Origin of the sequence: Streptococcus sp. 27098_8_113, from assembly GCF_041432545.1 — a bacterium.
Taxonomy (GTDB): domain Bacteria; phylum Bacillota; class Bacilli; order Lactobacillales; family Streptococcaceae; genus Streptococcus.
The window spans coordinates 1-57,671 of sequence record NZ_JAPVZU010000005.1 but is presented as its reverse complement, the minus strand read 5'-3'; the positions used below and the strand labels follow the sequence as shown (position 1 = coordinate 57,671).

The following is a 57,671-nucleotide window of genomic DNA, read 5'->3' as shown; positions in this document are numbered from 1 at the left end:
GCTGCGCTTTGGTCGTAGTCAAGGTTATTATATGGGGATGGGGCGTGGTTCTGCAGTTGGCAGTTTGGTGGCCTATGCTTTGGAAATTACAGGCATTGATCCCGTAGAAAAGAATCTGCTGTTTGAACGTTTCCTAAATCTAGAGCGCTATACTATGCCCGATATTGATATTGATATTCCCGATGTGTATCGACCGGAGTTTATCCGCTATGTCCGAGATCGTTATGGTAGCATGCATGCAGCCCAGATTGTGACCTACTCAACCTTTGGGGCTAAGCAGGCCATCCGAGATGTCTTTAAGCGCTTTGGTTTGCCAGAGTACGAGCTGACCAATATGACCAAAAAAATTGGCTTTCGAGACAACTTAACCACTGCTTATGAGCGAAATATAGCCTTTCGTCAGATTATCAATAGCAAACTAGAATACCAGAAGGCCTTTGAAATTGCCAAAAAAATCGAAGGAAATCCACGCCAGACCTCAATCCATGCGGCAGGTGTCGTCATGAGTGACGATGATTTGACTAATCAGATTCCCTTAAAATACGGGGAGGATATGTATCTCACCCAGTACGATGCCCACGGTGTGGAAAGTAATGGACTGCTTAAGATGGACTTTCTGGGCCTGCGCAATTTGACCTTTGTCCAGCGGATGAAAGAAGCGACTCTAGACAAATACGGAGTTGATATTGATATTGCTGGTATTGACCTGGAAGATGAGGAAACTCTACGCCTCTTTGCAGCGGGTAACACCAAGGGTATTTTCCAGTTTGAACAAGCGGGTGCCATCAGTCTTTTGAAAAGAGTCCAACCCGTCCAGTTTGAAGAAGTAGTGGCTACCACCTCTCTCAATCGTCCCGGAGCTAGTGACTATATTGATAACTTTGTCAAGCGCAAGCATGGTCGCGAGCGCGTGGAGATGATTGATCCGAGCTTGGAGGATATCTTGGCTCCAACCTATGGCATCATGCTTTACCAAGAGCAGGTCATGCAGGTCGCCCAGCGTTTTGGTGGTTTTAGTCTGGGAAAGGCCGATATTTTACGGCGGGCAATGGGCAAGAAAAATGCTGCTGAAATGCATAAAATGGAGGAAGAATTTGTCAGGGGAGCTGTAAAACTGGGACACTCGGAGACTAAGGCCAAGGAAGTCTTTGCGGTCATGGAGAAATTTGCCGGTTATGGCTTCAACCGCAGTCATGCCTATGCTTACTCGGCTCTAGCTTTTCAGTTGGCATATTTCAAGGCCCATTATCCAGACATCTTCTTTGATGTTATGCTCAATTACTCGAGCTCGGACTATATCACGGATGCACTTGGATTTGGCTTCGAACTGGCTCCATTGACCATCCATAACATTCCCTATAAAGATAAGTTTCAGGAGCGAAAAATCTATCTTGGTCTGAAAAATATCAAGGGTTTGCCAAGAGATTTTGCTTTCTGGATTATAGAAGAGCGTCAAAAAAATCCCTTTAGCAGTGTGGAAGATTTCATTTTACGCCTGCCTCAGAGTTATCATAAGTTGCCACTTTTAAGTCCTTTGGTGCAGATAGGACTCTTTGATGTTTTTGAGCCCAATCGCCAGAAGATTTTGCACAATCTACCGAATCTTTTTGTCTTTGCAGATGAGTTGGGGAGTTTATTTGCCGATACTAGCTATTCATGGACGGATGCTGAGGATTTTACTGCTACTGAAAAATTTGAGCAGGAGCAAGCCCTGATTGGAATTGGCCTTAGTGACCATCCACTCATTAGCCTAGCCAAGAAAGCCAATCGTTCTTTTGTCTGGATTGAAGAGTTGGCGGAAAATAGCAAGGCGACCATTCTAGTAGAAGTCCAGTCTATCAAAGTTATTCGCACAAAAAATGGTGAAAACATGGCCTTTATGCAAGTGACAGATACAAAGAAAAAGTTGGATGTCACTCTATTTCCAGAGGTTTACCGCCGCTTTGCTCAACTAATCCAAGAAAAAGGCTATTACTATCTGACTGGAAAAATTCAGGAGAGGGATGGCCGACTACAGATGGTTCTAGCAGAGGTGGAGAAAGCAAGCTCAGAACGCTTTTGGATCCAATTAGCTGATACTAGTCACGACAGGCAGATTGCGGAGATCCTGCAGCGATACCCTGGGGATATTCCCGTGGTGCTACGCTATGAGAATGAGAAGACAACGGTTCCTGCATCAGGCTTTCAGGTTCAAAAATCAGACCAACTTCAAGCTGAACTAGAAAATTACAGCATGAAAACGGTTTTTCGGTAAAAAATCAGGAAAATAAGAGAATTTTTATTCTGATTGTGGTATAATCTATAAGAATGTTAAAAAGATAAAGGAGCACATTACGAAATGAAACGTATTGCTGTTTTGACCAGTGGTGGAGATGCCCCTGGTATGAATGCTGCTATTCGTGCAGTCGTTCGTAAAGCAATTTCCGAAGGAATGGAAGTTTATGGAATTTATGGCGGCTACGCTGGAATGGTTGCTGGTGATATTTATCCACTTGATGCGACTTCAGTTGGAGACATTATTTCTCGTGGAGGAACTTTCCTTCATTCAGCACGCTACCCTGAGTTTGCAAAACTTGAAGGGCAATTAAAGGGAATCGAACAACTGAAGAAACACGGCATTGAAGGTGTAGTTGTTATTGGTGGAGACGGTTCTTACCATGGTGCGATGCGCTTAACAGAGCATGGCTTCCCAGCTGTTGGTGTACCTGGAACTATTGACAATGACATTGTCGGAACAGATTTCACTATCGGTTTTGATACTGCTGTTACAACTGCAATGGATGCGATCGACAAGATCCGTGATACATCATCCAGTCACCGTCGTACTTTCGTTGTTGAAGTAATGGGACGTAACGCTGGTGATATCGCACTTTGGGCAGGTATTGCTACAGGTGCAGATGAAATTATCATTCCTGAAGAAGGCTTCAAGATTGAAGATATCGTTGCCAGCATCAAACGTGGCTATGAAAAAGGTAAGAAGCATAATATCATTGTTCTTGCTGAAGGTGTTATGTCAGCAGATGAGTTTGGTAAAAAGCTGAAAGAAGCTGGTGATACTAGCGACCTCCGCGTGACTGAACTTGGTCACATCCAACGTGGTGGTTCACCAACTGCTCGCGACCGTGTATTGGCTTCTCGTATGGGAGCGCATGCCGTTAAACTACTTAAAGAAGGTATCGGTGGTGTTGCCGTAGGTATCCGTAATGAAAAAATGGTGGAAAGCCCAATCTTGGGAACTGCTGAAGAAGGCGCACTCTTTAGCCTGACTGCAGACGGCAAAATCGTTGTCAACAATCCACACAAAGCTGATATCGGCTTAGCAGAGCTCAATCGCAGCATTAATATTTAATTGGTCAATCAGGGGCGAAATCCCCAAATAGTAGAAGGAGTTTCTTAATATCATGAACAAACGCGTAAAAATCGTTGCAACTTTAGGTCCTGCGGTAGAAATCCGTGGCGGTAAAAAATTCGGTGAAGACGGATACTGGGGTGAAAAACTGGACGTTGAAGCTTCAGCTCAAAATATTGCAAAATTGATTGAAGCAGGAGCAAACACTTTCCGTTTCAACTTCTCACATGGTGACCACCAAGAACAAGGTGAGCGTATGGCAACTGTTAAACGTGCGGAAGAAATCGCTGGTAAAAAAGTTGGTTTCCTTCTTGACACTAAAGGTCCAGAAATCCGTACAGAATTGTTCGAAGGTGACGCAAAAGAGTATTCATACAAAACTGGTGAAAAGATCCGCGTTGCAACTAAACAAGGAATCAAATCAACTCGTGAAGTGATTGCTTTGAACGTTGCTGGTGCCCTTGATATCTACGATGATGTGGAAGTTGGTCACCAAGTATTGGTTGACGATGGTAAACTTGGTCTTCGTGTTTTCGCAAAAGACGATGCAACTCGTGAATTTGAAGTAGTCGTTGAAAATGACGGTATCATTGCTAAGCAGAAAGGTGTAAACATCCCAAACACTAAAATTCCTTTTCCAGCACTTGCTGAGCGCGATAACGATGATATCCGTTTCGGTCTTGAACAAGGTATCAACTTTATTGCGATTTCATTCGTACGTACTGCAAAAGACGTCGACGAAGTTCGTGCAATCTGTGAAGAAACTGGTAACGGTCACGTTCAATTGTTTGCAAAAATCGAAAACCAACAAGGTATCGACAACTTGGATGAAATCATTGAAGCTGCTGATGGTATCATGATCGCTCGTGGTGACATGGGTATCGAAGTACCATTCGAAATGGTTCCAGTTTACCAAAAAATGATCATTACTAAAGTCAATGCAGCTGGTAAAGTTGTTATCACAGCAACAAACATGCTTGAAACAATGACTGAAAAACCACGTGCAACTCGTTCAGAAGTATCAGACGTATTTAACGCTGTTATCGATGGAACTGACGCTACAATGCTTTCAGGTGAGTCTGCAAACGGTAAATACCCACTTGAGTCAGTAACTACAATGGCTACAATCGATAAGAACGCTCAAACTCTTCTTAACGAATACGGACGTTTGAACTCAGATACTTTCGAACGTAACTCTAAGACAGAAGTTATGGCTTCAGCTGTTAAAGATGCTACAAACTCAATGAATATCAAATTGATTGTTACTTTGACTAAGACTGGTCACACTGCTCGTTTAATCTCTAAATACCGTCCAAATGCTGATATCTTGGCATTGACATTCGATGAATTGACAGAACGTGGCTTGATGTTGAACTGGGGTGTTATCCCAATGTTGACAGAAGCACCTTCATCAACTGATGATATGTTCGAAATTGCTGAACGTAAAGCAGTTGAAGCAGGTCTTGTTGAGTCTGGTGACGATATCGTTATCGTTGCAGGTGTACCACTTGGCGAAGCGGTTCGTACAAACACAATGCGTATCCGTACAGTACGTTAATTTATTTCATAGTATTCAAAAACCGATAGATCCATTCTATCGGTTTGTTTTTTGTTCTAGAGTTTTTTTTATTTTGTAATTATAAAAACTTCAAAATAAGAATATTATCATTTTGCATATCAAAAAAGAGAAGATCCTTATTATCCTCTCCAGATTTTTGACTTTTCAATCGACCACAGTTAATAAGGAGTCAAAGAACCAATAGTGTAAAGATGATAATTATGGATTATCGTTATATTATTGGTTAATAATGGATACTCTCTATATCACTTTTTCTCTTTTCTAGATTCTAATACCCAACCGATGATCCAGCAGCAGACGAGTAGGTAATTTTCAATCCAGCCCAGTAGGTTGGCTTGATTCGCCTTTTCCAGATAGCCTAGCAGATGGTTGGTGCCAAAGCCCAGCCCGCCCAGAATCAGTGCTAGCAAGGTCATACGCAGATAAAACCAATCATACTTCATGTTGGTGGCAATGACTAAAGGCAGAATAGCCAGATTCCAGAAACCTATTTCCCGCTGCCAGTAGGGAGCTAGGCCGTAGATGGACTCATTTCCCAATAGCTGGGGCTGGAAAATCTGGATCATAGCTGCGCCCAGCATAGCTAAGATCAGTAAAATGAAAGTCACTCGTAAAAATTTATTCATACCTGTCTCCTTTCTTCTTTATAGATTATATTATTTTTGAAAATGATTTTCAAGTTTTCATTTTTTACAAAAGAAATCTCTAATAAAATATTTTACAAGCAAGTCCTATCTTTTTAGGTGCTTTTGTGGTATACTGGATTAGTTGCAGAAATACAGTTTTTCTATTCAGTGGGAACTAGCGACCGAGTCGGCGCTTTTTTAGTGCCTAGACTTGAGAGACCATATTTATGAAGAGAAGAGCGAATACTCTCAGAAAATCGAGATTTAGCAAGAGAAAAGCACTTGCTATGTTTCGATAATTGAGTATCAAAAGCCTTATAAGGTGGCTTCGCACTGCCTTTAGAAAGAAGAAGAACATTGAAATTTAATGAATTACATTTATCTGCTGAATTGCTAGCAGAGATTGAAAAAGCTGGTTTTGTAGAAGCAAGCCCTATTCAAGAGCAGACCATTCCGCTTGCTATGGCAGGTAAGGATGTCATTGGTCAGGCCCAGACTGGGACAGGAAAGACAGCAGCCTTTGGCTTCCCAACTCTGGAGAAAATTGATACAGATAATCCTGCTGTGCAGGCTTTGGTTATCGCTCCAACCCGTGAATTGGCTGTGCAGAGTCAGGAAGAGCTTTTCCGTTTTGGCCGCAGCAAGGGTGTCAAGGTGCGTTCTGTCTACGGTGGCTCCAGCATTGAAAAGCAAATCAAGGCCCTCAAATCTGGTGCTCATATTGTCGTAGGAACACCTGGTCGTCTCTTGGATTTGATCAAACGCAAGGCGCTTAAGCTGAATCAGATTGAAACTTTGATCTTGGACGAAGCGGATGAAATGCTTAACATGGGCTTTTTGGAAGATATCGAGTCTATCATTTCCCGTGTGCCAGAAGAGCGTCAGACCTTGCTCTTTTCAGCGACCATGCCGGATGCCATTAAGCGCATCGGTGTCAAGTTTATGAAGGAGCCTGAGCATGTCAAGATTGCTGCTAAAGAGCTGACGACGGAGCTGGTAGACCAGTATTATATCCGTGTAAAAGAAAATGAAAAATTTGATACCATGACTCGCCTGATGGACGTGGAGCAGCCTGAGCTGTCAATCGTCTTTGGTCGGACCAAGCGCCGGGTGGATGAGCTGACTCGTGGTCTGAAAATCCGTGGCTTCCGCGCAGAGGGGATCCATGGAGATTTGGACCAAGGCAAGCGTCTACGTGTCCTCCGTGACTTTAAAAATGGCAATCTGGATGTCTTGGTTGCGACAGATGTAGCCGCACGTGGATTGGATATTTCTGGTGTGACCCACGTCTACAACTATGATATTCCGCAGGATCCGGAAAGCTATGTTCACCGGATTGGTCGGACTGGTCGTGCTGGTAAGTCAGGTCAATCGATCACTTTCGTATCACCAAATGAAATGGGCTATCTGCAGATTATCGAAAATCTGACCAAGAAGCGTATGAAAGGCCTTAAACCTGCGACTGCAGAGGAAGCTTTCCAAGCTAAGAAAAAAGTTGCTCTTAAGAAGATTGAACGCGATTTTGCTGATGAAAGCATCCGTTCTAACTTTGAGAAATTTGGCAAGGATGCTCGCAAGCTGGCAGCAGAATTCAGCCCAGAAGAGCTGGCTATGTATATCCTCAGCTTGACGGTACAGGATCCAGATACCCTTCCTGAAGTAGAAATTGCCCGTGAAAAACCATTGCCATTTAAACCGTCTGGCGGAGGCCTTGGCGGAAAAGGGAAGAGTGGCCGTGGCAATGGTCGTCGAGGTGACCAAGGTCGTGATCGTCGTGGTGGACGCGAAGACCGAGATGGAGGTCGTCGTGACTTTAAACGCAAGTCAAACAAGAATAGTCGTGATTTCGAAAGCAGAGGGAACAAGCATCCGCACCGTACTTCTAGTGAAAAGAAAACCGGCTTTGTTATCCGCAATAAAGGCGATAAATAAACAGAAAGAGAGTGGGACAGAAATCGATAATTCGTTAGAATTCTATTTCGTCGTCCCACCTCCGCACAGTTGAGTAGGGCAGTAAAAGCTGATGAAATCAGCGTAGTAGAGCCCACACAACCACTGCGTCTTGCTCGACAAACCAAAGACAATTGAGAGGCTAGGACTTTTGTCCCAGCCTCTTTTTTATTGAGGAGAATCTCGATATCTTCCATGATTTGTTTGAAAAAGGCACAATGAAAACGCATAATCAAACAATATTCTATTTTTTTGAAAAAAAGTATACATTTTTTTGTTTATATGAGAAAATTGTAGTATAATGAAGTAAGAAAGGGTACATGGACATTAAGGTGATTTGAAGTGTCTAAGGAACCTGACAAGAAAAATAGACTTTGTGAGAAGTCTCTAGACATCAACCACAAGGAGGATTGTACATGAAGGAAAGTCGTCATAAGGTGATTTTACAAGAGCTGGACCAGACGGGAGTTGTGTCCGTTAAAAATCTGAAAGAGTTGCTGAATGTAACAGATATGACCATTCGGCGAGATTTAATTGATCTTGAGAAGCAAGGACTTTTGATTCGGGTGCATGGTGGAGCTCATAAAAAAGTGAAAGATAGCTTGAATGAAGCTTCGCATTCTGAAAAAACGATGTTAAATATCGAGGAAAAGAAGTTGATTGCTAAAAAATGTGCGGATCTGATTGCTGAAGGGGATACTGTTTTTATCGGATCAGGTACCACAACAGATTTTATAGGAGATTATTTAGAAGGGAAAAATATTAGCATTGTAACCAATTCTCTCCCTATTTTCGAAAAGTTGAAGGATTATCCTAATTTTGATTTGATATTGATTGGAGGGCGCTATCGGGTCAAGACTCAGACTTTTGTGGGGCAGTTTGCTAATAAACTTCTACGAGAAATCAAGGTGTCTAAGGCCTTTATTGGAGTGAACGGAATTGATGGTCACAATGTGACGACTGCCAATGAAGAAGAGGGGAATGGAAACGCCATTATTCTCAACAATGCAATTGAAAAATACATTGTTGCAGATAATAGCAAATTTGATAGCTATTCTTTCTATAGTTTTTACCGTTTGGACAATATTGACGCGATTGTAACGGATGACCATATCTCTCCGAAAGTTAGAGCAAAATATAGTTCTTACACCAAGGTTCTCTGATTTGATCGCGTTGTCATGAATGTTAATTTGAGATTCTGAAAGCTGCGAATTTCGTAGCTTTTATTTCTTGTTTCAAATGAATTGCATTTAATAGTGGGCGAAAAGTTCTTGTATATCAACTTAGACTTGCTAAGGATATTTTTATGACTCGTGTTGTTCTTCAGCCATGCAGAATGACAAAATGTTCTATCTTCATATGAACATTAAAATTTTAAGTCATTAGACAAATAAACAAAAAATAACAAAACAAACTATTGACAGCGCTATCACATAATGATATAATTAATTAAACGAACAAAAAGAAACAAAAGGAGAGATGATAAAATGGCGCTTGCCCAATTATTTGATGAAAATCTAGTGTTTTGTTTACATGCAGAAAATCAAGAAGATCTTTTTCATCAAGTAGCTGATTTGTTAGAAGAAAGAGAAGTTGTAACTTCTTCTTATCGAAACGCTTTACTTGAAAGAGAAAAGGCGTTTCCAACTGGATTGGATATGGAATTTTTAGGCAAGGACTTGCCGAATGTTGCCATACCTCATACGGATATTGCGCATAATTTGACTGAAAATGTGGTAGTTGTTAAGCTAGATCAGCCTGTAACCTTCCACAATATGATTTCTCCTACGCAAACCGTTGAAGTGTCTCTCTTGTTCTTTATTATCAACAACTCTAGCTCAAGCCAGACCAATATCTTAGCGCAGTTAATGGATTTCTTCACTAGCGAAGGAAATCTAGCTGGTTTAGCCTCTTTGAACTCAAAAGAAGAGTTGTTCCAATATATTTCAAAAGTTATTAAATAAATAAATCGGAGGATTTTATTATGATTAAAATTTTAGCAGCCTGCGGAGCAGGGGTAAACTCAAGTCACCAAATCAAGAGTGCTCTTGAGGAAGAGTTGTCAAACCGCGGTTATGATGTACATTGTGATGCCGTGATGGTTAAGGATGTCAATGAAGACCTTATGAAAGGCTATGATATCTTCACGCCAATCGCTGCAACAGATCTTGGTTTTGAACCAGGAATCCCAGTTATCGAAGCTGGGCCAATCTTGTTCCGTATTCCTGCAATGAGCGCTCCAGTATTTGACAATATTGAAGCAGCTATTAAAGAACACGGACTAAGTTAATCTATTCTTTATCTTGTTAACATTCATATAACAAAAAAGGGAGGAATTATTATGGATGTCATTATTGACCTAGCCAATAAGATTTTCAAGCCGATCTTGGAAATGGGTGGTCCTATCATCATGCTGATCATCTTGACAGTATTGGCCTTACTATTTGGAGTGAAATTCTCCAAAGCGCTTGAAGGTGGTATCAAACTTGCCATCGCTCTTACTGGTATCGGTGCCATCATCGGTATGCTCAACGGAGCTTTCTCAGCATCACTTGCTAAATTCGTTGAAAACACTGGTATCCAGTTGAATATCACAGACGTTGGTTGGGCGCCACTTGCAACCATCACTTGGGGTTCTCCATGGACCTTGTATTTCTTGCTCATCATGCTCATTGTCAATGTGGCAATGTTAGCTATGAAAAAAACAGATACATTGGATGTGGATATCTTTGATATCTGGCACTTGTCAATTACTGGCTTGCTCATCAAATGGTATGCAGATAAGAGCCATGTAAGTCCTGCTGTGTCACTCTTGATTGCAACTTTAGCAGTTGTCTTGGTTGGTGTCTTAAAGATTATCAACTCTGACTTGATGAAACCAACTTTTGATGATTTGTTGAATGCGCCAAGTTCATCACCAATGACTTCAACTCACATGAACTACATGATGAACCCTGTTATCATGGTTTTGGATAAGATTTTTGACAAATTCTTCCCTGGGTTGGACAAATATGACTTTGATGCTGCCGCTTTGAATAAGAAAATCGGTTTCTGGGGATCTAAATTCTTCATCGGTTTCCTTCTTGGTATAGTTATCGGTATCATGGGAACTCCGCACCCAGTGTCTGACGTTGCCGAAGCAGCAAAATGGTCACTTGTTATCAAAGGATGGTTGTCTCTTGGTTTGACTGCCGGTGTCTGCTTGGAGCTCTTCTCACTTATCGGATCATGGTTTATCGCAGCCGTTGAACCACTTTCACAAGGTATTACTAACGTAGCAACAAAACGTCTTCAAGGACGTAAATTCAACATCGGTCTTGACTGGCCATTTATCGCTGGTCGTGCAGAAATCTGGGCCTGCGCTAACGTACTTGCCCCAATCATGTTGATTGAAGCAGTTCTGCTTTCTAATGTAGGGAACGGTATCTTGCCATTGGCTGGTATCATCGCAATGGGTGTGACACCTGCCCTTCTGGTTGTTACTCGTGGTAAATTGCTTCGTATGATTGTCTTTGGAACACTCTTGTTACCACTCTTCCTTCTTTCAGGTACCCTGATTGCACCGTTTGCAACAGAACTTGCTAAAGGAGTAGGTGCCTTCCCTGAAGGAGTTAGCCAGTCTCAATTGATCACTCATTCAACACTTGAAGGACCAATCGAAAAACTCTTGGGCTGGACTATTGGTAATACTACTACAGGTGATATTAAAGCTATCATTGGTGCTATTGTCTTCCTTGGTGCTTATATTGGAATCTTTGCTTGGTACAGAAAGCAAATGATCAAACGGAATGCAGAATATGCAGCAAAAGCAAAATAATATCCGTTAACTATTGTTAAATATTGTAAGACTAGGGAAGCTAGATTGTCCATTTCCAAATGGGAATGTTGATAATCTAGCTTTTCCTATGTAATAAATAGAAAAGGCTAAGCAGAGAGAAGTCAGAAGCCTGCCTTTTTCTCTGAAGTAGAGAGGAGATTTGGATGGTGATTACGCTAGCAAACGATGAATTGACAGTGCAGTTTAAGCAATTGGGAGGAGCACTTTCTTCAATCAAGGATAAGGATGGTGTAGAATACCTCTGGCAGGGTGATGCGACCTATTGGAGTGGTCAAGCTCCAGTTCTTTTCCCCATTTGTGGGAGTTTGCGCAATGACACCGCTCACTATGTATTAAAAGATGGTCAAGAAGCGAGTGGAGTCATTCCTCGGCATGGGCTCGTTCGCAAGAAAGAATTTGAATTAGTAGAACAAACGGATACGAGTGTGACCTTTGCTATAGAGGATACAGAGGAGATGTCTCAGAACTATCCCTATCATTTCCGCTTATCGATTCGCTATAGCTTGACTGGTAAGAAGCTTCGTACCCAGTATATCGTAGAAAATCGTGGAGATAGTGGCGACATGCCGTACTTTATCGGAGGTCATCCAGGATTTAACTGTCCTTTACTTGATGATGAAAAGTATGAGGATTACTATTTGGAGTTTGAACAGGAAGAAACCTGTAGTGTCCCTCTCTCTTATCCTGAAACTGGAATGTTGAACTTTCTGGAACGCACAAGCTTCCTAGACCATCAAAAAGAACTAAATTTGAGCTATGCTATCTTTGCTAAAGATGCAGTGACTCTTGATGAGCTAAAATCGCGGACTGTTGCTCTTCGTTCTCGGAAACATGATAAAGGGTTACGTTTGGATTTTCAAGAATTTCCAAATCTAATTATCTGGTCAACTATCAACAAAGGACCATTTATAGCCTTGGAACCTTGGTCAGGTTTGTCGACTTCGTTAGAAGAGGGTGATTATTTAGAAAGCAAGAAAAATGTCCGTCTACTCCCAGCAGGAGAAAAAGAAGAAATTGGATTTGATATCACTATTTTTTAAAGAAAAATTTTAAAAATGTTTAAAAACAAACATATAATGTTGACAGCAAACACGAAATGTTGTATTATAAACTTGTGAATCAAATAACGTTTAATGTTTTAAAACATTTTAGTTCATTATATAGAAAATTAAAGGAGGACTTAACATGTCTATTATCATTGGTGCAGATGCTGCAGGTTTGAGATTGAAAGAAGTTGTGAAAGACTTCTTGGAAAAAGAAAACTTCCACGTTGTGGATGTTACAGCTGAAGGTCAAGACTTTGTCGATGTGACTCTTGCTGTTGCTGCAGAAGTAAACAAAGAAGAACAAAACCTTGGTATCGTGATTGATGCCTATGGTGCTGGCCCGTTCATGGTTGCAACTAAGATTAAAGGAATGGTTGCCGCAGAAGTATCAGACGAACGTTCAGCTTATATGACTCGTGGCCACAACAACTCCCGCATGATTACTATGGGAGCAGAAACTGTTGGTGATGAATTGGCTAAAAACATCGCTAAAGGATTTGTTAACGGTAAATACGATGGTGGACGTCACCAGATTCGGGTCGACATGTTGAACAAAATGTGCTAATTAGATTACAGTAAGAAAGGTAAATTAAAAATGAGAATTGCAATTGGATGTGACCACATCGTAACAGATGAAAAAATGGCGGTTTCAGAATTTTTGAAATCAAAAGGACATGAAGTCATCGACTTTGGTACCTACGATCATGCTCGTACACACTACCCAATTTTTGGTAAAAAAGTGGGGGAAGCTGTAACTAGCGGTCAAGCTGATCTTGGGGTATGTATCTGTGGTACTGGTGTTGGTATCAACAACGCTGTAAATAAAGTTCCAGGCGTTCGTTCTGCTTTGGTTCGTGATATGACAACAGCTCTTTACGCTAAAGAACAGTTGAATGCCAACGTTATTGGTTTTGGTGGAAAAATCACTGGTGAATTGCTCATGTGCGATATCATTGAAGCTTTCATCAATGCTGAATACAAACCATCAGAAGAAAACAAAAAATTGATTGCTAAAATTGAGCACGTTGAAAGTCACAATGCTCATCAAGCAGATGCAAACTTCTTTACAGAATTCCTTGAAAAATGGGATCGCGGTGAATACCACGACTAAGAGGTGACGCATGATTTTAACAGTCACAATGAATCCATCCATTGATATTTCCTATCCTTTGGATGAATTAAAAATTGACACTGTCAACCGTGTGGTGGACGTGACCAAGACAGCTGGTGGTAAAGGTCTCAATGTTACACGAGTTCTTTCAGAATTTGGTGATTCTGTTGCTGCTACTGGTTTGGTCGGTGGTAAACTTGGTGAGTTTTTGGTAGAACATATCGATGATAAGGTCAGTAAACATTTCTTCACAATTCAAGGAGAGACTCGTAACTGTATCGCTATCCTACACGGAGACAACCAAACAGAAATCCTTGAGAAAGGGCCTGAAGTTCTGGAACAAGAAGGTCAAGATTTTTTGGCTCATTTCGAGAATCTCCTTGACACTGTGGAAGTAGTGGCTATCTCTGGTAGTCTGCCAGCAGGTCTTCCAGTTGACTACTATGCAAGCTTGGTAGAACTTTCTAATCGAGCAGGAAAACCAGTTGTTCTGGACTGCTCAGGTGCAGCTCTTCAGGCAGTTCTTGAATCACCCCACAAACCAACAGTAATTAAACCAAATAACGAAGAATTATCTCAACTTCTTGGGAAAGAAGTTTCGGAGGATTTGGACGAATTAAAAGAAGTTCTCCAAGAGCCTTTGTTTGCAGGGATTGAGTGGATTATCGTTTCACTTGGTGCTAATGGAGCTTTTGCCAAACATGGGGACACTTTCTACAAGGTAGATATTCCTAGAATTCAGGTAGTCAATCCTGTTGGATCTGGAGATTCTACTGTTGCAGGGATTTCATCAGGACTTCTTCATAAGGAATCAGATGCAGAACTTCTCATCAAGGCAAATGTCCTTGGTATGCTCAATGCTCAAGAAAAAATGACAGGTCATGTCAATATGGCCAACTATCAAGCTCTATATGATCAATTAATAGTAAAAGAGGTATAAAATGGCTTTAACAGAACAAAAACGCAAATATTTGGAAAAACTCTCTGACGAGAACGGCATCATCTCAGCTCTTGCCTTTGACCAACGTGGTGCTTTGAAACGCCTCATGGCTCAATACCAAACAGAAGAACCAACAGTTGCTCAAATGGAAGAACTCAAAGTCTTGGTAGCAGATGAATTGACTAAATACGCATCCTCTATGCTTCTTGACCCTGAGTACGGACTTCCAGCTACAAAAGCGCTTGCACCAAATGCTGGTCTTCTCCTTGCTTATGAGAAAACTGGCTACGACACAACAAGCACCAAACGCTTGCCAGACTGCTTGGATGTTTGGTCTGCCAAACGCATCAAAGAACAAGGTGCAGACGCTGTCAAATTCTTGCTTTACTATGATGTAGACAGTTCTGACGAACTCAACCAACAAAAACAAGCCTACATCGAACGCATCGGTTCTGAGTGTGTGGCGGAAGATATTCCATTCTTCCTTGAAATCCTCGCTTACGATGAAAAAATCGCTGACGCTGGCTCTGCAGAATACGCTAAAGTAAAACCACATAAAGTTATCGGTGCTATGAAAGTCTTCTCAGACCCACGCTTCAACATCGATGTCTTGAAAGTGGAAGTTCCAGTCAACGTCAAATACGTTGAAGGCTTTGGCGATGGTGAAATCGTGCATACACGTGAAGAAGCAGCAGCCTTCTTCAAAGCGCAAGATGAAGCGACTAACTTGCCATATATTTACTTGAGTGCGGGTGTATCAGCTAAACTCTTCCAAGAAACCCTTGTCTTTGCCCACGAATCAGGCGCAAACTTCAACGGAGTTCTTTGTGGCCGTGCAACATGGGCTGGATCAGTTGAAGCTTATATCAAAGATGGTGAAGCAGCAGCTCGCGACTGGCTTCGCACAACTGGATTTGAAAACATTGACGAACTCAACAAGGTTCTCCAAACAACAGCGACTTCATGGACTGAACGCATCTAATTTAATCTTGAATGTAGAAATCAAAAAAACGTAGTAAGTTTCAGGACTTACTACGTTTTTCTTCTATATAAGCTAGTTTTTCAGCTCGTTTCTTCTTTTTGAAGTGGGCTTCAGCCGACATGGCTGCAGATTTGTCGGGATGTTCCTCTTGATAGATGAGTGTGACGGGCAATCGGGCGCGAGTGTACTTGGCTCCTTTTCCAGCTTGATGTGTTTTGAGACGAGCTTCTACATCAGTGGTATAGCCTGTATAGAGGGTGCCGTCTCCGCATTCAAGGACGTATATATAGGCTTTATTTTCCATAGTAAATCTCTTGAATTTCTGGTGTATAGCTGCCGTCTTGCTCGTGGATAAAGAGAGGCGGGAGGATCTTCAGGCCGTCTGGTGAACCATCTTTGATAGCCTCGATTAAGAGCATATTGGCTTCTCTCCCCTGCTTGGGATAGACAAACTGGATGCGCTTAGGCGCTAGATTATGGTTTTTCATGGTTTCTAAAATATCCAAAAAGCGATCTGGCCGATGAACCATTGCTAAGCGGCCATTGGACTTGAGAACTCGCTGGGCAATCGTGCAAATCTCTTCTAAATTCGTAGCAACTTCGTGACGCGCTAGCAAGTAATGCTCACTGCCGTTGAGATTGGAATGTTCATCGACCTTGAAATAGGGAGGATTGCAGAGAATGATGTCAACCTTACTGCCAGATATATGGGCGCCTAGATTTTTCAAGTCGTCATGGATGACCTGCATCTGTTGAGTAAGGTGATTTAATTCAATGGAACGCTGGGCCATATCGGCTAAACGCTTCTGAATTTCCACCGCTAGAATCTGGGCCTGAGTCCGTGTGCTAGCAAAGAGACCAACAGCCCCGTTTCCAGCGCAGAGATCAACGATGAGCCCTCGTTTGGGTAATTTTGGAAAGCGAGAAAGCAGGACACTATCTACTGAATAGCTAAAAACCTCGCTATTTTGAATGATTTTTATATCAGTGGAAAAGAGTTGGTTGACTCTTTCCCCGTCTTTTAATTTTGCTTCTGTCATACCAACATTATAGCATGATTAAGTGCTATTCCAAAGAAGAAAGAGAAATTTTATAGGAAAAAACACCTGACTATGTCTGTCAAGTGCGAATTTTAGTTGAATTCATATTTTTGCTTGATGGTACAAGCGATGAAAATTCCGATAAAGAAAACCATGAGAATCAGATAGACTGGCAAGGTTGCGACTGTCAGCGTTGCAATTTCCAAAAGGTGCTGCAGGACAAAGGCGGATAGATAGAAGCCTGCGACTGAAAAAATGATCAGAAGAGCGCGCCAGAGGTTGAGTGGCAGGCAGGCCCGAATGACTGACAAGAAGCTGATGCTGCCTAGCAAGTAGTAGGTCAGGGTGGACATTTCTATGTCGCTCCAGCCATGGCTGCTGCCCCAGATACGGACAAATAGCACGCTGAAGATAATCATGAGGGAACTTGGCAGAGCTAGCTGCAGGGAGCGTTTGAGGAAGTGCTTTTCAACCGGCTTAATATTGCGCTCAAAGGTGAGGACAAAGGGTGGGAAACCTTCGACAAACTGGTCAATCAAGGTGATCTGAATCGGGATGAATGGGAAAATCAAGAGGTATTCAGATTTTCCTAGCAAGATACTGGCAATACAGATGATAGCTAGGATAAAGGAATAAATGGTCTTGATGAAGAAAATCGGAGCAATCCGGCCGATATTGTTAACGACCCGGCGACCTTCAAAAAGAATCTCAGGGACATCGTTAAAGTCGGAATTAAGAAGGACCAAGTTGGCAATCTGCCGAGTTGCGGGGTCGCCCTCGGCCATGACGATGGAACAGTCTGCTTCGCGCAAGGCCAAGATATCATTAACACCATCTCCCGTCATGGCTGTTGTCCGACCAGCGGCCTTAAGAGTCTGGATGAGCAGCTTCTTCTGATGGGGGGAAACACGGCCAAAGATGGCCGTTTCTTCAGCTTGCTCGACCAGTTCTTGATCGTTGATTTTAGAACAGTCGATGTAGCTGTCGTAGTTGGCAAATCCAGCCTGGCTCGCAATATGGGAAACGGTCACAGGATTGTCACCAGAGATGATTTTCAGGTCAACATCTTGAGAGCGCAAGTAGTCCAGTGTCTCGGCCGCTCCCTCACGGATAGGATCAGTGATTTCCAGAACAGCTAAAGCGGTCATATCTTCAGGCAGTTGGATACTGTGTTTGTCTAGCACTTGGTCGCTGTGAGCCAGCACCAAAACTCGCGATCCGCGTTTTTGGGCCTCTCCAACCGCTGCAGGATTGCTGTCCAGTAGCATTTCTGGTGCCCCCAGAAAGATAGTTCCGACACTGGATAAATGCATAGCCCCCCATTTTCGGTCACTAGAAAATGGGATGACATTGTCGCTAGTATAGGTGTGCTCTAAATGGCCGTAGCCCTTGCGGATAGCCTGGGCTGTTGGGTTATTATCCTCACTGGTTTGGATGTAGGCTGCTAAGATTTGACTGACTGTCTCATCAGAAAACTTATCTGACAGACTATGCAAGGCTTCAACAGTCATCTTACCTTGGGTAATTGTACCGGTCTTGTCTAGACAGAGAGTATCCACCCGGGCCAGAGTTTCAACAGAATACATTTCCTGAACAAGTACCTTGCGCATGCCGAGCTTGATGACAGCTGTCAGGAGTGACGTGACTGTCAGCAGGGCGATTCCCTTAGGTAGCATACCCAAAAGGGCTGTCGAGCTGGTAATGACAGAGTTCTTGACAGGCAGTCCCTTTATCATCAGGGCTTCAAAAAAGAGTGCCAATCCGAAAGGAATGATAATTTTTCCGGTAAAGCGGGAAATTTTCCCAAGATTGTAAAGAATGCGCGAGTTGATCGGCTTGAGAGTTTTAGCCTCAGTCATGAGCTTGTTGGCATAGTTGTCTGCGCCGACATGGTGCACCTCAGCATAGATCTGCCCACTGGCCAGAAAGCTACCAGACAGCAGTTCAGCGCCTTCTTCCTTGAGAACCAAGTCACTCTCCCCTGTCAGCATGGCTTCATTGGCCTCGGCAACACCCTCTACTACACGGGCATCACTGGGAATTTGCTCGCCGGCTGACAGCTTGATCAGATCGCTCAGTACAATTTCTTCTGGCTGAATCTTGACTGCCTGGCCGTCTCGGATGACTGTGACCAGCTCTCGGCTGACCAGATTGAGCTTGTCAATCATGTGTTTGGCTCGCAGCTCTGTAATAATACCAGTGACGGCGTTAAAGCTGATTACTGCGAAGAAGACCAGATTGCTCCAGGCTTGGACAGAGACCAAGGCTACAGCAATAACAAAGTTAAGGGCATTAAAAAGGGTGAAAACATTCCGCTTAACGATTTGCCAGTTACTAGTACTGGTGTCACTTGTAAAATCGTTGGTCAAGCCCTGCGAAATCTTTTCATCTACTTGGGTTTGGTTTAAACCGATTAATTCTTTCTTGTTCATGAGATTAATGATATCATTTTTTTATAGAAATAGCTATCCGAATCAGCTGTTACAGCCAAAGTTTGGAAAATTATTGCAGACTATAAGGGGATAGGGTATAATGGGAAAGGATGTAATCAATTTCAAGTACAATCACAGTTTGAAATAAGGAGAGTTTATGTTTTATACCTATTTGCGAGGATTGGTGATTTTTATCCTCTGGGCTTTAAACGGCAATGCCCATTACCATAATAAGGAGAAGATTCCTTCACAAGATGAAAATTATATCTTGGTTGCCCCTCACCGAACATGGTGGGATCCAGTTTACATGGCTTTTGCGACCAAGCCCAAGCAGTTCATTTTCATGGCTAAGAAACAGCTCTTTGAAAATCGGGTGTTCGGCTGGTGGATTCGCATGTGTGGCGCCTTTCCTATCGACCGGGAAAATCCTGGTCCGTCAGCTATCAAATACCCTGTCAATATGCTGAAAAAGAGCAATCGTTCCCTGATTATGTTCCCGAGCGGCAGCCGCCATTCTACGGATGTCAAGGGAGGAGTGGCAGTGATTGCTAAGATGGCTAAGGTTCGGATCATGCCAGTTGTCTATGCTGGTCCCATGAGCCTCAAAGGCTTGGCAGCTGGGGAGCGCGTGGATATGAACTTCGGCAATCCAATTGATATTTCTGATATCAAAAAGATGAACGATGAAGGAGTGGAAGAAGTGGCTCGTCGGATTCAGGCGGAGTTTGATCGCTTGGATGCAGAAGTGGCCCCTTATCAGACAGGTAAAAAACCAAATATCTTCTGGCGGATTTTACGAGCAATTGCCTTTATTCCAGCAGCATTGATTGGTATTCTGACCTTCATTTTTAGCTTTCTTGCAAGCTTTGTCTGGGATCCAGATAAGCATAGAAAATAATGCTAACAGCTTTTAGATTTTTATCTAAAGGCTGTTTTAGTTTTTCTTATTTATATTTGGAATTTTGTTTCAGATTTTTATATTTTCCCTTTTCTTTTACGAATATAAAGATAAAGGAGAAAAATTATGTTTGAAGAAATAGTTGAAAAATTAAAGGAATACAAGATTTTTGTTGGACTTTCCTTGTTGGGAATCATCTTTGCTGGCTTTTTCTTGCTGAAGGGCAATCCTCAGCCACAGAATCAGGTCAGTGCACTGGCTCAGGAAGTGGTTACATCAGCTTCATCTGAAACCAATACAGAAAAAAGAAGTACAAATCAGGAAAAAATCGATTCAGAAAAAGATATGGATTCAGAGGAATCTGAGAAAGAAGTCACCGTTGATGTCAAAGGAGCTGTCAAAAATCCAGGAGTTTATCAGTTGCAGGCAGGAGCGCGTGTGCATGATGCCCTACAAAAAGCAGGTGGCCTATTGCCAGATGCCGAGTCAAAATCCATCAACCAGGCTCAAAAATTAACAGATGAGGCAGTTGTCTATGTAGCTAAAGTCGGTGAGGAAGGAGCAGATGTGACGCAAACTAGTCAGACGCCAGCTGGAAATGGGGGAACAGAGAAAGGGAAGTCTGGCTTGGTCAATCTCAATACGGCGACCGAAGCTGAACTTCAGACAGTTTCAGGCATCGGTCAAAAGAAAGCGCAAGACATCATTGCTTATCGGGAAGCCAATGGCAAGTTTAAGTCAGTAGACGAGCTGAAAAATGTTTCAGGAATCGGTGCAAAAACCTTAGAAAAGTTAAAAGACTATGTCACAGTGGATAAATAAATTTCCCATCAAACCAATTTATTTTTGTCTTTTGCTGGTGCTGACCTACTTTGCGATTTACACTAGTAGTCTGCCAGCTTATCTAGGTTTGGCAGTCCTCCTTGTTCGGCTCTTTTGGCTTTATTCGACTAGAAATAGTCTGCTTGTTTTAGTGTTCTTGAGTCTCTTTGCAGGATTTTTCCTATTTCGGAGAGAAATGGCTAATCAAGCCTTTCAAGATGAACCGAAAACCATCTCTGCCATTGTAATTAAGCCAGATACGATCAAAGTCAATGGCGACTCGCTTTCTTTTCGTGGTTATTCCAATGGTCGAACCTATCAGGCCTTTTATAAAATCCAGTCAGAAAAGGAAAAACAAGCTTTTCAAAAGCTGAGCGATCAGCTGGTTTTGAAGATTGATGGAGAGCTTAGTTTAGCAGAAAACCAGCGTAATTTTTCAGGCTTTGACTATCGGGCTTATCTAAAAACACAGGGGATTTACAGGATTTTGAAAATCAATCAAATCAAGTCCAGTCAGCATTTTAGCAGTCTTAATCCTTGGGACTGGCTGTCGGTCTGGCGGAGAAAAGCCTTAGTTTACATCAAAGAAAACTTTCCTAGCCCCATGAGCCACTATATGACTGGACTTTTGTTTGGTGATTTGGACACAGATTTTGCTGAGATGAATGAACTTTATTCCAGTCTGGGGATTATCCATCTATTTGCCTTATCTGGCATGCAGGTCGGCTATTTCATGGATGGTTTTCGCAAGCTTCTCCTCAAATCTGGTTTGAAAAGAGAAACTGTCGATTGGATACAGCTCCCTTTTTCCTTTATCTATGCAGGTTTGACGGGCTTTTCAGTATCAGTCGTGAGGAGTTTAGTGCAAAAGCTGCTCTCGCAGTTTGGTGTGACTAAGCTGGACAACTTTGCTTTGACAATCATGCTCTTAGCCATTTTCATGCCCAATTTTCTCTTGACGACGGGTGGTGTTCTTTCCTGTGCCTATGCTTTTGTCATCTCTGTCATGGATTTTGAGCATTTACCTTCTATAAGAAAGGTGCTGGCAGAAAGTCTGACTATTTCGCTGGGAATTTTGCCGATTCTGATTTTCTATTTTTCCGAGTTTCAGCCTTGGTCTATTTTGCTGACTTTTCTATTCTCAGTCGTTTTTGATCTTTTTATGCTTCCAGCCCTGACCTTTATTTTTGCCCTAGCACCTCTTTTGAAAATCACTCAGGTCAATGTTTTATTTGAACTGTTGGAAGGGCTAATTCGTTGGACAGCCTCTATTTCTTCTCGACCAGTGGTTTTTGGTCAGCCATCTATCTGGATGATGCTGGGGCTGCTTATCACTCTTGGCTTGCTCTATGATTTTCGCAGACAGAAGAAAGTTTTGACCTTACTTAGCTTGGTTCTTGCTCTGCTATTTTTCCTTACTAAACATCCTCTACAAAATGAAATTACAGTTATTGATATTGGGCAGGGAGATAGCATTTTCTTACGTGATTGGCGGGGGAAATCTGTTCTGATTGATGTAGGTGGTCGAGTGGAGATTGGCAAGAAAGAAGCATGGCAGAAGCGGATTTCTTCGACAAATGCAGAAAAGACCTTGATTCCCTATCTGAAAAGTCGGGGACTGAGTCACTTGGATGTGTTGGTTCTTACCCACACCGATACCGATCATATGGGCGATATGCTGGAAGTAGCCAAGCATTTTTCTATAAAGGAAATTTATGTATCTAAGGGAAGTTTGACCCAGTCGGATTTTGTTGAGAAACTGGAGCGTATGCAAACAAGAGTTCATGCGGTAGAAGTAGGAGATAGCCTTCCAATTTTTGATGGAGCACTGCAAGTTCTTTATCCTGAGGAGACGGGCGACGGCAGTAATGACGACTCTGTCGTCTTATATGGACAATTTTTTGGAACCAGCTTTTTGTTTACGGGAGATTTAGAGGAGAAAGGCGAAGCTACCTTGATGCGGCGTTTTCCGCAACTCAAGGTGGATGTTTTAAAGGCAGGACACCACGGTTCTAAAGGATCCTCTAGCCCAGAATTTTTACATCAGCTTCAGCCCAAAATTGCCCTTATCTCTGCCGGTAAGAATAACCGCTACAAGCATCCTCACCGGGAAACTCTGGACAGATTTGAGAATATTCAGACACAGATTTTCCGAACAGATGAACAAGGAGCTATTCGCTTCAGTGGCTGGGATTCATGGGAAATCGAAACGGTAAAGTAACCCCTGTTTCCTTGCTCTGAGAGCAAGCTAGAATTAACTTACCTTGATTTCGAGCTAAAATTATGATACAATGAACTCTGTTAATAAAAATTTAGAGGAGATTTCTATGTTTTCTGCTTATAAAAAATTTTGGACTCATTATGCAGACTTTAGTGGTCGTTCAAGTCGTTCGGATTACTGGTGGGTTGTCCTATGTCATTTTTTGATTACCCTACCATTTTCGTTGATTGCCTTTTTCGGCTTCCTCATTCCACTTTTTAGTGAAATTTATTATGCGGGATTGTACGATTATGAACCTGATTTATCTGGAGCTATGGCTGGCGCTGGTTTGGCCGTGTTCATCATGTTCTTGCTTATCATCTATTGGCTTGCAACAATCGTTCCTAATCTTGCCATCGCTGTTCGTCGTCTTCGTGATGCTGGCTTCCATTGGGCATTTATTTTTCTCACTGTAGGGCCTTCACTAGCTTCCCTCATTCCAGTGTTGAATATCCTAGCTGCTCTGGTTTCTCTGCCATGTAGTATTGCTCTGATTGTCTTGCTTTGCCAAGCTAGCAAACCAGCTCAGCAAGTTAAAGGGGCTCCTTATGGTCAACAAGGATTCCAAGGTCAGCAATTTGGTCAAGCTCAACAACCAGTTCAAAACCAACAGTTTGCTCAGCCTGGATTCCAAGGACAACAACAGCCGACACAAAACCAACAATTTGGTCAAGTTCAACAGCCAGTTCAAAACCAACAGTTTAGTCAGCCTGCTAGCCAAGAGCAACCATTTGCTCAGCAACAAGCACCCGTTCAGAATCCAGAATTTGGTCAGCCTCAGCAACCTTTTGGTCAGAATCAAGTGAACCAGCCAACTCAACCGTTTGCTGCTAGCCAATACCAAACTCAAGAGTCAACCCAATCAGCATTTTCAGAATCAGCTGAATCAGTTCATTCAGTAGAAGCTCATCAGTCTCAAGCTGAAACTGCAGAACAGGCTCTGGGAACTGCTTCTGAACAAATCACTAACTCAGAGTCAATCTCTCAATAAAATCTATAAGATATCAACCCTAGATAGTTTCAATCTATCTGGGGTTTCTTTGTCGTCTTTTAAACTTTTGTAACCAAAATAACTTTTTATTCGTTATACTAGTAGAAAGGGGGATGAATAGAGAAGTATTGCATAGAGAAAAGCAATATCAAATGAAAAGTAGCAGCTGCGAGCTTTGGATTAGAAAGGCTTTTTTGTTATTCTTTTTAAAGAAGTGCAAATAATGAGAGATTTTAAGAGAAGTTGTAGGGAGGTGAGATTATCAAACTGGATGAATACGAAAACATCTTGATTGGCTTTGCCCGAGAGATTGTTTTCTACTTGCAAAAGTCAGGAGCTTCTAAGGCCGAGGCAGAAGATGTGGTACAGGATGTTTTTGTCAAGATGTTAGAGACTGATCTGGTCATCCCAGCAGAGAAGATGCGAGCTTGGATGTATCGGGTTTCCATCCGCCGCTATATCGATCGCTATAGGCGCGATCAGCATTATCTAGAAATTTTGCAAAAGGAATTTTTCAAACAAGATGTGATTCAACCATTTGAAAACGATCATTATGAGCTGTTAAGGACGATGATAGAAGAGCTCCCTACCAGGGAAGCAATGCTTTTAGATCTTTATTATTTTCAAAATTTCACAGTAAAGGAAATCGCTCATATCATGTCGTATTCTGTAAGTAAAGTGAAAGTACAACTCATGCGTAGCCGAGTTAAACTCCGCCATAAATTGGAAAAGAAAGGATATAAAAATGGAAACATTTGAAATTTTAGCAAAGAAAAGTAAACGGAAACGACTTTGGAAGACAGTTGCCATCAGTAGTCTTGTCTCCTTAGCTTTATTGCTTTTACTAGGAAAGGGATTGATAGAATTAGCCTCGAGTAATGGTCGAAATTTGCAGAAAGAGTATGAAGTTATGTCGGAAATCGCCTACCCTAATGTTGACTATGACAGTCTTTACTACACTCAAAATTCTTTGTTTTCAGGAACCTTACGTTCTGATCGTTTCAAAGATTTAGATGGAGTGAAGGTGGCTTATCCTTCCTATGAGGGAAACTATTCTCTCATAGGTGCTTTTAAAGATACGACTGCGGAAGGGACTTATCTGTCTCTCTCGGGGACTTATACGCGAACCCTGCGTCAAAAATATCCGGTCTTCTATAATATCAATGCCAAGGGGACAAAGGATAGTAATTCTATGCCTAAGGAGTTGGCTTCTGTCAAAGAAATGCCAAATCAATTGGTGGAAGTAGCTTTGACTTTTGATAAAGCTTATACCTATAAGGAAATCCAGAAGCTGATACCGAACAACCTCAAGATTAACTGGTACTGGATTGGCAGCCAGTCAGAAGATGGTGAAAAAGGTATTGAACTGTTTTCCGATCCCCAGTTCACCTATGGAGCTAACGCTAGTCTTCTCTTTACTTATGACTTAGATTTTAGGAAGAAGGCAAAAGAGGCTAAGAAAGAGCAGCAGACTTTCTTGGATTATCTGAAAAAGGCAGATAAAAATCTTTTCCCAAGTCTTAGTGGGTACAACATGTATAATGATGTTGATGCCTATCTCAAGAAATTTGGACAGCTAGATATTCGTGAACCAGAAAATCGGGATCAATTGACTTTCTCCGGTGTCATCTTGACAGGAAAAGCTGAAAATTTCACTCAATTAGAAGGAAAAGAGTGGATTTATGCTTCGAGTATCGGTGCTTCCGTTCCCAATCAGCCTTACTATAAGCTTGATAAGGAATAATTGACAAAAAATGTGTAAAAGGCTTGCATTTTCAGTAAAATTTGATAAAATAGTAAGGAAAGTTAGACTGTATTGCCTACTGTCTATCTATAAAATATATTTTATTGGAGGCTTTTACTCAAATGGCAAAAGAAAAATACGATCGTAGTAAACCACACGTTAACATTGGTACTATCGGACACGTTGACCACGGTAAAACTACTTTGACAGCAGCTATCACAACTGTTTTGGCACGTCGCTTGCCTTCATCAGTTAACCAACCAAAAGACTATGCGTCTATCGATGCTGCTCCAGAAGAACGCGAACGCGGTATCACTATCAACACTGCGCACGTTGAGTACGAAACTGAAAAACGTCACTACGCTCACATCGACGCTCCAGGACACGCGGACTACGTTAAAAACATGATCACTGGTGCCGCTCAAATGGACGGAGCTATCCTTGTAGTAGCTTCAACTGACGGACCAATGCCACAAACTCGTGAGCACATCCTTCTTTCACGTCAGGTTGGTGTTAAACACCTTATCGTCTTCATGAACAAGATCGACTTGGTTGATGACGAAGAATTGCTTGAATTGGTTGAAATGGAAATCCGTGACCTCTTGTCAGAATACGACTTCCCAGGTGACGATCTTCCAGTTATCCAAGGTTCAGCTCTTAAAGCTCTTGAAGGTGATACTAAGTACGAAGACATCATCATGGAATTGATGAACACTGTTGATGAGTACATCCCAGAACCAGAACGTGATACTGACAAACCTCTTCTTCTTCCAGTCGAAGACGTATTCTCAATCACTGGTCGTGGTACAGTTGCTTCAGGACGTATCGACCGTGGTACTGTTCGTGTCAACGATGAAATCGAAATCGTTGGTATCAAAGAAGAAATCCAAAAAGCAGTTGTTACTGGTGTTGAAATGTTCCGTAAACAGCTTGACGAAGGTCTTGCAGGGGACAACGTAGGTGTGCTTCTTCGTGGTATCCAACGTGACGAAATCGAACGTGGTCAAGTTATCGCTAAACCAGGTTCAATCAACCCACACACTAAATTCAAGGGTGAAGTTTACATCCTTACTAAAGAAGAAGGTGGACGTCACACTCCATTCTTCAACAACTACCGTCCACAGTTCTACTTCCGTACAACTGACGTTACAGGTTCAATCGAACTTCCAGCAGGTACTGAAATGGTAATGCCTGGTGATAACGTAACTATCGACGTTGAGTTGATCCACCCAATCGCCGTTGAACAAGGTACTACTTTCTCTATCCGTGAAGGTGGACGTACTGTTGGTTCAGGTATGGTTACTGAAATCGAAGCTTAATTCGATTTCGTTCCCAGATAACAATTATAAAATCAGACACGAAAAGTCTCGCTTCGGCGGGGCTTTTTCTTTTAGAGAAAGCCTTTTTCTCGCAAACATGATATAATGTTTTTATATTTTGTTGTTGAAAAGAGACGGTATGAAATTACTTTATACGGATATCCGCAGTCCTTTGACGGCGCATTTGGCTAAGCAAGCTCAGGACTTGGCAGCAGCCGGCAAGCGGGTCTTTTATATAGCGCCCAACTCGCTTTCTTTTGAAAAGGAGCGAGCAGTTTTGGAAGCATTAGAAAATCACGCTTCCTTTGCCATTACAGTGACGCGTTTTGCTCAGATGGCTCGCTATTTTGTCCTTAATGATGTTCAGGAAGGGCAGCCTTTGGACGACATTGGTCTAGGTATGCTATTTTATCGGATTTTATCGGAAATGGATGACCGAGAACTAAAGGTTTATGGGCGGATCAAGAAGGATGCACAATTTATCCAGCAACTGCTAGACCTTTATCATGAGCTTCAGACAGCCCAGATGACTTTTACGGATTTGAACTATCTAGAAGAGCCAGAGAAGCGCGAGGATTTGCTCAAGATTTTCACGGTTTTTTCTGCTGCTCTTAAGTCGGGGAATTATGATGCGACCTCTAAACTCACGATTTTTGCCCAGCATATTCTAGCTGGAGATTTGGATGGGGAATTGGCTAATCTCGCGCTGGTTATTGACGGCTTTACTCGCTTTTCAGCAGAAGAAGAGTATATGGTAGATTTGCTGCATCGCAAGGGAGTGGAGATTATTATTGGCGTTTATGCTAGCCAAAAAGCCTACCGGGCAGCCTTTCGCGAGGGTAGTCTTTATCAGGCTAGTGTGGATTTTCTGCTCAAGCTGGCTCAAACTTATCAGGTCAAGCCAGAGTATCTAGCGGGAGATCCGACTCAGTCGGATGATGCCTTTGGCAAGATTTCCAAGATTTTAGAGAGTCGCTATGATTTTTCTGAAACCCATGTGGAATTGACTGGGCAGGATAGCTCTCATGTAGAGATTTGGTCGGTTCGTAATCAAAAAGAAGAACTGGAGTATGTGGCCAAGTCCATTCGTCAGCGGCTCCATGATGGCGCCCGCTACAAGGATATCCGGCTGCTTTTGGGTGATGTGGAGGCCTATCAACTCCAGCTGAAGACCATTTTTGACCAGTATCAAATTCCCTTTTATTTAGGGCGGTCTGAGTCCATGTCCCAGCATCCTTTGGTCCAGTTTTTAGAGTCGCTGGAGCGCTTGAAACGCTATAATTTTCAGACGGAAGATTTACTCAATCTTCTAAAAACGGGCCTGTATGGTGGCTTGAGTCAGGAGGAGCTGGATAGTTTTGAGCAGTACCTTCGATTTGCTGAGATTAAAGGGGTAGCCAAGCTAGGGAGAGATTTTACCATTAATCGTCAGGAAAAATTTGACCTGAAGTGGCTCAATGCTATGCGTCGCAGCCTTATATCTCCTTTGTTGGACCTTTTCAAATCTCGTAGTCAGACAGTGGCTGGTCTTTTAGCTAAATTTACTAGCTTTATCAAAGAAGTTCGCTTGGATGCCAATCTGACTGGTCTGCTGGAAGGAGCAAGTCAGCAGGAAGTAGAGCGGCAGGAGGAAGTCTGGAAGACCTTTTGCCATGTCTTAGAGCAGCTTGCTCAGGTGTTTGATGGTAGCAAGCTCAAGATAGATGATTTTCTGGCTCTGATTCTGTCTGGTATGCTTCTGGCTAAATACCGAGTTGTACCAGCAACAGTGGATGTGGTGACAGTTCAGTCCTATGATTTGATTGAACCCATGGCTGCGCCTTATGTCTATGCTATCGGATTGACGCAGGAGCGCTTGCCCAAGTTAGCGCAAAATAAAAGTCTGCTCAGTGACGAAGAACGGCAGAAATTAAATCAAGCAACTGGGGACGAGGCAGAGTTGCAGGTAGCCAGCAGTGAAAATCTCAAGAAAAATCGCTTTGCCGCCCTATCTTTACTCAATTCGGCGACAGAAGATTTGGTTCTGTCTGCTCCTGTCTTAATCAATGAAGTAGAGGATGCCATGTCTTCCTATCTGACGGAGCTGGAAACAGCGCCTATCTCCCTGCCTATCATCAGCAAGCAGCCACAGGCTAGTAGCGACGATATTGGGACTTATCGGGCTCTCTTGGCTCGTGTGATTGACCTTTATCAGGAAGACATTGATCGTGAATGGACGCCGGAGGAACAGACCTTCTGGGCGGTGGCCATCCGAGTCTTGCGCAAGAAATTGGCAGCTGAGGGAATTTCCATTCCCCAGATCAGCAAGGAGTTGAAGACGGAGACTCTCAAGTCGGAGACCCTCCAAGCACTTTATCCTTCAGAGCAACCTTTGAAACTGTCAGCCTCTGCCCTCAATGAATACTTTAAAAACCAGTATGCCTATTTCCTTAAGTATGTTTTGCGGTTGCAGGAGGAGTGGACCATTAAGCCAGATGCGCGCAGTCACGGGATTTTCCTCCACCGAATCTTTGAAAAGGTTATGCAGGAGCACTTGGAGCAGGATTTCGACACTCGCTTGCAACGGGCTATGGAGGAGACTAGCTGGGAGGCTGAGTTTGAAGCGGTCTATGGTGAAAATGGAGAGACCCAGTTTGCCCGCCGATTGCTATTGGATACAGCTCGGGCTACTGGCCGTATCTTGGCTCAGTCGGATGGGCTGGAGATCATCGGTGAGGAGACTGACTTTGGTTGGGATGATCGACCGTTTTTGCTTTTGGACAATGGCAGAGCTCTTCAGGTGAGTGGCAAGGTGGACCGTATTGATCGTCTGACGGAGACGGGGAGTCTGGGAGTCGTGGATTACAAGTCTGGCGATACCAAATTCAGCTTTGAGAAGTTCTTTAATGGGCTTAACTCTCAGTTGCCGACCTACCTATCAGCTATCCGAGAAATGCCAGAATACCAAAAGGACAAGGGAATTTTCGGTGCCATGTACCTACAGATGACAGAGCCTCTAGCTAGCTTAAAGGAGACCAAGGCGCTGGACGAGGCCGTGAAACAGGTCATGAAAAGTCAGGTCTACAAAGGACTCTTTCTGGCTGACAAGGCCAAGGACTTGGGCCCTAACTATGAGAAAAGCAAGGTTAATTTGCTGACTAAGGAAGAATTGGAAGTGATTCTGGCTTATAATGCTTTCCTCTATCAGCAAGCTGCAGAAGGCATTTTAGCTGGTCGTTTTGCCATCAATCCTTATACAGAAAATGGCCGTAGTATCGCCCCTTACGTGGACCAGTTTAAGGCCATTACAGGATTTGAAGCCAATCTCCATCTGGGGCAGGCTAGACAGCTGACCAAGTTAAACCTGGATCAATACGATAAACGACCGACAGGTGAGAAGCTGCGTCAAGCCTGGATAGAAAAAATCAAGGAGGAGTTGGATAAATGAGACGGATTCCCTTTTTAAACGAGCAGGATATCCTAGTCAAGCAGGCTGAGGAAGTTGCCTCTGACAAGCCACAAAAGCGTACACCAGAGCAAATCCAGGCCATCTACTCCTCTGGTCAGAATATTCTTGTTTCGGCTTCGGCTGGCTCTGGTAAGACCTATGTTATGGTTCAGCGGATCATTGACCAGATTCTCAGAGGTGTGGAGGTTAGCCAACTCTTCATCTCCACCTTTACTGTCAAGGCAGCAGGTGAGCTCAAGGAACGGCTGGAGAAGGAGCTGAGTCTGGTACTCAAGGAGACTTCAGATCAGGAACTCCGCCAGCATCTGGCTCAGCAGTTGGCTGAGATTGCCAATGCGGATATTGGTACCATGGACGCTTTTACCCAGAAAGTAGTCAATAAGTACGGCTATTTGCTGGGACTGGCACCGCATTTTCGGATTTTACAGTCGGCCAGTGAGCAGCTCATTCTACAAAATGAAGTCTTTGACCAGCTTTTCGATACCTACTATGAGAGTGATCAACAGGAATTATTCAGTCGCTTGGTCAAAAATTTCACTGGTAAGCGCAAGGACATTTCTGGTTTCCGCCAGCAGATTTATAGTATTTATAGTTTTCTCCAGTCTACCAGCAATCCGCGAAAATGGTTGGAGGGAACCTTTCTTCTAGGTTATGAAACCAGTGATTTTGGAGCAGAGCGGGAGAGAATCCTGTCTGGAGCTAGGCAGTCTTTGCTGGATTTGGAAGATTTTTTCCAGAGCCATCTGGCTCATGAAGGTCAGGCTTTTACTGGGGCTAAGTATCAGGAAAATGTTCAGGCAGCCTTAGATATCTTGGCTGAACTGACAGAGCAGACTGGATCTGAGCAGTTGCTAGACTTGATTCAGCGCTTTTTAGAATTAGCTAAGACCTCTAACCATCAGGCTTTTACTGCCCGAGTTGGTAAGAATGCAGACGAGCTCAAAAAAGATCTGGCCCAAGCCTATAATGAAGCCCGTAAGCCCTTGATAGAGCGAATTAAAGAGCTGGATGTCCGCCTTTACCATCTGAATTTTATAGAGCAGCATCAGGTGGAAGCTCTTCCCCTACTGGATTTGTTACGCGATTTTGTCCGAGATTTCTCGCAAGCTTATTTGGAGCGCAAGGTAGCAGAAAATGCCTTTGAATTTGGTGATATCAGCCATTTTGCTATTGAAATTTTAGAAAATTATCCAGAAGTGCGGTGTTTTTATCAGGATAAGTACCATGAGGTCATGGTCGATGAATATCAAGACACCAACCATACTCAGGAGCGGATGTTGGAATTGCTTGCTCGAGGAAATAATCGCTTTATGGTTGGCGACATTAAGCAGTCCATCTATCGATTCCGTCAGGCCGATCCGCAGATTTTTAATGATAAATTTAAACTCTATCAGGCCGATCCTAGTCAGGGCAAGCTGATTATTCTCAAGGAAAATTTCCGCAGTCACATCGAGGTACTGGAAGCCACTAATGATGTCTTTAAACGGCTTATGGACGAGGAAGTCGGTGAGATTGACTACAATGAGACCCACTACTTGGTGGCGGGAAATCCAGCCAAACGGGAGCCGAATCCAGCCAATCAGGCGGAGTTCCTGATTTATGATGGTAGTGCCGATAGCGAAGAAGAGGATTCTGACCAAGGCCTACCTAGTATTTCAGCTGGTGAAGTCGCCTTGGTAATCAAGGAAATCATCCGCCTCCATAATCAGGAAGGAGTGGATTTCAAGGATATTACCTTGCTGACAGCTTCGCGGACCCGCAATGATCTGATTTTGGCAGAGTTTGACAGGCATCATATCCCGATTGTGCCTGATGACGGCGAGACCAACTACCTCCAGTCGGTAGAGGTTATGGTGATGCTGGATACCTTGCGGACCATTAACAATCCTCTCAATGACTATGCCCTGACCGCTCTCCTAAAGTCGCCGATGTTTGACTTTGATGAGGACGAATTGGCTCGGCTAGCCTTGCAAGCCTCCAGTACCAAGTCTATGGAAAATCTCTACGAAAAGCTGAGGAATGCTCTGGCTGATCAAGGTCTGGAACCTCAACTTATCCATGGTGAATTGCGCAAGAAACTGCAGCACTTCCAGAAAACGCTGGATGACTGGCGCAGCTATTCCAAGACCCATTCTCTCTATAATTTAATCTGGAAGATTTATCAGGATCGTTTTTACTACGATATGGTGGGGGCTTTGCCCAACGGCGAACAGCGTCAGGCTAATCTCTATGCCCTGTCCTTGCGGGCCAACGACTATGAAAAGTCGAGTTTCAAAGGCCTGTCCCGCTTTATCAGCATGATTGATCGGATTTTGAAAAATGAGCACGATTTGGCCAGTGTCCCTCTGGCTGCTCCGAAAAATGCGGTCCAGCTAATGACCATCCATAAAAGTAAGGGGCTGGAGTTCAAATATGTCTTTCTACTCAATATGGACAAGGCCTTCAATCGTCAGGATAGCAGCTCTGCTATTATCCTTAGTCGACAAAAAGGCATCGGAATCAAATATGTGGCTGATGTGGATGTTGAGGCTCAGGATCCTCATGCACCCAAGCAGATCCGTATTTCCATGGAAACCCTACCCTATCAGCAGAATGCTGAAGAACTCAAGCTGGCTAGCTTATCTGAGCAGATGCGTCTGCTCTATGTAGCCATGACGCGGGCTGAAACCAAGCTCTATCTGGTCGGCAAGGGCAAGCAAGCTAAGCTCCAAGAGCGCAAGTGGGGGACTAGCCAAAATGGTCGCTTATCTAGCAGTCTCCGAAGTCAGCTGACCAATTTTCAGGATTGGCTTTATGCTATTCAGTCAGTGTTTAAAAAGGAAAATCTGGCTTATCAAACCCGCTTTGTAACTGATCAGGAGCTGACAGACGAGCAGATTGGAGTAGTGGAGCAGGCTGATCCTATTCCAGTGGATGATTTGACGGGCAACCGTCAGTCAGAGGATATCCGCCGAGCTCTGGATATCTTGGAGAATGTAGATCGACTCAACAGCCTCTATAAAGCGGCTATTGAATTGCCTAGTGTCCGCACGCCCAGTCAAATCAAGAAGTTCTACGAGCCGGTTATGGACTCAGAAGGGCTGGACATTATGGATGCGCCTCGAAGTTATCAACCCCAGCTGACTTTTGAACTGCCTGATTTTGGAAAGAAGAAGCAAGTCACAGGAGCCCAAATCGGTTCTGCTGTTCATGAGCTCATGCAGCGGATTCCACTGGATCAGCCTGTCACTAAGACTAGCATTCGCCAAGCCTTGACCCAGGTTCAGGCAGATGCAGCAGTTAAGAAAGAGATTGACTTAGCTAAGATTGAAGCCTTTTTCGCTACAGAACTAGGTCAGCTAATCCAGGAACAGGCTAATCATCTCCATCGTGAAGCACCTTTTGCCATGCTCAAGCAGGATCCAGCCAGCGGTCAAAACTTTGTCGTTCGGGGAATCTTGGATGGCTACCTGCTCTTTGATGATCGCATTGTCCTCTTTGACTACAAGACTGACCGCTATCATGAGCCGACAGACTTGGTGGAGCGCTACCGATCTCAACTGGATCTCTATGCCGAAGCCCTCAGTCGTTCCTATGGCCTTAGCCAAGTAGACAAGTATTTGATTCTACTAGGGGGAGCTGAGCTGCAGGTAGTCAAGGTGGACTAGTCTGATTGGAAACTGAATAGAGTTCCAGCAAGAAAGGATATTGCTACAGGAATGCTTGCGGGAAGGTTGAGTGCATTATTTAACTGCCAATCTTCCCTTGGCGTTTCTTTTTTTGCTTCTTTTGGGTATAATAGAAGATATGAAAGTATTACTATATCTAGAAGGAAAGTCTGTTTTAGAAAAATCAGGCATCGGCCGTGCCTTGCAGCATCAAATGCATGCACTGGATCTGGCAGGAATTCCTTATACAACAGATGTTTTAGGAGATTATGATGTCGTGCACATCAACACTTACGGACCTCGTAGTTTGCTTCTTCTTCACGCGGCTAAGCGGGGAGGCAAAAAAGTGATCATGCATGGACATTCGACCAAAGAAGACTTTGAAAATTCTTTTATTGGATCCAATCTTTTTGCGCCTTTGTTTGGCAAATATCTAGCGCACATGTATAAAATGGCGGATTTTATCATTACTCCGTCTGAGTATTCAAAAAAATTGATTGAATCCTACGGTGTGACGACGCCAATTATGGCTGTCTCAAACGGCATTGACCTGTCGAAATACAAGAAAGATGAACGCAAGGAAGCAGTCTTTAAAAAATATTTTCGGATTGTAGATGGACAGAAAGTCGTAATCTGTGCCGGTCTTTATTTCAGACGAAAAGGAATCGAGGACTTTGTCGAAGTAGCTCGCAGAATGCCAGATGTCCGCTTTATCTGGCTGGGTTCTATCAATCTCTGGCTTATTCCGCGCAAGATTCGAGATCTTGTCCTCTTTAATCATCCAGAAAACGTGGAATTTCCAGGTTATTTTAAAGGTGCAGTCTTCCAAGGAGCCATGTCAGGCAGTGACGCTTTCTTTTTCCCGTCTTATGAAGAGACAGAAGGGATTGTGGTTCTAGAAGCATTGGCCAGCGGACAACACGTGGTCCTGCGTGATATTCCTGTTTATAATGGCTGGATTGATGAAGAGTCGGCGGAGCTTTGTCATAATGTAGATGAGTTTGTCGAATCGCTTCGTAAGGTTCTTGACGGAAAAGTGGATAAACGTGAAGCAGGTTATCGTGTTGCGGAGAGTCGCTCTATCGATGACGTCGCACTTCAATTAGTCAAGGCTTACCAAACAGTTTTGGAGATGTGATATGCGGATTGGTCTTTTTACAGATACCTATTTTCCTCAGGTTTCCGGGGTGGCGACGAGCATTCGCACCCTCAAGACTGAGCTAGAAAAACTAGGTCACACAGTCTTTATTTTTACTACGACGGATAAGGATGTCAACCGCTATGAGGATTGGCAGATTATCCGTATTCCCAGCGTGCCTTTCTTCGCTTTTAAGGATCGGCGCGTGGCTTATCGTGGCTTTTCCAACGCCTTAGAAATTGCTCGCCAGTACCAGCTGGATATCATCCATACCCAGACAGAGTTTTCGCTGGGTCTTTTAGGAATCTGGATTGCCAAGGAACTGCGGATTCCAGTGGTTCACACCTACCATACCCAATATGAGGACTATGTGCACTATCTTGCCAAGGGAATGGTGATTCGTCCAAGTATGGTCAAGTACATCGTGCGTGGCTTTATGAGCGATTTGGATGGTGTTGTTTGTCCTTCTGAGATTGTTTACGATCTTTTGGTAGGTTACAAAATCAAGGCGGAAAAACGGGTCATTCCAACAGGAATCGATTTGGCCAAATTTGACCGCCCAGAACTCTCACGGGAAGACATCAAGAAACTGCGCTTTAAGCTGGGAATAGCAGAAGATGAAGTCATGTTGCTCAGTTTATCCAGGATTTCCTACGAGAAAAATATCCAGGCGATTGTTGAAGCACTGCCGATGGTTTTGGAAGAAAATGCCAAGGTGAAGTTGGTCATTGTCGGAGATGGGCCTTATGCTGAGGACTTAAAAGCCTTGGTAGCCCAGCTTCATATTGAGGATTCAGTCATTTTTACAGGGATGATTGCACCAAGCGATACGGCCCTCTACTATAAGGCGGCAGATTTCTTTATCTCAGCCTCAACCAGTGAGACGCAGGGGCTGACTTATCTTGAAAGTCTAGCCAGCGGTACGCCCATCATCGCCCATGGCAATCCTTATCTGGATAATGTAATCAGCGATAAAACCTTTGGTACGCTTTATTACGAGAGTCGGGATTTGGCAGGAGCTATTTTGGAGGCCATTTTGGCAACACCAGATATGGACGAGAAAAAGCTAGCCGATAAATTATACGAGATTTCCGCCGAGAATTTTGGTCGTCGTATCTATGAATTCTATTTGGATTTGACCATTAGTAAGGATTTTCATAATGATCTCAATCCAGAAGAAACGATGGCCAAACGCTTGGCCAAGACCATTGTCTATTTGCCGGGAAAAATCATGTCACTGCCGGTAAACAGCTCAACTAGAATGATAAAAGCATCTAAGAAGCAGATTAAGAATATTCGGAAATATTGGGAATAAACTTTCTAATAAGGCCTAATGAACGGAGGTGCTCTTATGAAAGTCCATAAAAAAGAAATGTTCTTTTTGCTCCCCCTTTTCTTTTTCTATTTTGTCTTTTATATACTGTTACGGTATGTGCCCATGGATTCCATCTTAAGTAAGGGGCTAGTAGTTGGAAATGTTCTCATCTACTCTCCTCTGGCAACCTTGTTGGTATCCCTGCTCTATGCAGCTTTATATGGATTTTCTTTGCGCTTTTCTTTCTTGGTTGCTCTCTTATTTTTCCTGACTATTTTCACCTTTGGAGAGTGGATTCCTCTTTATCATGCCGCCTATTTCCTATGCTCACTAGCTGGAAATGGTTTAGGGCATGTGATTTATCGATTTACTAGGAAAAATAACAGAGCTGAAAACCAATAAAAGTTCTTGCAAATTTTTTCAATCGTGCTATAATAATTTTTAGAGACATATCACCTGCAGAAAATCTTTTAGAGAGCGCGTGGAGCTGGAAATCGCGCAGAGGATGCAGTTGGGACTACTCTACTGGCTTTTATGAAAACATAAAACGGTGGCTACGTTAGAGCCAATCAGAGGTGTAGGTCTTTTTGACTTGCATAAATGAAGGTGGAACCACGTTGCGACGTCCTTTCGAGGATGTCGTTTTTTTATATGGAGAATAGTTACGACAAAGTTAAAATGAATTTAGCTAAGAGCTGAATGAGGTGATAGATTTGAAGAAATATTTATCTTGGATGATGACTTGTACCTTCCTATTAGTCTATGTTTGGCTAATGAAAACTCTTAGCCTATGGGGAACGGAAAATATTGTCGTCTTTTCATTTTTTCTACTCATTCCTCTCTTGCCATTTCTTGCTCCCTTTCTTGGTATCTTAATGTTTTTCAACAACAAGAAACTCATTATAACAGGATATCTTTTAAGTTTGACAGCTGCTATCTATTTGGTCAATGCGATAAAAAGTTATCCAATAAGGATATATATGAGGGGTGAGATGACTCAGGAGGAATATTTGTCTCTCATTCTTTCTTTGGTAGGCTATCTATTTATTTCTACGCTTTTCTTTATTTTTAGAATGAAAAAGCTAAAATGAAATTGATTGTTATCATTCTTTGTTGATAGCTAGTTTCCCAGTTATTCAAAACTCAGTTATAAAAATATGATAAAATTTTAAGGAGAAAACCATGATTAAGATTACTTTCCCAGATGGCGCTGTTCGTGAATTCGAATCTGGCGTTACTACTTTTGAAATTGCCCAATCTATCAGCAATTCCCTAGCTAAAAAAGCTCTCGCTGGTAAATTCAACGGCAAACTCATCGACACGACTCGTGCTATCACTGAAGATGGAAACATCGAAATCGTGACACCTGATCACGAAGATGCCCTTCCGATTTTGCGCCACTCAGCGGCTCACTTGTTCGCTCAAGCAGCTCGTCGCCTCTTCCCAGACATTCACTTGGGAGTTGGTCCAGCTATCGAAGATGGCTTCTACTACGATACGGACAATCAAGCTGGTCAAATCTCCAACGAAGACCTTCCTCGTATCGAAGAAGAAATGAAAAAAATCGTTAAAGAAAACTTCCCATCTATTCGCGAGGAAGTTACCAAGGACGAAGCACGTGAAATCTTCAAGAACGACCCTTACAAGTTGGAATTGATTGAAGAGCACTCTGAGGACGAAGGCGGTTTGACTATCTATCGTCAGGGTGAATACGTAGACCTTTGCCGTGGACCTCACGTTCCTTCAACTGGTCGCATCCAAATCTTCCACCTTCTCCATGTAGCAGGTGCTTACTGGCGTGGAAATAGCGACAATGCCATGATGCAACGGATCTACGGTACAGCTTGGTTTGACAAGAAAGACTTGAAGAACTACCTTCAAATGCGCGAAGAAGCCAAAGAACGTGACCACCGTAAACTCGGTAAAGAGCTTGACCTCTTCATGATTTCACAAGAGGTTGGTCAAGGACTTCCATTCTGGTTGCCAAATGGTGCGACTATCCGTCGTGAATTGGAGCGCTACATTGTCGACAAGGAGTTGGCTTCTGGCTACCAACACGTTTATACTCCGCCGTTGGCTTCTGTAGAGCTTTACAAGACTTCTGGTCACTGGGACCATTACCAAGAGGACATGTTCCCAACCATGGATATGGGTGACGGTGAGGAATTTGTTCTTCGTCCAATGAACTGCCCTCACCACATCCAAGTCTTCAAACACCATGTTCACTCTTACCGTGAATTGCCAATCCGTATCGCTGAAATCGGTATGATGCACCGTTACGAAAAATCTGGTGCCCTAACTGGTCTTCAACGTGTGCGTGAAATGTCTCTCAACGATGGTCACCTCTTTGTTACTCCTGAACAAATCCAAGAAGAATTCCAACGTGCCCTTCAGTTGATTATCGATGTTTATGAAGACTTCAACTTGACTGAATACCGCTTCCGTCTCTCTCTTCGTGACCCTCAAGATACTCACAAGTACTTTGACAACGATGAGATGTGGGAAAATGCTCAAACCATGCTTCGTGCAGCTCTTGATGAAATGGGCGTTGACTACTTTGAAGCCGAGGGTGAAGCAGCCTTCTACGGACCAAAATTGGATATCCAGGTTAAGACTGCCCTTGGAAAAGAGGAAACCCTTTCGACTATCCAGCTCGACTTCTTGCTTCCAGAACGCTTCGACCTCAAATACATCGGAGCTGATGGTGAAGAGCACCGTCCAGTTATGATTCACCGTGGGGTTATTTCAACTATGGAACGCTTCACAGCTATCTTGATTGAGAACTACAAGGGTGCTTTCCCAACATGGCTTGCACCTCACCAAGTAACCCTCATCCCCGTTTCTAACGAAAAACATGTGGACTACGCATGGGAAGTGGCTAAGAAACTCCGTGACCGTGGTGTCCGTGCTGATGTGGATGAGCGCAATGAAAAAATGCAGTTCAAGATCCGTGCTTCACAAACCAGTAAGATTCCTTACCAATTAATCGTTGGAGACAAGGAAATGGAAGACGGAACGGTCAACGTTCGTCGCTACGGTCAAAAAGAAACACACACTGTCTCAGTTGATGAATTTGTTCAAGCTATCCTTGCTGACATCGCCAACAAATCACGTGTGGCTAAAGAAGATTAAAATTAAGAAAGGCAAATTCGATTGAGGAAGCTCCTCAATTGAATTTGCCTTTTCATTTTTTACAATTTTGTTAAACGTAATCCTCTCTCATCTCAGTGTTTTGTCTAATCCCATGAAAAATGATATAATAGATTAAAAGGACAGGGGAGAGAGATGTTAAAGAGAGATTTACTGAGAAATATTATTATTGTGACGGTATTTATTACCATTCTGGTGGGGCTACGCTTGTTTGTCTATACACCTTATCGTATCACCAAGCAAGATGCCAATTCTTTCTTAGCGGAAAATGATTTGGTCTTGGCGGATAAGACAGCCAAGCTTGCTCGTGGGGAATTTGCTCTCTATGAGGTTGATGGAAAAGAGTATGTCGGCCGTGTCATTGCTATGGAAAATGACAAGGTGACCTATATGGATAACTTGCTGTATCTGAACGATCAGGTGCAATCAGAGCAATATATCGAAAAGATGCGAGAGAAATATCTGGCTTCAGCTGCCAGCACGGGCTATTATACCCACGATTTTTCTGTTGTTGACTTAAAAGGAGCGACTTCTGATACCATCCCTAAAAATTCTTTTTTAATCTTAAATGATCGGCGAGAAAACACGAAAGATAGCCGTGAGTTTGGTCTGATTAAAAAGGAGCAGATTAAGGGCAGTGTAGAATTTCGCGTGTCTCCCTTAAACAAATTTGGTTTTATTGAAACGAAGTAGCAAAAAACTAGGCTGGAAATTCCAACCTAGTTTTCTTTTTGAGATGTTTTCAGAGCTTCTTTGGTTTTCTTAAGCTCATTTTTTAATGAGAAGTTTTTGGGCATGCTGATGAGAAAGGTCGTGACTGAGCCCAGGAGAACAGAGACCAAAATCAATATGATCAAAGGAAGTTTGAAGCTGAAGAGGATAAAACTAACATTGACGCTCTGCATATTGGCCAAGGAAATGCTGGCAACCAATAGGATGGTAATCAATAGCAGGATATAGTGTAATTTTTCTTTCATAGCGATCTCCTAATTATTCAAATTCAGCCTTGCTCTTGATATCGCCATATTCTTCTTGAGTTTCTTGGGCTAGGATATCTTCATAAGCTGCTAATTCAATGTTAGAGCCATACTTGTTTTTCAGAGCAGTGGTCACGAGACGATAAGCTAAGTTTGCGTTGCGGGACAAGATAGGGCCATGGAAGTAGGAGCCGAAGACATTTTTATAATGAACGCCTTCATTGCCGTCTTCTTGGTTGTTGCCATTTCCATAGACGACCTTGCCCAGAGGTTTCTCATCGTCAGAGAGGAAGGTTCGTCCTTGGTGGTTTTCAAAGCCGTAGTAGGTCTCGTTAAATTCTTCGTTATGAATCTTGATGTCACCAATATAGCGATTCTTGACTTGGTTGAGAGTGTAGTGTCCCATGATGCCCAGTCCTTCGATTCGACGTCCAGAAGCCTCGATATAGTATTGGCCTAGAAGTTGGAAACCGCCGCAGATAGCGAGCACAACGCCGTTGTCATTGATGAAATTTTCCAAAGCTTCCTTTTTAGCTGACAAGTCACGAGCCACGATCGTTTGCTCATAGTCTTGACCTCCGCCAAAGAAGACGATGTCGTAGCTATCCTTATCAAAGTCATCCTCTAGGGAGACGATATCAACCTCAACCCTAGCGCCTAGCTTTTCAGCTACATACTTGAGCATGAGGACATTGCCATTGTCGCCATAGGTGTTCATAAGGTCGCCGTAGAGATGAGCAATTTTTAAGTCATAGTGATAATCCTGGTTTTCAGGAGAAACGAGGGATCTATAAACCATTAGTTCATCTCCTTTCTGATTACTTGTCGTTCTGCTAGCAACTCGCGGAATTCCAGCATGGCGGTATAAGTAGCTAAGATATAGGCATGCTTGGTTTCTTGCTCCTCAATCAACTTAAAAACTGCTTCCAAATCTTTGACTTCGGTAATCTGATCTGCTGGATAGCCCGTCACGCGCAGTCGACGAGCAATCTCAGAGTGACGGACTCCGCCTGCAATGACCTGAGGAATATCCATCTCTAAAATTTTCTCAAAATCAGCATCCCAGATCCAGCTGGTATCAATGCCGTCTGCATAGTTGGCATTGAGCAGGACAGATAGGCTAAAATCAAAAGGTGCCAGCTCAATCATTTCCAAGGCTTGGGTCGCTCCGACCGGATTTTTGATCAAGACCAAGGTACATTCCTTATCGCCGATTTTGAAAGTTTCCTGACGTCCAAAGACAGCCCGACTCTTGTCAAAGCCAGCCTTGATGGTAGCCGGATCGACACCAAAGAACTGAGCCACCGATACAGCGGCCAAGGCATTGTAGATATTGTAGAGACCACCGATATTGATCTGATAGTCTTGTCCATCAATGGTAAAGGCAGAGCGATTGTGCTCAAGTGTCTTGAGAGCGGTCAGGCTATAGTCTAGCTTAGGACGCTTGAAGCCACAATCTTCGCAGATATAAGCCCCTAGATTTGCATAAGTATTGAGCTCGTACTTGAGGATATGCTCGCACTTAGGACAGAGAATGCCCTCTGTATTGTAGTGGGCTAGCTTAGGTTGGCTTTTCTCGGTATCAAATCCATAGTAGCGGACAGGATTTTTCAGGCTGACCGAGTTAAAGAGCGGGCTGTCACCATTCATCAGCACAGTTGCTTCAGGTACCTTAGCTGCAGCATCTAAAATCATCTGGTAGGTCGTGTAGATCTCCCCATAGCGGTCCATCTGGTCACGGAAAATATTGGTAAAGACGAAGAGGCTGGGCTTGATATAATCACAAATCCGAGACAGGCTGGCTTCATCGATTTCCAGCACAGCGATATTTTTGCCAGATTTGCATTTTTTAGCAGTCAGGAAGGTTGTCGTAATCCCGGTAATCATATTGGCGCCGCTGGGATTGGTCACCACTTCTCCGAAAGCTTCCTTGAGAATGCCTACTGTCAAAGCTGTAGTCAGAGTTTTTCCGTTGGTTCCAGTAATAACCACAACTTCGTAGTTCTTGGCTAAGTTTTGTAGAATGTTTTTGTCAAATGTGAGGGCAACTTTCCCTGGCAGAGTCGATCCGCGTCCCATTTTGCTGAGAACAAAGTGGGAAGACTTGCCTGCTAGGAGGCCCAATGCTGTATTTATCTTCATAAGAAATATTTTATCATAAAAAAGTAAAGAAGGTTACAGAAAAATATCCTTAAAAGTGATATAATGGTTGAGAACTGTTTGTTTTTGACTTGGGAGGGCCACTATGCAATGAACTTTCAACAATTAACCAATCTCCAATACTGGGCTAATGTATTCAGTAATCCTTGGAATATTTTAATCAACATTATTGATATTGCTCTGGTTACATGGATTTTATATCATTTTACTAAAGCAATTGCCGGAACCAAAATTATGATTCTGGTTCGGGGAGTGCTCTTCTTCATCTTGGCACAGTTTTTAGCGAATATCATTGGTTTGACGACCATTTCATGGTTGATCAATCAGGTTATTACTTACGGTGTTATTGCAGCGGTGGTGATTTTCTCGCCTGAGATTCGGACTGGTCTTGAAAAGCTGGGTAGAGCGACCGAGATTTTTTCAGCTACGCCAGTCAGCAGTGAGGAAAAATTGATTCAAGCCTTTGTTAAGGCAGTAGCTTACATGAGTCCGCGTAAAATCGGTGCCTTGGTGGCTATTCAAGGCGCTCGAACGTTGCAGGAATATATTGCAACGGGAATCCCACTGGATGCGGATATCTCTGGGGAACTGTTGATCAATATTTTCATTCCTAATACGCCTCTGCATGATGGGGCGGTTATTATCAAAGATAATAAGATTGCTGCTTCGTGTGCCTATTTGCCGCTTACAGAAAGCACAGGTATTTCCAAGGAATTTGGGACTCGTCACCGGGCTGCGATTGGCCTTTCAGAAGTTTCAGATGCCTTTACTTTTGTCGTGTCTGAGGAGACAGGCGGTATTTCTACGACACATAATGGAGTCTTCAAGCATGACTTGAGTTTGAGCGAGTTCGAATCACAACTTCGGGAAGTTCTCTTATCAGACAAGCATGAGAAAATAAGCCTAAAGAATCGTATCCTAGGAGGATGGAAGAATGAAACAAAGTAAAAAAATTCTCTATATTATCTCCTCCTTATTTTTTGCTTTAGTTTTGTTTATTTATGCGACGTCTAGTAGTTTTCAAAACAGTATCAGCATTCGCCAAGTGACCTCGGAAACTTACAGCAATACGATTTCTAATGTCCCGATTGATATCAAGTATGATAGTGAACGATACTTCATTAGCGGCTTTACTTCCGAGGCTAGTGTTGTTTTGACGGGTTCTAATAGAGTGGCTTTAAGTAGCGAAATGCAAGAGAGTACACGGAAGTTCCATGTGGTAGCGGATTTATCCAATGCATCAGAAGGAACAGTCGAAGTGCAGCTGAAAGTCGAAAATCTACCTAGCGGCCTGTCTGCTACGGTCAATCCGCAAAAAATTTCAGTCAAGATAGGTAAAAAAGCAAGCAAGAAAGTGCCAGTGAAGTATCTCATCACAGGCAGTCAAGTTGCAGAAGATATCTCTATCACAAATGTGAGCTTGGAGCACGAAGAAGTGACAGTGACAAGCGATGAAGAAACTTTGGAAAAAGTTAATCATGTCGCAGCAGTCTTACCAAGCAACGTCACTATTTCAGGAAATTATAGTGGGGCAGCTTCCTTGCAGGCCATGGATGCCAATGGGAATGTTTTGCCAAGTGTTGTGACACCGTTTGAAACAACGATGAAAGTTACGACCAAAACCACACATTCGAATTCGTCAAGCTCCAAATCGAGCTCAAGTTCGAATTCATCTAGTAAATAAATGCAAGATTTGAAAGGAAAATTTTAAAAATGGGTAAATATTTTGGAACCGATGGTGTTCGTGGAGAAGCCAATGTAGAATTAACGCCGGAATTGGCCTTTAAACTGGGCCGTTTTGGTGGATATGTTCTGAGCCAACACGAAAGTGAAGTTCCTCGGGTATTTGTTGGCCGTGATACACGTATTTCGGGAGAAATGCTGGAGAGTGCCTTGATTGCAGGTCTGCTTTCTGTGGGGATTCACGTCTACAAACTTGGTGTGATTGCTACTCCAGGTGTTGCATACTTGGTTAAATCCGAAAAAGCTAGCGCGGGTGTCATGATTTCGGCTAGCCACAATCCTGCTCTTGATAACGGTATCAAATTCTTTGGTGGCGATGGTTATAAACTGGATGATGAGCGCGAACTTGAAATCGAAGCTTTGCTAGACGCAGCAGAAGATACCCTTCCTCGCCCAAGTGCTGAAGGCTTAGGAAAAGTCATGGATTATCCAGAAGGTCTTCGTAAGTACCAACAATATCTTGTTTCAACAGGTTTAGATCTTGAAGGAATGCACGTTGCCCTTGATACGGCAAATGGCGCTGCTTCAACTAGTGCCCGTCAAATTTTTGCTGATTTGGGTGCCCGGCTGACTGTTATCGGAGAAAACCCAGATGGTCTCAACATTAACTTAAATGTAGGCTCTACTCATCCAGAAGGCTTACAGGAAACAGTCCGTGAATCAGGGGCGGCGATTGGTCTCGCTTTTGATGGCGATAGTGACCGTTTGATTGCTGTTGATGAAAATGGCGATATTGTAGATGGTGACAAGATTATGTACATCATCGGCAAGTATCTTTCTGAAAAAGGCCAATTGGCTCAAAATACAATTGTGACCACCGTTATGTCCAACCTTGGTTTCCACAAAGCCTTGGAGCGCGAAGGCATCAATAAAGTAGTGACTGCTGTCGGCGACCGCTATGTGGTAGAAGAAATGCGCAAGAACGGTTATAATCTAGGTGGTGAGCAATCTGGACATGTCATTATCATGGATTATAATACCACTGGTGATGGTCAATTGTCAGCGGTGCAATTAACCAAAGTGATGAAAGAAACTGGCAAGAGCTTGTCTGAACTTGCGGCAGAAGTGACCATTTACCCACAAAAATTGGTTAATATCCGTGTCGAAAATGCTATGAAAGATAAGGCAATGGAAGTACCAGCCATCAGAGCCATTATTGAAAAAATGGAAACTGAAATGGCAGGAAACGGCCGTATCCTTGTCCGCCCAAGTGGGACAGAACCGCTTCTGCGTGTCATGGCTGAAGCGCCAACTCACGAAGAAGTGGACTACTATGTGGACACAATTGCGGATGTTGTCCGTGCTGAAATTGGTATCGAATAAAGGTCAAAAGATTGGAGAAGCTTCCTATTTGGAGTGAGTTCTTCAATCTTTTTAAATTATTTCCATAAATATCCTTTAGAATTCTTTGGCTAATAGAGCAAAATCTCTCTTTTTCTTTTTCATCTCGTAAATATTTGAAAAAGTATGCTAATCGTGTTAAAATATAAGGAGTAATCTAGGAATTGAGGTAATAAAGTGGCTTTTGGAGATAACGGACAACGTAAAAAAACTGGATTTGAAAAATTGACAATGCTGGTCGTGGTAATCATGTTACTTGTAACGATTGGTGCAATTTTTGCACAAGCTATCGGCGTAATCTTCTAATCCTAAACGCTGCAAGGCGTTTTTTTAGAGTAAAAAAGAAGCGAGAATTTATATGAGTATGTTTTTAGATACAGCCAAGATTCAGGTCAAGGCTGGCAAGGGCGGCGATGGCATGGTAGCTTTTCGCCGAGAAAAATATGTACCCAATGGCGGACCTTGGGGCGGCGATGGCGGTCGTGGCGGCGATGTGATTTTTGTCGTTGACGAAGGACTGCGTACCTTGATGGATTTCCGTTACAACCGTCATTTCAAGGCTCAATCAGGTGAAAAAGGAATGACTAAGGGAATGCATGGTCGAGGAGCGGAGGATTTGATTGTCCGTGTACCGCAGGGGACGACCGTTCGTGATGCTGAAACTGGCAAGGTCATTACGGATTTGATTGAGCACGGTCAACGTTTCGTCGTAGCGCATGGCGGTCGTGGCGGTCGTGGCAATATTCGCTTTGCTACACCTAAAAATCCTGCTCCGGAAATTTCTGAAAATGGGGAGCCCGGTCAGGAAAGAGAATTACTGCTGGAGCTAAAAGTACTGGCCGATGTTGGTCTGGTCGGTTTTCCTTCAGTTGGGAAATCAACCCTTCTGAGTGTGATTACATCAGCTAAGCCGAAAATTGGAGCTTATCACTTTACCACGATTGTCCCTAATCTGGGCATGGTTCGGACTCAGTCTGGAGAATCCTTTGCTGTAGCCGATCTGCCAGGTTTGATCGAAGGAGCCAGTCAGGGAGTGGGTCTAGGTACCCAGTTTCTTCGTCATATCGAGCGGACACGGGTCATTTTGCACGTTATTGATATGTCTGCCAGTGAGGGTCGCGATCCTTATGAAGATTACCTTGCGATCAATAAAGAGCTAGAATCCTATAATTTGCGCTTGATGGAACGGCCACAGATCATTGTAGCCAACAAGATGGATATGCCTGATAGCGCAGAAAACTTGGAAGAATTCAAGAAAAAACTGGCTGCCAATTATGACGAATTTGAAGAGTTGCCACAGATTTTCCCTATTTCTAGCCTGACCAAGCAGGGGCTTGCGACGCTCTTAGATGCGACAGCTGAACTGCTAGATAAGACACCTGAGTTTCTGCTTTATGAAGAATCCGATATGGAAGACGAGGCTTATTATGGCTTTGATGAAGAAGCACCAGCCTTCGAAATCTCCCGTGATGATGATGCTACATGGGTACTTTCAGGTGATAAACTAGAAAAACTCTTTACAATGACTAACTTTGACCGTGATGAGTCCATCATGAAATTCTCCCGTCAGTTGCGTGGTATGGGTGTTGACGAGGCGCTTCGTGCGCGTGGTGCCAAGGACGGAGATTTGGTGCGCATCGGTAAGTTTGAGTTTGAATTTGTTGACTAAGGAGGTATGTAATGGGTGATAAACCAATATCTTTTCGAGACGAAAATGGCAACTTTGTCTCAGCAGCAGATGTTTGGAATGCAAAAAAGCTGGAAGAACTCTTTAATCGGCTAAATCCAAATCGCAAACTTCGTCTTGAGCGAGAAAAATTGAAAGAAAATCAATAATTGAAACCAATCCTTTGAGATGAAGGAATGAGTGATAGTAGTCATGCTGCCTCATTCCATATTTCGAAGGATTTTTTATTGGAAAAAACAAAAAAAGCCAAATCCGATTTCTCGGAAATGGCTTTGTATCAACATTCTTTTTAATGTCAATACGGTTCTTATTTGAGACCGTATTTTTTGTTGAAACGATCCACACGTCCATCTGCTTGAGTGAACTTTTGACGTCCAGTGTAGAATGGGTGTGAGTCTGATGAAATTTCGACACGGATCAATGGGTAAGTTTCACCTTCGAATTCAACAGTTTCGTTTGAACGTTTAGTTGAACCGCTAAGGAACTTGTAGCCAGTAGTAGTGTCCATAAATACAACTTGACGGTATTCTGGGTGAATGTCTTTTCTCATTTTAAAAAAATCCTTTCTGCCATGGACTCTTTGCGAGCCATAGATTAGTTACTTTGATAGTTTATCAAATTCTAAATGATTTGACAAGTCTTTTGGATGATTTTCTTACTTTTTTGCACTTTCTTTTAATTTTTGATAAATTAAGTCCACTTCATCTTTGGAATAAGCATTGGCACCGCTGGCAAGTGGGTGACCACCTCCATCATGTTGCTTGGCAATTTCATTGATTGGAGTAAATTTACTGCGCATCCGCACACGATAATGGCCGTCAGGCTGTTCGACAAAGATGGCCCACATCTGGACATCTTCGATCCGTCCGGGGGCAGCTACAATAGCTGAAGTATCAGCATCTGTCAGATGATTTTCTTTCAATAATTGCTGAGATAGGATAACGCGCGCAGCACCATTCTCATCAATTTCTAAATTATCATAAACATAACCTTGCAGTTTGGCCACTTGATGCGTGATGGAGTCCATTTTTCGAGAAAGCTCTGAAAAATTAAAAGCGTATTGGCGAAGTTTGCCAGTTACCTCAAATGTGCGCGCAGTAGTTGCTGGATAGAGGAAGCGCCCTGTATCCCCAACAATGCCAGCATAGAGAAGTTTAGCGATATAGTCATTTACTTCTAAGTGATTTTCGAAAGCAAAAAGAGCGATAATTTCGCTTGTGCTACTAGCATCAGTATCAACCAGCAGCAAATCTCCGTAGGCATCATCGTTGGGATGATGGTCGATTTTAATCAAAAAGTCGCCTGTACTGTAGCGCTGATCATCAATGCGGGGAGTGTTGGCTGTATCGCACACGATTACCAAGGCCTGCTCATAGTCCGCATCTGTCACCTCATCCATCTTTGCTAGCCAAGTAAGACTAGGCTCGTCGTAACCTGTTACTTTGATAGATTTTTCAGGAAAGTTGAGCTGGAGAAGTTTTTGTAAGCCGACTTGACTGCCAATTGCATCTGGGTCAGGGCGCATGTGGCGGTGGATGATAATTTTATCGTATTCCTTAATTTTTTTCAGAATTTTACTATAGATACTCATTGTAAACCTCTTAAACTTTCTCTAGTTATTGTAGCACAAGAATTTTTATTTTTAAAATAAAAAAGATGTGTTATAATGAATGAAGATTATAATTTGGAGGGAACTATGACCTTAGCGAAAATTGTATTTGCCAGTATGACTGGAAACACCGAGGAAATTGCCGATATTGTGGCGGATAAGCTAAGAGAACTAGATGTAGAAGTTGAAGTGGACGAGTGCACCACTGTCGATGCAGAAGATTTCTTGGAAGCAGATATTACGATTGTAGCGACCTATACCTACGGTGACGGTGAGCTGCCGGATGAAATGATGGACTTCTACGAAGACTTGTCTGGATTGGATTTGTCTGGCAAGGTCTATGGGGTAGTCGGTTCAGGCGATACTTTTTATGATGAATTCTGCAAGGCTGTTGATGACTTTGATGCTGTTTTTGCGGCTACAGGAGCAGTGAAAGGTTCAGAATGTGTCAAAGTAGATCTTTCTGCAGAAGAAGATGACATTGAGCGCTTGGAAGCATTTGCGGAAGAGTTAGTAAGTAAAGTTTAAAATGACAATATGGAAAGCGGCTGTGGCCGTTTTTCTTTTCTTAAAGTATCATTTTCTGACAATTCTCATGATTAGGAGTATAATATAGGTAAGCGTTATCCCTTAGATAAAGGAGGAATTTCTATGAAAGAACGCGACTATGCCTTTGGCTTCCATGATAATGTAAAGCCACTCTTTTCAACTGGTAAAGGTTTGACCGAAGAAGTAGTTCGAGAAATCTCAGAAATCAAGAATGAGCCCCAGTGGATGCTGGACTATCGTCTCCGCTCTTTGGAACTTTTTCATAAGCTACCCATGCCCGACTTTGGACCAGATTTATCAGGTATTCGCTTTGATGATATTATCTACTATCAGAAACTAAGCGGAGATCGGGCTCGCAGTTGGGATGAAGTTCCAGAGGAGATTAAGAAAACCTTTGATCGCTTGGGAATTCCAGAAGCTGAGAAGCAGTTTCTGTCTGGAGCTGTGGCCCAGTACGAATCGGAAGTGGTTTACCATAATATGAAAGAAGAATTTGCCAAGTTGGGGATTATCTTTACTGATACGGATACAGCTGTTCAGGAATATCCAGACTTGGTTAAGCAGTATTTTGGTACTGTGATTTCAAATGCTGAGCATAAATTTTCTGCGCTTAATAGTGCAGTTTGGTCCGGCGGAACCTTTATCTATGTGCCCAAGAACGTCCAGTGCCAAGTTCCTGTTCAGACCTATTTTCGAATCAATGGTGAAAATGCTGGCCAGTTTGAGCGCTCCTTGATGATTATCGAGGAGGGTGGCTCTATCCAGTACATTGAGGGCTGCACAGCACCGACCTATACAAGCAATAGTCTTCATGCGGCAAATGTCGAAATCATTGTCAAAAAAGATGCCTTTTTCCGCTATACAACCATTCAAAACTGGTCGGACAATGTCTATAACCTCGTAACGGAGCGGGGGATTGTTGAGGAAGGCGGCACCTTAGAGTGGATTGATGGAAACTTAGGCAGCAAGGTCAATATGAAATACCCCTGCAGCATTCTTAACGGTCGCAATGCCAGGACCTCTATCCTCTCTATGTCCTTTGCCAACTATGGCCAGCACTTAGATGCTGGCTGCAAGGTCTTTCATAATGCGCCCAAGACTTCCAGTACCTTAATTTCTAAATCAGTGGCTAAGGATGGTGGCAAGACCGACTATCGTGGTCAGGTTCGCTTTGGGAAGAATAGCGCTGGCTCTAAATCGCATATCGAGTGCGATACCATTCTGATGGATGGTGAGTCTAGTTCCGATACCATTCCTTTTAATGAAATCCATAATTCCAACGTCGCGCTAGAACATGAAGCCAAGGTTTCCAAAGTGTCTGAGGATCAGCTCTACTACCTGATGAGCCGAGGCATCAGCGAAGAAGAAGCCACAGCTATGATTATCAACGGCTTTATGGAACCCATTACCAAAGAACTACCAATGGAATACGCCGTCGAACTCAACCAACTCATCAACATGAGCATGGAAGGCTCAGTTGGTTAAAAAGGTCCAGTGGACCTTTTTAATCTGTGGATAAAAACTCGCTTTTGCGAGTTCTCCTTAATCCAAAGGTCCTGAGGACTGTTTTAGGTTGCGGATAAAAACTCGCTTAAGCGAGTTTTCTTTTAATTTAAGGTCCAGTGGCCCTTTTTTATTTAGGATAAAACTAGAAGATTTTACTATTTTTTGATATGATAGATAGAATATGAGGAGGAATGAGATGACGTTAGAAGAAATCAGACAGGAAATTGACCAAGTAGATGACGCACTTGTTGCCTTACTAGAGCAGCGTATGAATCTGGTCGGCCAAGTTGTGGCTGTTAAAAAATCAACTGGGAAGGCCGTCGCAGATCCTAAGCGAGAAGAAAGGATCTTTGCTAGAGTTGCGAGCAAGATTGAGAATAAGGACTATCAAGAAACCATTCTTGCGACCTTTGCGGATATCCTAAAGCATTCACGCGCTTTTCAGGAGAAGCAAATAAGATGAGTGAAGTAAAAAATTCTTTAGCAATCTTCTTGGGAGCTATGCTAGGTGGCTTACTTCGTTATCAATGCTCATCCTTTTTCACATTTACGGGACATTTTCCGCTAGCGACACTTTTGGTTAACTATTTGGGAACTTTCTTGTTAGTCTATTTGGTTAAAGGCTATCTCAGTCGCAAGCAAGTTTCCAAGCGTTTGTTATTGGCTTTGTCTACGGGATTTTGTGGCGGCTTGACGACTTTTTCAGGTCTTCTATTAGATTCGCTCAAATTGCTGGATTTAGGCCGTTATCCAGAATTGATTATATATCTTGCCTTGAGTATCGGCGGTAGTCTTTGCATTGCTTTATGGGCTGGAAGGAAGGTGACCGCATGATTTGGTTTTTGCCTATTGCTTGCGGTCTGGGAGCTCTTATCCGTTACTTTTTTTCTAAGGTTAATAGCAGAGCTGCTTTGCCAGTAGGCACCTTGATGGCTAATGTACTGGGAGCCTTTTTGATTGGATATTTTTATAATCATATCCAAGATAAACAGCTGTATAGCATTTTGGCAACAGGCTTCTGTGGCGGTTTAACAACTCTTTCCACTTTTAATGCGGAATTAGCAGAGCTGCTCTCAGATAAGAAGAAATTTAGACTCTATCTGATGCTGACCTACTTTTTAGGATTTTTAGCGATTCTTTTAGGAATTTTTATCTAAAAATCTTTACTTTTACTAGAATTTTGATATAATATACTTTGTGCATAAATGGATGCACTAAAAAAACGGCTAATCCGCTGTCGTCTAGAACTACAAGATTAGCAAGATAGGAGAAAAAATGAATCCATTAATTCAAAGTTTGACTGAAGGTCAACTTCGCTCAGATATCCCTGCATTCCGTCCTGGTGACACTGTCCGCGTTCACGCGAAAGTTGTCGAAGGAACTCGCGAACGTATCCAGATTTTTGAAGGTGTCGTTATCGCTCGCAAAGGTGCTGGCATCTCAGAAAACTACACAGTTCGTAAAATCTCTAACGGTGTAGGTGTTGAACGTACTTTCCCAATCCACACTCCACGTGTTGACAAGATTGAAGTCGTTCGTTACGGTAAAGTTCGTCGTGCTAAATTGTACTACCTTCGTGCATTGCAAGGTAAGGCAGCGCGTATCAAAGAAATCCGTCGTTAATATCAGAAATGACTCTGTCACTTGGCAGAGTTTTTCTCTAGTCCCCTTAGTTCAATGGATATAACAACTCCCTCCTAAGGAGTAGTTGCTGGTTCGATTCCGGCAGGGGACATTGAATCATGCTTAAAACCCTTGTTTTACAAGGTTTTTTTCTATATTTGACCCAAATCCGCCCCAAAAGTTTCGAAAATCTTTCTTATTCGATTATGATTTTTTCTTTTTGTTGCTCTAGTTAATGGGCATATACTTCTAGTGTAATTGTTAGATTTTCATGTCCTAAAACTTTAGAAATAGAAATAAGTTCTACTTCTTTAGAAATGAGATATGAAGAGCTCTTTCTCAACTGTAGTGGGTTAACGAAAAGTCACACTCGGGAGAGGACAACATTTGTTCTCTCCTTTTTGATGTTCAAAGCGATGAGAATACATTTTTTGAAGTTTTCAAAGTTCCTGAAGCCAAAGCATTTCGCTTGATGACCTTGATAAGGTTGTTTGTTGCCTTTAGCTTGGCATTTGAGTAAGTAAGTTCAAGAGCGTTGACAATCTTGTCCTTGTCTTTCAAAAAGGTCTTAAAAACAGTTAGAAAAATAGGATTTACAGAAGAAATGGAGTTTTATTCGACTTCGATTTTCTTCCTATAAATTTTTTGCAATATCTGCTTGTGTTTTCCTGAGATTCTGTTATAATGCTAAAATATTTATTTAGGAGGAAGAGAATGAACTATATTTTGGAAATTTTACCCAGTCTTCTAAGTGGAGCGGCAACTACCTTGCAGGTGTTTGCTTTGGTCTTGGTTTTTTCGATTCCTTTGGGAATTATGCTGGCTTTTTCGATGCAAATTCGCCTGAAGCCCCTGCAATGGCTGCTTCATATTTACATTTGGATTATGCGTGGGACGCCGCTATTATTGCAGTTAATCTTTATTTACTATGTTTTGCCAAGTATTGGCATTCGGCTGGATCGGATTCCTGCAGCAATTATTGCCTTCACATTAAATTATGCCGCTTATTTTGCGGATATCTTCCGCGGTGGTATTTCTTCCATTCCGACTGGACAGTATGAGGCTGCGAAGGTTTTGAAATTTACTCCTGTTCAGACGATTCGTCTGGTTATTTTGCCACAGGTTGTAAAAATTGTGCTACCTAGTGTCTTTAATGAAGTCATAACTTTGGTGTATGCTTTAGGAATTTCAGACTTGATTTTGGCCAGTCGTACAGCGGCTAATCGAGATGCAAGTCTTGCACCGATGTTTCTTGCAGGCTTGATTTATTTACTCTTAATCGGTCTGGCTACGCTGGCTGCAAAACAGGTCGAAAAGAAATTTAGTTATTATAAGTAGGTGCTATTATGTTAGAATTACGAAATATTAGTAAAAAATTTGGTGATAAGCAGATTCTAAAGGATTTTAATTTAATTGTGCCTGAAAAGCAAGTATTGGCCATTGTTGGACCTTCTGGCGGAGGGAAGACAACCCTTCTGCGTATGCTGGCAGGCTTGGAGACAATTGATTCAGGACAAGTAATTTATAATGGAGAGATTTTGGATGTCGCAGAGCTTGAAAAGCGTAATCTTCTAGGCTTTGTCTTTCAAGATTTTCAGCTCTTTCCTCATTTGTCTGTCTTGGAAAATTTGACTCTATCACCTATACATACAATGAATGTTTCCAAAGAAGAAGCTGAAGAGAAGGCGCAGGGCTTATTGGCTCGCTTAGGCTTGTCTGAGCATGCCAAGGCCTATCCTTATTCGCTGTCAGGAGGGCAAAAACAGCGGGTCGCTTTGGCTCGTGCTATGATGATCAACCCAGAGATTATCGGATATGATGAGCCGACTTCTGCTTTGGATCCTGCATTACGCTTGGAAGTAGAAAAACTCATTCTTCAAAATCGTGAAATGGGAATGACGCAGATTGTGGTCACACATGATTTGCAGTTTGCGGAAAATATTGCGGATTCTCTTCTCAAAGTCATACCAAAACAAGGGAGGTCCGAATGAAACTAAGGAATATTCTTTTGACATGTTTGACCCTGATCCTAACCTTTATGCTTAGTGCTTGTAGTTCCAATGTCAGTGACCCCAGCTTGGATAACTGGAATAAGTACGAGGAGAAAAAACAGATTACAATCGGCTTTGATAATACCTTTGTCCCCATGGGATTTGAGCAAAAAGATGGCACTTATGCAGGGTTTGACATTGATCTGGCCAATGCTGTTTTTAAGGAATATGGGATTGAGGTGAAATGGCAGCCGATTGATTGGGATATGAAGGAAACAGAGTTGACCAACGGTACGATAGACCTCATTTGGAATGGCTATTCCGCAACGGATGAGAGAATGGAAAAGGTGCAATTTACCCTTCCTTATATGAAAAATGAGCAGGTTTTGGTCAGCAAAAAGTCCTCTCATATATCACAGGCCAGTGATATGGCAGGAAAAGTATTGGGTGCCCAAACGGGATCTTCTGGCTATGTAGCTTTTGAAAGCAATCCTGAAATATTGAAAACCTTTGTCAAAAATCAGACAGCGACCCAGTACCAAAGCTTCAACGAGGCTCTGATTGACTTGCAAAACGACCGGATTGATGGACTCTTGATTGACCGTGTTTATGCCAATTATTATCTGACAGAAGAAGGGATTTTAGATCAATATTCAGTCTTTTCAGTTGGATTTGAAAGCGAGGACTTTGCGGTCGGAGCTAGAAAGGCGGACCGTACTTTAGTTGAAAAAGTAAATGCTGCTTTCGGAAAATTATACCAAGAGGGAAAATTCCAGAAAATCGCTGAGAAGTGGTTTGGAGAGGATATTGCGACGGACCAAGTGAAAGCATATAAAAACAACTAGCAGAAAACTAGTTGTTTTTTCGTGTTTCTTGGTGGAAGATGTTTTGCCAGACTTCGTGGCGGCGCCAGAGGCTGGTATGGATGACATCCCCGATTTGATAGCGAATCAGCTTGGTCTTTTGGCTGACGGATGTAATTTCTAAATTTTTGATAGGAGAAGTTTGGGCTCTCTCTAGTTGAAATTCCTCTTTGTTTAGCTGGCGACCGTCTTGGGAAATGTAGACAAAATCAGAGGAAAGAAGTGCATCCAATTGACTGCCTTGGTCGACTAATTGCTCACGCATCAGGAGTTTTTGATAGACATTATCCAGAATCTCATCTTCAGGAATTGGAGCTGGCTCAATATGAATATCAATGTCGAAGATGCCAAAGTTTTCCTTGAGCATATCCTCTACCTGGTCAGCGATTTCGTGGCTTTCAAAGACGGAGAGGTCAGGATTCATTTCCAGTATAATATCCAGATAGATATTACTACCATAGGTCCGGCCACGCTGGGATTTGACGCGTGTGATTTTGGGAATTTCCAGGATAGCGCGCTTGTAATCGTCTAAAAGGTCCTGATCAAAGCCGTCTGACAGGCTGAAGGAGGACTCTATGAAGATGTCATAGGCTGTTTTTAGAATGAAAAATGTAATAATGATGGCTGCTAGCTTATCAACGATAGGGAATTTCAGGGAGCTGGCAATAATAGCAACCGATGTGCCCAGAGAAGTGATGGCGTCCGAGAGATTGTCCTTGGCAGCCGCATCCAGAGCTTTAGATTTCACCCTTTTGGCTAGGTTTTTATTGTAAAGATAAACGCCAAACATGATGATGGCCGATACAATCCCGACGATGGCTCCCACAGGATCAATCAAGGTTTCTTCCTTGTTAATGATTTTTTGAGCCGTATCAATGAGGACATTGAAACCGACAAAAAACATGATGAAAGAAGTGATCAGGCTGGCCAGATCTTCAATCTTCCAATGGCCGAAGCGGTGGTCCTTATCCGCTGGTTTTCTTGCCATACGTAGACCGATTAAGACTGCTATATTGGCAACGATATCGGAGACGTTGTTGAAACCATCCGCCGTCAAACTGGAGGATGTCAGTGCTGCACCTGCAATGATTTTTGTAACGGATAGGCCAATGTAGGTGGTAATGGCTAGGAGGGCGCCTCGTTCGGCAAGTTTGAGATTGTCGCTTGGATGATTGTTCATGGTTGCCCCTTTCTAAACTATTATTATAACTTTTTCACACTTGGATTTCAAATGAGGACAGTTGCCTTTTCGATAACAAATTCACTCGAATTTTGATATAATGGAAGCATTGATTTTCAGTTTGATTTTACATTGAAAGGATAGAAGATGAATCCCTTATTAAACGGTATGAATGACCGTCAGGCCGAAGCGGTCCAGACGACAGAAGGTCCCTTGTTGATTATGGCGGGGGCTGGTTCGGGAAAGACTCGTGTCTTGACCCACCGCATTGCCTATTTGATTGACGAGAAGATGATCAATCCTTGGAATATCCTAGCCATTACCTTTACCAATAAGGCTGCGCGGGAGATGAAGGAACGAGCAGCTACACTCAATCCAGCCACTCAAGATTGCTTAATCGCTACCTTCCACTCCATGTGTGTACGCATTTTGCGGCGAGAAGCAGATCATATTGGCTACAATCGCAACTTTACGATCGTTGATCCAGGCGAGCAGCGGACTCTGATGAAACGGATTCTCAAAAATCTCAATCTGGATCCTAAAAAGTGGAATGAGCGCGCCATTCTGGGTACGATTTCCAATGCTAAGAACGATCTGATTGACGAGGTGGCCTATGCAAATATGGCTGGTGATATGTATACAGAGATTGTGGCCAAGTGCTACACGGCCTACCAAAAGGAATTACGCCAGTCTGAGGCCATGGACTTTGACGATTTGATTATGCTGACCTTGCGGCTTTTTGACCAAAATCCAGATGTCCTGACCTACTACCAGCAACGTTACCAGTACATCCATGTAGACGAGTATCAGGATACCA

At 42.9% G+C, this 57,671-nt stretch carries 54 protein-coding genes, 1 tRNA gene and 2 pseudogenes (1 of these 57 running past the window's edge); 46 read left to right on the top strand and 11 right to left on the bottom strand.

What is annotated here, in order from left to right; genetic code table 11:
* The 3 genes from O3644_RS04335 to pyk all read left to right on the top strand — a co-directional run.
* Nucleotides 1-2,254: the 3' portion of a DNA polymerase III subunit alpha gene (locus O3644_RS04335; RefSeq protein WP_048763627.1), read on the top strand. The gene continues 857 nt to the left of window position 1, outside the view; 2,254 of the gene's 3,111 nt are visible here — the last part of the coding sequence; its start codon lies off the left edge, out of view; the stop codon is at nt 2,252-2,254.
* Between the two features lie 84 nt (nt 2,255-2,338).
* Entirely contained in the window at nt 2,339-3,349 is a 1,011-nt protein-coding gene (gene pfkA / locus O3644_RS04330; protein ID WP_005590682.1) for a 6-phosphofructokinase, read from the top strand.
* A gap of 52 nt (nt 3,350-3,401) precedes the next feature.
* Complete coding sequence (gene pyk, locus O3644_RS04325; RefSeq protein ID WP_048763629.1) at nt 3,402-4,907, top strand: pyruvate kinase; 1,506 nt, start codon at nt 3,402-3,404, stop codon at nt 4,905-4,907.
* A 266-nt stretch (nt 4,908-5,173) separates the two neighbouring features.
* Here the strand turns inward: pyk and O3644_RS04320 are convergent, their stop codons facing one another.
* On the bottom strand, nt 5,174-5,554 hold the full coding sequence (locus tag O3644_RS04320; RefSeq protein ID WP_048763630.1) for a hypothetical protein: 381 nt from the start codon (nt 5,552-5,554) through the stop codon (nt 5,174-5,176).
* Nucleotides 5,555-5,911: 357 nt separating this feature from the next.
* On the opposite strand from O3644_RS04320, the gene O3644_RS04315 reads away from it, so the two are divergent.
* The 10 genes from O3644_RS04315 to lacD all read left to right on the top strand — a co-directional run bounded on the left by O3644_RS04315 (nt 5,912) and on the right by lacD (nt 15,421).
* Nucleotides 5,912-7,486, top strand: coding sequence for a DEAD/DEAH box helicase (locus tag O3644_RS04315; protein WP_371595145.1), 1,575 nt, complete (start codon nt 5,912-5,914; stop codon nt 7,484-7,486).
* Nucleotides 7,487-7,920: 434 nt separating this feature from the next.
* Nucleotides 7,921-8,667, top strand: a complete 747-nt coding sequence (locus tag O3644_RS04310; protein WP_005590674.1) for a DeoR/GlpR family DNA-binding transcription regulator — start codon at nt 7,921-7,923, stop codon at nt 8,665-8,667.
* A gap of 324 nt (nt 8,668-8,991) precedes the next feature.
* Nucleotides 8,992-9,468: a PTS sugar transporter subunit IIA gene (locus O3644_RS04305; RefSeq protein ID WP_048763634.1), complete on the top strand. Its 477-nt coding sequence runs from the start codon at nt 8,992-8,994 to the stop codon at nt 9,466-9,468.
* Nucleotides 9,469-9,488: 20 nt separating this feature from the next.
* Nucleotides 9,489-9,794: a PTS sugar transporter subunit IIB gene (locus O3644_RS04300; protein WP_000590563.1), complete on the top strand. Its 306-nt coding sequence runs from the start codon at nt 9,489-9,491 to the stop codon at nt 9,792-9,794.
* A gap of 51 nt (nt 9,795-9,845) precedes the next feature.
* Nucleotides 9,846-11,321 (top strand): PTS galactitol transporter subunit IIC, encoded by a 1,476-nt coding sequence (locus tag O3644_RS04295; RefSeq protein WP_048763638.1) that lies wholly within the window; start codon nt 9,846-9,848, stop codon nt 11,319-11,321.
* A gap of 164 nt (nt 11,322-11,485) precedes the next feature.
* The gene (locus tag O3644_RS04290) at nt 11,486-12,382 is read left to right on the top strand and encodes an aldose 1-epimerase family protein (RefSeq protein WP_048763639.1); all 897 of its coding nucleotides are present in this window, start codon (nt 11,486-11,488) and stop codon (nt 12,380-12,382) included.
* Nucleotides 12,383-12,527: 145 nt separating this feature from the next.
* Entirely contained in the window at nt 12,528-12,953 is a 426-nt protein-coding gene (lacA, locus tag O3644_RS04285) for a galactose-6-phosphate isomerase subunit LacA (protein WP_005590669.1), read from the top strand.
* 30 nt (nt 12,954-12,983) lie between these two features.
* Nucleotides 12,984-13,499 carry a galactose-6-phosphate isomerase subunit LacB gene (gene lacB / locus O3644_RS04280; protein ID WP_005590668.1) on the top strand — a complete coding sequence of 172 codons (516 nt, stop codon included), beginning with the start codon at nt 12,984-12,986 and terminating at the stop codon, nt 13,497-13,499.
* A 10-nt stretch (nt 13,500-13,509) separates the two neighbouring features.
* Complete coding sequence (locus O3644_RS04275) at nt 13,510-14,439, top strand: tagatose-6-phosphate kinase (RefSeq protein ID WP_048763642.1); 930 nt, start codon at nt 13,510-13,512, stop codon at nt 14,437-14,439.
* A gap of 1 nt (nt 14,440) precedes the next feature.
* Nucleotides 14,441-15,421 carry a tagatose-bisphosphate aldolase gene (gene lacD, locus O3644_RS04270; RefSeq protein ID WP_048763644.1) on the top strand — a complete coding sequence of 327 codons (981 nt, stop codon included), beginning with the start codon at nt 14,441-14,443 and terminating at the stop codon, nt 15,419-15,421.
* A gap of 40 nt (nt 15,422-15,461) precedes the next feature.
* On the opposite strand, the gene O3644_RS04265 is transcribed toward lacD, so the two are convergent.
* From O3644_RS04265 to O3644_RS04255, 3 genes are all read right to left on the bottom strand, one after another.
* Nucleotides 15,462-15,725 carry a GIY-YIG nuclease family protein gene (locus O3644_RS04265; RefSeq protein WP_371595144.1) on the bottom strand — a complete coding sequence of 88 codons (264 nt, stop codon included), beginning with the start codon at nt 15,723-15,725 and terminating at the stop codon, nt 15,462-15,464.
* Complete coding sequence (locus O3644_RS04260) at nt 15,715-16,461, bottom strand: tRNA1(Val) (adenine(37)-N6)-methyltransferase (protein ID WP_371595143.1); 747 nt, start codon at nt 16,459-16,461, stop codon at nt 15,715-15,717. Before O3644_RS04260 ends, O3644_RS04265 begins: the two co-directional genes overlap by 11 nt.
* Nucleotides 16,462-16,553: 92 nt before the next feature.
* Nucleotides 16,554-18,893: a cation-translocating P-type ATPase gene (locus O3644_RS04255; protein ID WP_371595142.1), complete on the bottom strand. Its 2,340-nt coding sequence runs from the start codon at nt 18,891-18,893 to the stop codon at nt 16,554-16,556.
* Nucleotides 18,894-19,050: 157 nt separating this feature from the next.
* Here O3644_RS04255 and O3644_RS04250 point away from each other — a divergent pair, with 157 nt between their 5' ends.
* The 16 genes and pseudogenes from O3644_RS04250 to lepB all read left to right on the top strand — a co-directional run bounded on the left by O3644_RS04250 (nt 19,051) and on the right by lepB (nt 40,318).
* Nucleotides 19,051-19,791, top strand: coding sequence for a 1-acyl-sn-glycerol-3-phosphate acyltransferase (locus O3644_RS04250; RefSeq protein WP_005590662.1), 741 nt, complete (start codon nt 19,051-19,053; stop codon nt 19,789-19,791).
* Between the two features lie 126 nt (nt 19,792-19,917).
* Complete coding sequence (locus tag O3644_RS04245; RefSeq protein ID WP_048763654.1) at nt 19,918-20,613, top strand: helix-hairpin-helix domain-containing protein; 696 nt, start codon at nt 19,918-19,920, stop codon at nt 20,611-20,613.
* Nucleotides 20,594-22,834: a DNA internalization-related competence protein ComEC/Rec2 gene (locus O3644_RS04240; protein WP_048763656.1), complete on the top strand. Its 2,241-nt coding sequence runs from the start codon at nt 20,594-20,596 to the stop codon at nt 22,832-22,834. Before O3644_RS04245 ends, O3644_RS04240 begins: the two co-directional genes overlap by 20 nt.
* A gap of 106 nt (nt 22,835-22,940) precedes the next feature.
* The gene (locus O3644_RS04235) at nt 22,941-23,864 is read left to right on the top strand and encodes a DUF805 domain-containing protein (protein ID WP_048763657.1); all 924 of its coding nucleotides are present in this window, start codon (nt 22,941-22,943) and stop codon (nt 23,862-23,864) included.
* A 288-nt stretch (nt 23,865-24,152) separates the two neighbouring features.
* Nucleotides 24,153-24,623: an RNA polymerase sigma factor gene (locus tag O3644_RS04230; RefSeq protein WP_048763659.1), complete on the top strand. Its 471-nt coding sequence runs from the start codon at nt 24,153-24,155 to the stop codon at nt 24,621-24,623.
* On the top strand, nt 24,610-25,608 hold the full coding sequence (locus O3644_RS04225; RefSeq protein WP_048763662.1) for an anti sigma factor C-terminal domain-containing protein: 999 nt from the start codon (nt 24,610-24,612) through the stop codon (nt 25,606-25,608). Before O3644_RS04230 ends, O3644_RS04225 begins: the two co-directional genes overlap by 14 nt.
* A gap of 122 nt (nt 25,609-25,730) precedes the next feature.
* A complete protein-coding gene (tuf, locus tag O3644_RS04220) occupies nt 25,731-26,927 on the top strand; it encodes an elongation factor Tu (protein ID WP_005590656.1) in 1,197 nt (398 codons plus the stop codon).
* 139 nt (nt 26,928-27,066) lie between these two features.
* The gene (gene rexB, locus O3644_RS04215; RefSeq protein ID WP_371595141.1) at nt 27,067-30,354 is read left to right on the top strand and encodes an ATP-dependent nuclease subunit B; all 3,288 of its coding nucleotides are present in this window, start codon (nt 27,067-27,069) and stop codon (nt 30,352-30,354) included.
* Nucleotides 30,351-34,022, top strand: coding sequence for a helicase-exonuclease AddAB subunit AddA (gene addA / locus O3644_RS04210; RefSeq protein WP_371595140.1), 3,672 nt, complete (start codon nt 30,351-30,353; stop codon nt 34,020-34,022). Before rexB ends, addA begins: the two co-directional genes overlap by 4 nt.
* A gap of 139 nt (nt 34,023-34,161) precedes the next feature.
* Nucleotides 34,162-35,160, top strand: a complete 999-nt coding sequence (locus O3644_RS04205) for a glycosyltransferase family 4 protein (RefSeq protein WP_371595139.1) — start codon at nt 34,162-34,164, stop codon at nt 35,158-35,160.
* A 1-nt stretch (nt 35,161) separates the two neighbouring features.
* Nucleotides 35,162-36,475: a glycosyltransferase family 4 protein gene (locus O3644_RS04200; protein ID WP_371595138.1), complete on the top strand. Its 1,314-nt coding sequence runs from the start codon at nt 35,162-35,164 to the stop codon at nt 36,473-36,475.
* Between the two features lie 36 nt (nt 36,476-36,511).
* Nucleotides 36,512-36,877 carry a membrane protein gene (locus O3644_RS04195; RefSeq protein WP_048763673.1) on the top strand — a complete coding sequence of 122 codons (366 nt, stop codon included), beginning with the start codon at nt 36,512-36,514 and terminating at the stop codon, nt 36,875-36,877.
* Nucleotides 36,878-37,013: 136 nt separating this feature from the next.
* Nucleotides 37,014-37,137, top strand: a pseudogene (locus tag O3644_RS04190) (AAA family ATPase); the annotation flags it as partial.
* 72 nt (nt 37,138-37,209) lie between these two features.
* Nucleotides 37,210-37,566, top strand: coding sequence for a hypothetical protein (locus O3644_RS04185; RefSeq protein WP_048763674.1), 357 nt, complete (start codon nt 37,210-37,212; stop codon nt 37,564-37,566).
* A gap of 91 nt (nt 37,567-37,657) precedes the next feature.
* Nucleotides 37,658-39,607 carry a threonine--tRNA ligase gene (thrS, locus tag O3644_RS04180; protein ID WP_371595137.1) on the top strand — a complete coding sequence of 650 codons (1,950 nt, stop codon included), beginning with the start codon at nt 37,658-37,660 and terminating at the stop codon, nt 39,605-39,607.
* A gap of 153 nt (nt 39,608-39,760) precedes the next feature.
* On the top strand, nt 39,761-40,318 hold the full coding sequence (gene lepB / locus O3644_RS04175; protein WP_048763678.1) for a signal peptidase I: 558 nt from the start codon (nt 39,761-39,763) through the stop codon (nt 40,316-40,318).
* A 26-nt stretch (nt 40,319-40,344) separates the two neighbouring features.
* Here lepB and O3644_RS04170 read toward each other — a convergent pair whose 3' ends face one another.
* From O3644_RS04170 to murT, 3 genes are read right to left on the bottom strand one after another with little or no spacing between them, the layout of a single operon-like run.
* Nucleotides 40,345-40,602, bottom strand: a complete 258-nt coding sequence (locus tag O3644_RS04170; RefSeq protein ID WP_048763681.1) for a LapA family protein — start codon at nt 40,600-40,602, stop codon at nt 40,345-40,347.
* Between the two features lie 13 nt (nt 40,603-40,615).
* Nucleotides 40,616-41,401: a lipid II isoglutaminyl synthase subunit GatD gene (gene gatD, locus O3644_RS04165; protein WP_048763683.1), complete on the bottom strand. Its 786-nt coding sequence runs from the start codon at nt 41,399-41,401 to the stop codon at nt 40,616-40,618.
* Nucleotides 41,401-42,744, bottom strand: coding sequence for a lipid II isoglutaminyl synthase subunit MurT (gene murT, locus O3644_RS04160; protein WP_048763685.1), 1,344 nt, complete (start codon nt 42,742-42,744; stop codon nt 41,401-41,403). Before murT ends, gatD begins: the two co-directional genes overlap by 1 nt.
* Before the next feature lie 108 nt (nt 42,745-42,852).
* Between murT and cdaA the strand changes: the two genes are divergently transcribed.
* The 6 genes from cdaA (at nt 42,853) to O3644_RS04130 (ending at nt 47,682) form a co-directional block, all read left to right on the top strand.
* Nucleotides 42,853-43,710: a diadenylate cyclase CdaA gene (gene cdaA / locus O3644_RS04155; protein ID WP_048763712.1), complete on the top strand. Its 858-nt coding sequence runs from the start codon at nt 42,853-42,855 to the stop codon at nt 43,708-43,710.
* Nucleotides 43,697-44,446: a YbbR-like domain-containing protein gene (locus O3644_RS04150; RefSeq protein ID WP_048763687.1), complete on the top strand. Its 750-nt coding sequence runs from the start codon at nt 43,697-43,699 to the stop codon at nt 44,444-44,446. Before cdaA ends, O3644_RS04150 begins: the two co-directional genes overlap by 14 nt.
* A gap of 29 nt (nt 44,447-44,475) precedes the next feature.
* Nucleotides 44,476-45,828, top strand: coding sequence for a phosphoglucosamine mutase (gene glmM, locus O3644_RS04145; protein WP_048763689.1), 1,353 nt, complete (start codon nt 44,476-44,478; stop codon nt 45,826-45,828).
* Nucleotides 45,829-46,023: 195 nt separating this feature from the next.
* A complete protein-coding gene (locus tag O3644_RS04140) occupies nt 46,024-46,152 on the top strand; it encodes a DUF4044 domain-containing protein (protein WP_065426516.1) in 129 nt (42 codons plus the stop codon).
* A 52-nt stretch (nt 46,153-46,204) separates the two neighbouring features.
* The gene (obgE, locus tag O3644_RS04135; RefSeq protein WP_048763691.1) at nt 46,205-47,515 is read left to right on the top strand and encodes a GTPase ObgE; all 1,311 of its coding nucleotides are present in this window, start codon (nt 46,205-46,207) and stop codon (nt 47,513-47,515) included.
* Nucleotides 47,516-47,526: 11 nt separating this feature from the next.
* Nucleotides 47,527-47,682 (top strand): hypothetical protein, encoded by a 156-nt coding sequence (locus tag O3644_RS04130; RefSeq protein ID WP_045499399.1) that lies wholly within the window; start codon nt 47,527-47,529, stop codon nt 47,680-47,682.
* A 158-nt stretch (nt 47,683-47,840) separates the two neighbouring features.
* Here O3644_RS04130 and O3644_RS04125 read toward each other — a convergent pair whose 3' ends face one another.
* Nucleotides 47,841-48,083 carry a type B 50S ribosomal protein L31 gene (locus O3644_RS04125; RefSeq protein WP_048763695.1) on the bottom strand — a complete coding sequence of 81 codons (243 nt, stop codon included), beginning with the start codon at nt 48,081-48,083 and terminating at the stop codon, nt 47,841-47,843.
* Nucleotides 48,084-48,188: 105 nt separating this feature from the next.
* Nucleotides 48,189-49,124: a bifunctional oligoribonuclease/PAP phosphatase NrnA gene (locus O3644_RS04120; protein ID WP_048763696.1), complete on the bottom strand. Its 936-nt coding sequence runs from the start codon at nt 49,122-49,124 to the stop codon at nt 48,189-48,191.
* A 105-nt stretch (nt 49,125-49,229) separates the two neighbouring features.
* On the opposite strand from O3644_RS04120, the gene O3644_RS04115 reads away from it, so the two are divergent.
* From O3644_RS04115 to O3644_RS04085, 7 genes are all read left to right on the top strand, one after another.
* Entirely contained in the window at nt 49,230-49,670 is a 441-nt protein-coding gene (locus O3644_RS04115) for a flavodoxin (RefSeq protein WP_037586414.1), read from the top strand.
* A 123-nt stretch (nt 49,671-49,793) separates the two neighbouring features.
* The gene (gene sufB, locus O3644_RS04110) at nt 49,794-51,176 is read left to right on the top strand and encodes a Fe-S cluster assembly protein SufB (RefSeq protein WP_048763698.1); all 1,383 of its coding nucleotides are present in this window, start codon (nt 49,794-49,796) and stop codon (nt 51,174-51,176) included.
* Nucleotides 51,177-51,393: 217 nt separating this feature from the next.
* The gene (locus O3644_RS04105) at nt 51,394-51,660 is read left to right on the top strand and encodes a chorismate mutase (protein WP_048763700.1); all 267 of its coding nucleotides are present in this window, start codon (nt 51,394-51,396) and stop codon (nt 51,658-51,660) included.
* A complete protein-coding gene (gene crcB / locus O3644_RS04100) occupies nt 51,657-52,031 on the top strand; it encodes a fluoride efflux transporter CrcB (RefSeq protein ID WP_048763701.1) in 375 nt (124 codons plus the stop codon). Before O3644_RS04105 ends, crcB (O3644_RS04100) begins: the two co-directional genes overlap by 4 nt.
* Entirely contained in the window at nt 52,028-52,354 is a 327-nt protein-coding gene (gene crcB, locus O3644_RS04095; protein WP_048763703.1) for a fluoride efflux transporter CrcB, read from the top strand. Before crcB (O3644_RS04100) ends, crcB (O3644_RS04095) begins: the two co-directional genes overlap by 4 nt.
* A 118-nt stretch (nt 52,355-52,472) precedes the next feature.
* Entirely contained in the window at nt 52,473-52,820 is a 348-nt protein-coding gene (gene rplS / locus O3644_RS04090) for a 50S ribosomal protein L19 (protein ID WP_005590628.1), read from the top strand.
* A gap of 40 nt (nt 52,821-52,860) precedes the next feature.
* Nucleotides 52,861-52,932 (top strand) — tRNA-Arg (locus O3644_RS04085).
* A gap of 252 nt (nt 52,933-53,184) precedes the next feature.
* Here the strand turns inward: O3644_RS04085 and O3644_RS04080 are convergent.
* Nucleotides 53,185-53,426, bottom strand: a pseudogene (locus O3644_RS04080) (transposase); the annotation flags it as partial.
* A 108-nt stretch (nt 53,427-53,534) separates the two neighbouring features.
* On the opposite strand from O3644_RS04080, the gene O3644_RS04075 reads away from it, so the two are divergent.
* Genes O3644_RS04075 through O3644_RS04065 form a run of 3 tightly spaced genes read left to right on the top strand, consistent with a single transcriptional unit; the run spans nt 53,535 to nt 55,656 of the window.
* Entirely contained in the window at nt 53,535-54,158 is a 624-nt protein-coding gene (locus O3644_RS04075; RefSeq protein ID WP_371595136.1) for an amino acid ABC transporter permease, read from the top strand.
* 8 nt (nt 54,159-54,166) lie between these two features.
* The gene (locus O3644_RS04070) at nt 54,167-54,811 is read left to right on the top strand and encodes an amino acid ABC transporter ATP-binding protein (protein WP_371595135.1); all 645 of its coding nucleotides are present in this window, start codon (nt 54,167-54,169) and stop codon (nt 54,809-54,811) included.
* Entirely contained in the window at nt 54,808-55,656 is an 849-nt protein-coding gene (locus tag O3644_RS04065; RefSeq protein WP_048765218.1) for an amino acid ABC transporter substrate-binding protein, read from the top strand. Before O3644_RS04070 ends, O3644_RS04065 begins: the two co-directional genes overlap by 4 nt.
* 7 nt (nt 55,657-55,663) lie before the next feature.
* Here the strand turns inward: O3644_RS04065 and O3644_RS04060 are convergent, their stop codons facing one another.
* Nucleotides 55,664-56,854 (bottom strand): cation diffusion facilitator family transporter, encoded by a 1,191-nt coding sequence (locus tag O3644_RS04060; RefSeq protein WP_371595134.1) that lies wholly within the window; start codon nt 56,852-56,854, stop codon nt 55,664-55,666.
* Nucleotides 56,855-57,001: 147 nt separating this feature from the next.
* Here O3644_RS04060 and O3644_RS04055 point away from each other — a divergent pair.
* On the top strand, nt 57,002-57,671 hold a 670-nt coding region (locus O3644_RS04055; protein WP_371595133.1), incomplete at its 3' end, for a UvrD-helicase domain-containing protein.

Bases quoted from the DNA above. Each gene is read 5' to 3' on its own strand.
- pfkA (WP_005590682.1), top strand. From the start codon at position 2,339: ATGAAACGTATTGCTGTTTTGACCAGTGGTGGAGATGCCCCTGGTATG.
- pyk (WP_048763629.1), top strand. From the start codon at position 3,402: ATGAACAAACGCGTAAAAATCGTTGCAACTTTAGGTCCTGCGGTAGAA.
- O3644_RS04320 (WP_048763630.1), bottom strand. From the start codon at position 5,554: ATGAATAAATTTTTACGAGTGACTTTCATTTTACTGATCTTAGCTATG.
- O3644_RS04310 (WP_005590674.1), top strand. From the start codon at position 7,921: ATGAAGGAAAGTCGTCATAAGGTGATTTTACAAGAGCTGGACCAGACG.
- O3644_RS04305 (WP_048763634.1), top strand. From the start codon at position 8,992: ATGGCGCTTGCCCAATTATTTGATGAAAATCTAGTGTTTTGTTTACAT.
- O3644_RS04300 (WP_000590563.1), top strand. From the start codon at position 9,489: ATGATTAAAATTTTAGCAGCCTGCGGAGCAGGGGTAAACTCAAGTCAC.
- O3644_RS04295 (WP_048763638.1), top strand. From the start codon at position 9,846: ATGGATGTCATTATTGACCTAGCCAATAAGATTTTCAAGCCGATCTTG.
- O3644_RS04290 (WP_048763639.1), top strand. From the start codon at position 11,486: ATGGTGATTACGCTAGCAAACGATGAATTGACAGTGCAGTTTAAGCAA.
- lacA (WP_005590669.1), top strand. From the start codon at position 12,528: ATGTCTATTATCATTGGTGCAGATGCTGCAGGTTTGAGATTGAAAGAA.
- lacB (WP_005590668.1), top strand. From the start codon at position 12,984: ATGAGAATTGCAATTGGATGTGACCACATCGTAACAGATGAAAAAATG.
- O3644_RS04275 (WP_048763642.1), top strand. From the start codon at position 13,510: ATGATTTTAACAGTCACAATGAATCCATCCATTGATATTTCCTATCCT.
- lacD (WP_048763644.1), top strand. From the start codon at position 14,441: ATGGCTTTAACAGAACAAAAACGCAAATATTTGGAAAAACTCTCTGAC.
- O3644_RS04265 (WP_371595144.1), bottom strand. From the start codon at position 15,725: ATGGAAAATAAAGCCTATATATACGTCCTTGAATGCGGAGACGGCACC.
- O3644_RS04260 (WP_371595143.1), bottom strand. From the start codon at position 16,461: ATGACAGAAGCAAAATTAAAAGACGGGGAAAGAGTCAACCAACTCTTT.
- O3644_RS04255 (WP_371595142.1), bottom strand. From the start codon at position 18,893: ATGAACAAGAAAGAATTAATCGGTTTAAACCAAACCCAAGTAGATGAA.
- O3644_RS04250 (WP_005590662.1), top strand. From the start codon at position 19,051: ATGTTTTATACCTATTTGCGAGGATTGGTGATTTTTATCCTCTGGGCT.
- O3644_RS04245 (WP_048763654.1), top strand. From the start codon at position 19,918: ATGTTTGAAGAAATAGTTGAAAAATTAAAGGAATACAAGATTTTTGTT.
- O3644_RS04240 (WP_048763656.1), top strand. From the start codon at position 20,594: ATGTCACAGTGGATAAATAAATTTCCCATCAAACCAATTTATTTTTGT.
- O3644_RS04235 (WP_048763657.1), top strand. From the start codon at position 22,941: ATGTTTTCTGCTTATAAAAAATTTTGGACTCATTATGCAGACTTTAGT.
- O3644_RS04225 (WP_048763662.1), top strand. From the start codon at position 24,610: ATGGAAACATTTGAAATTTTAGCAAAGAAAAGTAAACGGAAACGACTT.
- tuf (WP_005590656.1), top strand. From the start codon at position 25,731: ATGGCAAAAGAAAAATACGATCGTAGTAAACCACACGTTAACATTGGT.
- rexB (WP_371595141.1), top strand. From the start codon at position 27,067: ATGAAATTACTTTATACGGATATCCGCAGTCCTTTGACGGCGCATTTG.
- addA (WP_371595140.1), top strand. From the start codon at position 30,351: ATGAGACGGATTCCCTTTTTAAACGAGCAGGATATCCTAGTCAAGCAG.
- O3644_RS04205 (WP_371595139.1), top strand. From the start codon at position 34,162: ATGAAAGTATTACTATATCTAGAAGGAAAGTCTGTTTTAGAAAAATCA.
- O3644_RS04200 (WP_371595138.1), top strand. From the start codon at position 35,162: ATGCGGATTGGTCTTTTTACAGATACCTATTTTCCTCAGGTTTCCGGG.
- O3644_RS04195 (WP_048763673.1), top strand. From the start codon at position 36,512: ATGAAAGTCCATAAAAAAGAAATGTTCTTTTTGCTCCCCCTTTTCTTT.
- O3644_RS04185 (WP_048763674.1), top strand. From the start codon at position 37,210: ATGATGACTTGTACCTTCCTATTAGTCTATGTTTGGCTAATGAAAACT.
- thrS (WP_371595137.1), top strand. From the start codon at position 37,658: ATGATTAAGATTACTTTCCCAGATGGCGCTGTTCGTGAATTCGAATCT.
- lepB (WP_048763678.1), top strand. From the start codon at position 39,761: ATGTTAAAGAGAGATTTACTGAGAAATATTATTATTGTGACGGTATTT.
- O3644_RS04170 (WP_048763681.1), bottom strand. From the start codon at position 40,602: ATGAAAGAAAAATTACACTATATCCTGCTATTGATTACCATCCTATTG.
- gatD (WP_048763683.1), bottom strand. From the start codon at position 41,401: ATGGTTTATAGATCCCTCGTTTCTCCTGAAAACCAGGATTATCACTAT.
- murT (WP_048763685.1), bottom strand. From the start codon at position 42,744: ATGAAGATAAATACAGCATTGGGCCTCCTAGCAGGCAAGTCTTCCCAC.
- cdaA (WP_048763712.1), top strand. From the start codon at position 42,853: ATGAACTTTCAACAATTAACCAATCTCCAATACTGGGCTAATGTATTC.
- O3644_RS04150 (WP_048763687.1), top strand. From the start codon at position 43,697: ATGAAACAAAGTAAAAAAATTCTCTATATTATCTCCTCCTTATTTTTT.
- glmM (WP_048763689.1), top strand. From the start codon at position 44,476: ATGGGTAAATATTTTGGAACCGATGGTGTTCGTGGAGAAGCCAATGTA.
- obgE (WP_048763691.1), top strand. From the start codon at position 46,205: ATGAGTATGTTTTTAGATACAGCCAAGATTCAGGTCAAGGCTGGCAAG.
- O3644_RS04130 (WP_045499399.1), top strand. From the start codon at position 47,527: ATGGGTGATAAACCAATATCTTTTCGAGACGAAAATGGCAACTTTGTC.
- O3644_RS04125 (WP_048763695.1), bottom strand. From the start codon at position 48,083: ATGAGAAAAGACATTCACCCAGAATACCGTCAAGTTGTATTTATGGAC.
- O3644_RS04120 (WP_048763696.1), bottom strand. From the start codon at position 49,124: ATGAGTATCTATAGTAAAATTCTGAAAAAAATTAAGGAATACGATAAA.
- O3644_RS04115 (WP_037586414.1), top strand. From the start codon at position 49,230: ATGACCTTAGCGAAAATTGTATTTGCCAGTATGACTGGAAACACCGAG.
- sufB (WP_048763698.1), top strand. From the start codon at position 49,794: ATGAAAGAACGCGACTATGCCTTTGGCTTCCATGATAATGTAAAGCCA.
- O3644_RS04105 (WP_048763700.1), top strand. From the start codon at position 51,394: ATGACGTTAGAAGAAATCAGACAGGAAATTGACCAAGTAGATGACGCA.
- crcB (WP_048763701.1), top strand. From the start codon at position 51,657: ATGAGTGAAGTAAAAAATTCTTTAGCAATCTTCTTGGGAGCTATGCTA.
- crcB (WP_048763703.1), top strand. From the start codon at position 52,028: ATGATTTGGTTTTTGCCTATTGCTTGCGGTCTGGGAGCTCTTATCCGT.
- rplS (WP_005590628.1), top strand. From the start codon at position 52,473: ATGAATCCATTAATTCAAAGTTTGACTGAAGGTCAACTTCGCTCAGAT.
- O3644_RS04075 (WP_371595136.1), top strand. From the start codon at position 53,535: ATGAACTATATTTTGGAAATTTTACCCAGTCTTCTAAGTGGAGCGGCA.
- O3644_RS04070 (WP_371595135.1), top strand. From the start codon at position 54,167: ATGTTAGAATTACGAAATATTAGTAAAAAATTTGGTGATAAGCAGATT.
- O3644_RS04065 (WP_048765218.1), top strand. From the start codon at position 54,808: ATGAAACTAAGGAATATTCTTTTGACATGTTTGACCCTGATCCTAACC.
- O3644_RS04060 (WP_371595134.1), bottom strand. From the start codon at position 56,854: ATGAACAATCATCCAAGCGACAATCTCAAACTTGCCGAACGAGGCGCC.